Origin of the sequence: Actinomadura chokoriensis (assembly GCF_039529475.1) — a bacterium.
GTDB classification, from domain to species: Bacteria; Actinomycetota; Actinomycetes; order Streptosporangiales; family Streptosporangiaceae; genus Spirillospora; species Spirillospora bangladeshensis.
On sequence record NZ_BAAAMW010000027.1, the window covers coordinates 56,325 to 113,733 of the forward strand.

The 57,409-nt window shown below is 70.9% G+C and carries 47 protein-coding genes (1 of these 47 running past the window's edge); 29 read left to right on the plus strand and 18 right to left on the minus strand.

The features are described from left to right. Nucleotides 1–253: 253 nt before the first annotated feature. From ABFX46_RS36895 to ABFX46_RS36905, 3 genes are all read left to right on the plus strand, one after another. On the plus strand, nt 254–841 hold the full coding sequence (locus ABFX46_RS36895; protein ID WP_346048627.1) for a rhodanese-like domain-containing protein: 588 nt from the start codon (nt 254–256) through the stop codon (nt 839–841). Beyond that, entirely contained in the window at nt 838–3,120 is a 2,283-nt protein-coding gene (locus ABFX46_RS36900; protein ID WP_346048628.1) for a TSUP family transporter, read from the plus strand. The genes ABFX46_RS36895 and ABFX46_RS36900 overlap by 4 nt, the downstream gene beginning before the upstream one ends. Nucleotides 3,121–3,410: 290 nt before the next feature. Continuing rightward, on the plus strand, nt 3,411–4,211 hold the full coding sequence (locus ABFX46_RS36905) for a YwiC-like family protein (RefSeq protein ID WP_428831353.1): 801 nt from the start codon (nt 3,411–3,413) through the stop codon (nt 4,209–4,211). On the opposite strand, the gene ABFX46_RS36910 is transcribed toward ABFX46_RS36905, so the two are convergent. Then, the gene (locus ABFX46_RS36910) at nt 4,173–4,811 is read right to left on the minus strand and encodes a TetR/AcrR family transcriptional regulator (protein WP_346048629.1); all 639 of its coding nucleotides are present in this window, start codon (nt 4,809–4,811) and stop codon (nt 4,173–4,175) included. The genes ABFX46_RS36905 and ABFX46_RS36910 overlap by 39 nt on opposite strands. 64 nt (nt 4,812–4,875) lie before the next feature. On the opposite strand from ABFX46_RS36910, the gene ABFX46_RS36915 reads away from it, so the two are divergent. Further along, nucleotides 4,876–5,451 carry a TetR/AcrR family transcriptional regulator gene (locus ABFX46_RS36915; RefSeq protein ID WP_346048630.1) on the plus strand — a complete coding sequence of 192 codons (576 nt, stop codon included), beginning with the start codon at nt 4,876–4,878 and terminating at the stop codon, nt 5,449–5,451. Nucleotides 5,452–5,607: 156 nt separating this feature from the next. Continuing rightward, nucleotides 5,608–7,191 (plus strand): FAD-dependent monooxygenase, encoded by a 1,584-nt coding sequence (locus ABFX46_RS36920; protein ID WP_346048632.1) that lies wholly within the window; start codon nt 5,608–5,610, stop codon nt 7,189–7,191. 42 nt (nt 7,192–7,233) lie between these two features. Here ABFX46_RS36920 and ABFX46_RS36925 read toward each other — a convergent pair whose 3' ends face one another. Next, on the minus strand, nt 7,234–8,580 hold the full coding sequence (locus ABFX46_RS36925) for an MBL fold metallo-hydrolase (protein WP_346048633.1): 1,347 nt from the start codon (nt 8,578–8,580) through the stop codon (nt 7,234–7,236). An 84-nt stretch (nt 8,581–8,664) separates the two neighbouring features. Between ABFX46_RS36925 and ABFX46_RS36930 the strand changes: the two genes are divergently transcribed. Genes ABFX46_RS36930 through ABFX46_RS36965 form a run of 8 tightly spaced genes read left to right on the plus strand, consistent with a single transcriptional unit; the run spans nt 8,665 to nt 15,923 of the window. Beyond that, nucleotides 8,665–9,012 carry an ArsR/SmtB family transcription factor gene (locus tag ABFX46_RS36930; RefSeq protein ID WP_346048634.1) on the plus strand — a complete coding sequence of 116 codons (348 nt, stop codon included), beginning with the start codon at nt 8,665–8,667 and terminating at the stop codon, nt 9,010–9,012. Between the two features lie 11 nt (nt 9,013–9,023). Continuing rightward, a complete protein-coding gene (locus ABFX46_RS36935) occupies nt 9,024–10,592 on the plus strand; it encodes a 4Fe-4S dicluster domain-containing protein (protein WP_346048635.1) in 1,569 nt (522 codons plus the stop codon). Between the two features lie 34 nt (nt 10,593–10,626). Then, nucleotides 10,627–13,545, plus strand: a complete 2,919-nt coding sequence (locus ABFX46_RS36940) for a molybdopterin dinucleotide binding domain-containing protein (protein ID WP_346048636.1) — start codon at nt 10,627–10,629, stop codon at nt 13,543–13,545. Beyond that, entirely contained in the window at nt 13,529–14,395 is an 867-nt protein-coding gene (locus tag ABFX46_RS36945) for a TorD/DmsD family molecular chaperone (protein WP_346048637.1), read from the plus strand. Before ABFX46_RS36940 ends, ABFX46_RS36945 begins: the two co-directional genes overlap by 17 nt. After that, nucleotides 14,385–14,960 (plus strand): DsrE/DsrF/DrsH-like family protein, encoded by a 576-nt coding sequence (locus ABFX46_RS36950; RefSeq protein ID WP_346048638.1) that lies wholly within the window; start codon nt 14,385–14,387, stop codon nt 14,958–14,960. The genes ABFX46_RS36945 and ABFX46_RS36950 overlap by 11 nt, the downstream gene beginning before the upstream one ends. Nucleotides 14,961–14,968: 8 nt before the next feature. Beyond that, nucleotides 14,969–15,205, plus strand: coding sequence for a sulfurtransferase TusA family protein (locus tag ABFX46_RS36955; protein ID WP_346048639.1), 237 nt, complete (start codon nt 14,969–14,971; stop codon nt 15,203–15,205). Further along, nucleotides 15,202–15,609: a YidH family protein gene (locus ABFX46_RS36960; protein WP_346048641.1), complete on the plus strand. Its 408-nt coding sequence runs from the start codon at nt 15,202–15,204 to the stop codon at nt 15,607–15,609. The genes ABFX46_RS36955 and ABFX46_RS36960 overlap by 4 nt, the downstream gene beginning before the upstream one ends. Next, nucleotides 15,606–15,923 (plus strand): DUF202 domain-containing protein, encoded by a 318-nt coding sequence (locus tag ABFX46_RS36965; protein WP_346048642.1) that lies wholly within the window; start codon nt 15,606–15,608, stop codon nt 15,921–15,923. The genes ABFX46_RS36960 and ABFX46_RS36965 overlap by 4 nt, the downstream gene beginning before the upstream one ends. Nucleotides 15,924–16,277: 354 nt before the next feature. Here ABFX46_RS36965 and ABFX46_RS36970 read toward each other — a convergent pair whose 3' ends face one another. Both ABFX46_RS36970 and ABFX46_RS36975 read right to left on the minus strand, forming a co-directional pair. Continuing rightward, nucleotides 16,278–16,553, minus strand: coding sequence for a metal-sensitive transcriptional regulator (locus ABFX46_RS36970; protein ID WP_346048643.1), 276 nt, complete (start codon nt 16,551–16,553; stop codon nt 16,278–16,280). A 14-nt stretch (nt 16,554–16,567) separates the two neighbouring features. Further along, a complete protein-coding gene (locus tag ABFX46_RS36975) occupies nt 16,568–16,936 on the minus strand; it encodes a thioredoxin family protein (protein ID WP_346048644.1) in 369 nt (122 codons plus the stop codon). 114 nt (nt 16,937–17,050) lie between these two features. Here ABFX46_RS36975 and ABFX46_RS36980 point away from each other — a divergent pair, with 114 nt between their 5' ends. From ABFX46_RS36980 to ABFX46_RS36990, 3 genes are all read left to right on the plus strand, one after another. Then, complete coding sequence (locus ABFX46_RS36980) at nt 17,051–17,806, plus strand: PIG-L deacetylase family protein (protein WP_346048645.1); 756 nt, start codon at nt 17,051–17,053, stop codon at nt 17,804–17,806. Between the two features lie 15 nt (nt 17,807–17,821). Continuing rightward, the gene (locus ABFX46_RS36985; protein ID WP_346048646.1) at nt 17,822–18,211 is read left to right on the plus strand and encodes a DUF302 domain-containing protein; all 390 of its coding nucleotides are present in this window, start codon (nt 17,822–17,824) and stop codon (nt 18,209–18,211) included. A gap of 525 nt (nt 18,212–18,736) precedes the next feature. Next, the gene (locus ABFX46_RS36990) at nt 18,737–19,006 is read left to right on the plus strand and encodes a metal-sensitive transcriptional regulator (protein WP_346048647.1); all 270 of its coding nucleotides are present in this window, start codon (nt 18,737–18,739) and stop codon (nt 19,004–19,006) included. A gap of 138 nt (nt 19,007–19,144) precedes the next feature. On the opposite strand, the gene ABFX46_RS36995 is transcribed toward ABFX46_RS36990, so the two are convergent. Then, nucleotides 19,145–19,837, minus strand: a complete 693-nt coding sequence (locus ABFX46_RS36995) for a DUF2202 domain-containing protein (protein WP_346048648.1) — start codon at nt 19,835–19,837, stop codon at nt 19,145–19,147. Between the two features lie 158 nt (nt 19,838–19,995). Between ABFX46_RS36995 and ABFX46_RS37000 the strand changes: the two genes are divergently transcribed. Continuing rightward, entirely contained in the window at nt 19,996–21,369 is a 1,374-nt protein-coding gene (locus ABFX46_RS37000; protein ID WP_346048649.1) for a HAMP domain-containing sensor histidine kinase, read from the plus strand. Between the two features lie 37 nt (nt 21,370–21,406). Here ABFX46_RS37000 and ABFX46_RS37005 read toward each other — a convergent pair whose 3' ends face one another. From ABFX46_RS37005 to ABFX46_RS37020, 4 genes are all read right to left on the minus strand, one after another. Next, a complete protein-coding gene (locus tag ABFX46_RS37005) occupies nt 21,407–22,096 on the minus strand; it encodes a response regulator transcription factor (RefSeq protein ID WP_346048650.1) in 690 nt (229 codons plus the stop codon). A 9-nt stretch (nt 22,097–22,105) separates the two neighbouring features. Further along, nucleotides 22,106–23,923: an aminotransferase class V-fold PLP-dependent enzyme gene (locus ABFX46_RS37010; protein WP_346048651.1), complete on the minus strand. Its 1,818-nt coding sequence runs from the start codon at nt 23,921–23,923 to the stop codon at nt 22,106–22,108. A gap of 208 nt (nt 23,924–24,131) precedes the next feature. Beyond that, nucleotides 24,132–24,509, minus strand: coding sequence for a CBS domain-containing protein (locus ABFX46_RS37015; protein ID WP_346048652.1), 378 nt, complete (start codon nt 24,507–24,509; stop codon nt 24,132–24,134). A gap of 36 nt (nt 24,510–24,545) precedes the next feature. Continuing rightward, complete coding sequence (locus ABFX46_RS37020) at nt 24,546–25,199, minus strand: TetR/AcrR family transcriptional regulator (RefSeq protein WP_346048654.1); 654 nt, start codon at nt 25,197–25,199, stop codon at nt 24,546–24,548. 367 nt (nt 25,200–25,566) lie between these two features. On the opposite strand from ABFX46_RS37020, the gene ABFX46_RS37025 reads away from it, so the two are divergent. Both ABFX46_RS37025 and ABFX46_RS37030 read left to right on the plus strand, forming a co-directional pair. Next, nucleotides 25,567–26,838 (plus strand): PP2C family protein-serine/threonine phosphatase, encoded by a 1,272-nt coding sequence (locus ABFX46_RS37025; protein ID WP_346048655.1) that lies wholly within the window; start codon nt 25,567–25,569, stop codon nt 26,836–26,838. A 205-nt stretch (nt 26,839–27,043) separates the two neighbouring features. Beyond that, nucleotides 27,044–28,336, plus strand: a complete 1,293-nt coding sequence (locus ABFX46_RS37030; RefSeq protein ID WP_346048656.1) for a hemolysin family protein — start codon at nt 27,044–27,046, stop codon at nt 28,334–28,336. A 135-nt stretch (nt 28,337–28,471) separates the two neighbouring features. Here ABFX46_RS37030 and ABFX46_RS37035 read toward each other — a convergent pair whose 3' ends face one another. Continuing rightward, on the minus strand, nt 28,472–29,320 hold the full coding sequence (locus tag ABFX46_RS37035; RefSeq protein WP_346048657.1) for a universal stress protein: 849 nt from the start codon (nt 29,318–29,320) through the stop codon (nt 28,472–28,474). 187 nt (nt 29,321–29,507) lie between these two features. Between ABFX46_RS37035 and ABFX46_RS37040 the strand changes: the two genes are divergently transcribed. From ABFX46_RS37040 to ABFX46_RS37050, 3 genes are all read left to right on the plus strand, one after another. Then, nucleotides 29,508–31,820, plus strand: coding sequence for a heavy metal translocating P-type ATPase (locus tag ABFX46_RS37040; protein ID WP_346048658.1), 2,313 nt, complete (start codon nt 29,508–29,510; stop codon nt 31,818–31,820). 90 nt (nt 31,821–31,910) lie between these two features. After that, nucleotides 31,911–33,506, plus strand: coding sequence for a polysaccharide deacetylase family protein (locus ABFX46_RS37045; protein ID WP_346048659.1), 1,596 nt, complete (start codon nt 31,911–31,913; stop codon nt 33,504–33,506). A gap of 3 nt (nt 33,507–33,509) precedes the next feature. Then, entirely contained in the window at nt 33,510–38,246 is a 4,737-nt protein-coding gene (locus ABFX46_RS37050; RefSeq protein WP_346048660.1) for a lysylphosphatidylglycerol synthase domain-containing protein, read from the plus strand. Here the strand turns inward: ABFX46_RS37050 and ABFX46_RS37055 are convergent. Together ABFX46_RS37055 and ABFX46_RS37060 are read right to left on the minus strand one after the other, a co-directional pair. After that, on the minus strand, nt 38,233–39,879 hold the full coding sequence (locus ABFX46_RS37055; protein ID WP_346048661.1) for an ABC transporter permease subunit: 1,647 nt from the start codon (nt 39,877–39,879) through the stop codon (nt 38,233–38,235). The two genes, ABFX46_RS37050 and ABFX46_RS37055, sit on opposite strands and share 14 nt — an antisense overlap. Next, on the minus strand, nt 39,876–40,763 hold the full coding sequence (locus ABFX46_RS37060) for an ABC transporter ATP-binding protein (protein ID WP_346048662.1): 888 nt from the start codon (nt 40,761–40,763) through the stop codon (nt 39,876–39,878). Before ABFX46_RS37060 ends, ABFX46_RS37055 begins: the two co-directional genes overlap by 4 nt. 230 nt (nt 40,764–40,993) lie before the next feature. On the opposite strand from ABFX46_RS37060, the gene ABFX46_RS37065 reads away from it, so the two are divergent. From ABFX46_RS37065 to ABFX46_RS37080, 4 genes are all read left to right on the plus strand, one after another. Next, nucleotides 40,994–41,350 (plus strand): STAS domain-containing protein, encoded by a 357-nt coding sequence (locus ABFX46_RS37065; protein WP_346048663.1) that lies wholly within the window; start codon nt 40,994–40,996, stop codon nt 41,348–41,350. A 75-nt stretch (nt 41,351–41,425) separates the two neighbouring features. Continuing rightward, complete coding sequence (locus tag ABFX46_RS37070; RefSeq protein WP_346048664.1) at nt 41,426–42,070, plus strand: flavodoxin domain-containing protein; 645 nt, start codon at nt 41,426–41,428, stop codon at nt 42,068–42,070. A gap of 513 nt (nt 42,071–42,583) precedes the next feature. After that, nucleotides 42,584–43,789 carry an NAD(P)/FAD-dependent oxidoreductase gene (locus tag ABFX46_RS37075; protein ID WP_346048666.1) on the plus strand — a complete coding sequence of 402 codons (1,206 nt, stop codon included), beginning with the start codon at nt 42,584–42,586 and terminating at the stop codon, nt 43,787–43,789. 43 nt (nt 43,790–43,832) lie between these two features. Continuing rightward, nucleotides 43,833–44,315 carry a hypothetical protein gene (locus ABFX46_RS37080; protein WP_346048667.1) on the plus strand — a complete coding sequence of 161 codons (483 nt, stop codon included), beginning with the start codon at nt 43,833–43,835 and terminating at the stop codon, nt 44,313–44,315. 350 nt (nt 44,316–44,665) lie between these two features. On the opposite strand, the gene ABFX46_RS37085 is transcribed toward ABFX46_RS37080, so the two are convergent. Together ABFX46_RS37085 and ABFX46_RS37090 are read right to left on the minus strand one after the other, a co-directional pair. Then, nucleotides 44,666–47,359, minus strand: a complete 2,694-nt coding sequence (locus ABFX46_RS37085; RefSeq protein ID WP_346048668.1) for a cation-translocating P-type ATPase — start codon at nt 47,357–47,359, stop codon at nt 44,666–44,668. Between the two features lie 3 nt (nt 47,360–47,362). Beyond that, nucleotides 47,363–50,005 (minus strand): bifunctional acetate--CoA ligase family protein/GNAT family N-acetyltransferase, encoded by a 2,643-nt coding sequence (locus ABFX46_RS37090; protein WP_346048669.1) that lies wholly within the window; start codon nt 50,003–50,005, stop codon nt 47,363–47,365. Between the two features lie 259 nt (nt 50,006–50,264). Between ABFX46_RS37090 and ABFX46_RS37095 the strand changes: the two genes are divergently transcribed. Together ABFX46_RS37095 and ABFX46_RS37100 are read left to right on the plus strand one after the other, a co-directional pair. Then, complete coding sequence (locus tag ABFX46_RS37095; RefSeq protein WP_346048670.1) at nt 50,265–50,594, plus strand: hypothetical protein; 330 nt, start codon at nt 50,265–50,267, stop codon at nt 50,592–50,594. Between the two features lie 81 nt (nt 50,595–50,675). After that, a complete protein-coding gene (locus tag ABFX46_RS37100) occupies nt 50,676–51,092 on the plus strand; it encodes a PIN domain-containing protein (protein WP_346048671.1) in 417 nt (138 codons plus the stop codon). A gap of 249 nt (nt 51,093–51,341) precedes the next feature. Here the strand turns inward: ABFX46_RS37100 and ABFX46_RS37105 are convergent, their stop codons facing one another. From ABFX46_RS37105 to ppdK, 4 genes are all read right to left on the minus strand, one after another. Next, nucleotides 51,342–52,187 carry a CPBP family intramembrane glutamic endopeptidase gene (locus ABFX46_RS37105; protein WP_346048672.1) on the minus strand — a complete coding sequence of 282 codons (846 nt, stop codon included), beginning with the start codon at nt 52,185–52,187 and terminating at the stop codon, nt 51,342–51,344. A 77-nt stretch (nt 52,188–52,264) separates the two neighbouring features. Beyond that, on the minus strand, nt 52,265–52,681 hold the full coding sequence (locus tag ABFX46_RS37110) for a CBS domain-containing protein (RefSeq protein WP_346048673.1): 417 nt from the start codon (nt 52,679–52,681) through the stop codon (nt 52,265–52,267). A 462-nt stretch (nt 52,682–53,143) separates the two neighbouring features. Beyond that, complete coding sequence (locus ABFX46_RS37115; RefSeq protein WP_346048675.1) at nt 53,144–54,196, minus strand: Acg family FMN-binding oxidoreductase; 1,053 nt, start codon at nt 54,194–54,196, stop codon at nt 53,144–53,146. A 107-nt stretch (nt 54,197–54,303) separates the two neighbouring features. Further along, nucleotides 54,304–57,015, minus strand: a complete 2,712-nt coding sequence (gene ppdK / locus ABFX46_RS37120) for a pyruvate, phosphate dikinase (protein ID WP_346048676.1) — start codon at nt 57,013–57,015, stop codon at nt 54,304–54,306. A gap of 340 nt (nt 57,016–57,355) precedes the next feature. Between ppdK and ABFX46_RS37125 the strand changes: the two genes are divergently transcribed. Next, nucleotides 57,356–57,409 carry the 5' portion of an ABC transporter substrate-binding protein gene (locus tag ABFX46_RS37125; protein ID WP_346048678.1) on the plus strand. Its footprint extends 1,230 nt past the window's final position, so only the first 54 of its 1,284 coding nucleotides appear in the window; it begins with the start codon at nt 57,356–57,358; its stop codon lies beyond the right edge, outside the window.

Genomic DNA, 57,409 nt, shown 5'->3' on the forward strand with positions numbered 1-57,409 from the left:
CGTGGCGCGGAACTACCGGATGGGTCCGCGCCCCAGCCCGCGGAGACCACCGGTGCTACGGGGCGGGCGTGCTGGTCAAGCGGGTTTGTCGTAGCTGCAGGCGCGGCGGAGCATCCGCCTGCTCACGACCAGGACACCCCCGGGGGTATTTGGCAGATCGCCCGTTCTTCGGCTACCTTGGCGCAATGGATACCCCGGGGGGTATCTGACATGGCCGGACGGCCCCGTCTTGTACCGAGTTGAAAGAGGCCCGATGAACGACATGCCCACGCGACTGGACGCCGCGAGCCTGCGCGCCCGGCTGGACGGCCCCACGCCGCCCCGCCTCCTCGATGTGCGAACGCCGGGTGAGTTCGCCACGGCCCACATCCCCGGCTCCTACAACGTGCCGCTCGACATGCTCCGGGAGCACCGCGACGAACTGTGTCGCCACCTGGACGAGGACGTCGTGCTGATCTGCCGCTCCGGTGTCCGAGCCGGGCAGGGCGAGCAGGCGCTGGCCGAGGCGGGCCTGCGCAACACCCGCGTGCTGGAAGGGGGGATCACGGCCTGGGAGGCGGCCGGGGCGCCCCTCAGCCGGGACGGGCGCGACCGCTGGGATCTGGAGCGTCAGGTCCGGTTCGTCGCCGGGACGATCGTGCTGGCGGCCGTGGCGGGCAGTGTGGCCGTGCCCGGACTGGAGTGGGTGGCGGCCTTCATCGGCGGCGGCCTGACGTTCGCGGCGCTCACCAACACCTGCGCGATGGGGATGCTGCTGTCCAAGCTGCCCTTCAACCGCGGCGCCAGCTGCGATTTCCGCACGATCAGCGCCCAGTTGGCGAACGAGGGGCGACCGGTATGACCCTCGTGCTCACGCTCGCCGCGGCGGTGCTGATCGGCGTCACGCTGGGGGTGTTCGGCGGAGGCGGCTCGATTCTCACCACCCCGGTGCTGATCTACCTGGCCGGCGTCGACGCCAAGCAGGCGATCGCCATGTCGCTGTTCGTCGTGGGCGTGACGAGCGTGGTGGGGGCCGTCCCGCACGCGCGGGCCGGCCGGATCCGGTGGCGCACCGGCCTGCTGTTCGGCTCCGCGGGCATGGCCGGCGCCTATGCCGGAGGCCGACTCGCCGCGTTCGTCCCGGCGAACGTGCTGCTGATCGCCTTCGGAATCATGATGACCGTCACGGCCGGCGCGATGCTGCGCGGCCGGAAGGAGCCCGACCCCGCTCACCGGGTCGGGAACAGGCCGCTCGTCAGGATCCTCCTTGAGGGCGCGGTGGTCGGCCTGGTCACCGGGCTGGTCGGCGCAGGAGGCGGCTTCCTGGTGGTGCCCGCCCTCGCCCTGCTCGGCGGACTGCCGATGCCGATCGCCGTCGGCACCTCCCTGCTGGTCATCGCGATGAAGTCCTTCGCGGGACTGGCGGGCTACCTGCAGAGCGTGCACATCGACTGGACGCTCGCCCTGTCGGTCACCGCGCTGGCGGCCGTCGGCGGCCTGCTGGGCTCCCGGCTGGCAGGAAAGACCGATCCCGAGCGGCTGCGCAAGGCCTTCGGCTGGTTCGTCCTGGTGATGTCGGTCTTCGTGGTCGCGCAGGAGCTTCCCGCGCAGACCCGGCCGTTCTTCCTGGCGGCCGTCGCCCTCGTCGCCCTCATCTGGGCATTCACCTCGACCATCCGGCGGTCCCGGCGCAGGACCGCCGCCCTCACTGCCAGTGATCCGCGAAAGGAAACCGAAGCGATGCAGACGCCGATGTACTTCGCCCAGCACTACCTGGAGTGCCTGTCCCAGGCGTCCTACCTGATCGGCGACAAGCGGACCGGACGCGCCGTCGTCGTCGACCCGCGCCGGGACGTCTCCGAGTACCTCGACGACGCTGCAGCCAACGGCCTGCACATCGAGGGCGTGATCAACACCCACTTCCACGCCGACTTCATCTCCGGCCACCTCGAACTGGCGGCCCGCACCGGGGCGTGGATCGGCTACGGTGCCCGCGCCGAGGCGGAGTTCCCGATCCGAAAGCTGCACGACCGCGAGCGCATCAGCCTCGGCGAGGTGACCTTGGAGATCCTGGAGACCCCGGGGCACACTCCCGAGTCGATCAGCGTCCTGGTCTTCGAGCACTCCGGCGACGGCACGCCCTACGGCGTCCTGACCGGGGACGCCCTGTTCATTGGCGACGTCGGACGCCCGGACCTGCTGGCCTCCATCGGCGTCACCGCCGACGAGCTCGGCAGGATGCTCTACGACACCGTCCAGCACAAGCTGATGGCGCTGCCCGACCAGACCAGGCTCTTCCCCGCGCACGGGGCCGGCTCGGCCTGCGGCAAGAACCTGTCGACCGAACTCCAGTCCACCATCGGCGCGCAGCGGCTGAGCAACTACGCCTGCGTGCCCATGGGCGAGCGCGAATTCGTCGACATCGTCACCGAAGGCCAGCCCCCCGCCCCGAACTACTTCGGCTACGACGCGATCCTCAACCGCAAGGAGCGGGAACTGCTGAAGGTCGAGGAGCACCTGCGTGAGCTGCGGTTCGGCGACGTCCTGGCGCGCCGCGACGCCGGTGCGGTGGTCGTCGACGCCCGCGACCCGCAGGAGTTCGCCGCCGGCCACCTCGCCGGCTCGATCAACATCCCCGCCGACGGCCGGTTCGCCGAGCAGGCCGGCATGCTCATCGAACCCGGGCGGGAGATCGTCGTGATCGCCCCCGACGGCCGCGCAGAGGAGATCATCACCCGCCTCGCCCGGATCGGCCTGGACACCGCCGCCGGCTACCTGGCGGACCCCGAGGACGCCTTCACACGAGCACCCGAGGGGAACATCACCCAAGCCGAGCGGGTCACCTTCGCCGAGCTGCGCGACGAACTCGACGGCGCCGAGCCGCCACTGCTGATCGACGTCCGCAACGCCGGCGAACTGACGGCCGGCGCCATCGAGGGATCGGTCAACATCCCGCTGGCCGAGCTGCCCGAGCGCATGGACACCCTCCCGGCCGCCCGGCGGATCGTCGTCCACTGCGCAGGCGGCGCCCGCTCCTCGGCCGCCGCGAGCCTGCTGCGCCGATCCGGCCGCACTCAGGTCGCCGACCTACTCGGCGGCTATGGAGCCTGGGCCGCCGCCTACGCCCCGGCCGAGACCTGATCGGTGCCCGCCCCGTCCTGCCGGGTCCGCCCCGTCAGGGCCACCTCTCCGGGTAGGAAGTTCCTCAAGTCCTCCACCTCCCTGAGCCGACACCGCGCCTTGATCCCGGCGGAGAAACCGCCGGGATCACCATCGCCGCCTGCCTGTGCCGGCCGATCGCCGGCGAGCGCCGCGCTGATTGGTAATTCACCCAGAACTAACCTAGTTTTTGCCTAGCCAGAATGTATTAACCGGGTCGGGATACTCGGGCCTGCGGGTCCCGTCCACGGCGCACCACCTCCGGGGGACAGATGGCGAGCAGCACCGGATCTCCGGCGCCAGAAGCGCGACGCCGGCGCACACGCTCTCGCCACGCGGCCTCGGGCAGGGCACCTGCGCACCGCAGGCGCCAGTGGATCCCGCCGCAGCATGGCGCTTGGGCCATGCTGCTCGTCCCGTACCTGGCGGGCCTGCTCACCGCCGGCTTCTCCTGGCCCGCCCTGCCGCTGCTGGTCACCTGGATCGCCGGCTACCTGCTGTCGTACTATGCGCTGCTCTCGGTCAAGACCCGTCGGCTCAGCAGGTTCCGTCGCCAAGTCCTCGTCTACGGCGGGACGGCGGCAGCCGCCGGGGCGGTAGTCCTGCTCATGCGCCCGGAACTGCTGGTCTTCGCCCCGATCTTCGCAACAGCGCTGCTGGTCAACGGTCTGTTCGCGGCACGCCGCGACGACCGGGCGCTCCTGAACGGGTTGGTTTCGGTCGCAGCGGCCACCCTCATCGTGCCCGTGGTCGCGATGGTCGCCGGCGAATCTCCATGGACGGCCAACGAAGTCGTCGCGATAACGTTCCTGTATTTCGCCGGGACGGTCCTTTTCGTCAAGTCGTGCATCCGCGAACGGGATAGCGCGAGGCTGTTCGGCGCTTCGGTCGGGTTCCACGCGGGCGCGGCCGCCCTTGCTGCCTGGCTGAACCCGGTGTACGCCCTCCCCTTCACCTGGTACCTGGCCCGCGCGGTCGTGCTCCGCCGCCGCCGCTACTCGGCAAAGCAGATCGGAATCATCGAGGTGGCCTCGTCAGTCCTCCTCCTGGCGGCGGTCGCCGCCACAACCTGACCGGCCCGCTCCGGGAAGATCACCGGTGAGGTACCACTGCAGGGCGGGTCCGACGGCGACCGCCACCTCCTCATGGGAGGCTCCGGCCAGCGGCTGGAGTTCCAGGACGTAGCGGGCGACGACCAGACCGCAGATCTGTGCCGCGACCAGGGCCGCGCGCATGGGAAGGCCGAGGGGCGGCGTCCCCGTCGTCCGCGACAACGCATCCGTCACGACGGGCAAGACGATCTCGCCGGCCAGCCGCGCACCCGACTCGCCCGTCATGGCGCTGCGCAGCAGCGTCCCGGCGGCGGCGCCATCGCCCCGTTCCCAGAGCACGAGGAAACGCCTCACCAACTCCTCGCCGGAAACCACACGACCATCGGCGAACGCTCGCGCCAGCAGATCGGCCGGCGGCAGCGCCTCTTGGACGATGGCCCTGAACAGCCGTTCCTTCGTCCCGAAGTGGTAGTGGATCAAAGCGGGGTCCACACCGGCGGCTGCTGCGATCCACCGGATCGTCACCGCGTCGTAGGCCCTCACCGAGAACGCGTGGCGGGCCGCTGTCAGGATCGCCGCCAGGGTGGTCGACTCCCCCGGGCGCCTGCCGGTGCGTGCCATCGGTGAACTCCCCTCTCCCGCCGTCACCGCCGATTGCGTCGACGTCCTCTGCTAATAAGGAGGTGTGCCGACCCGACCACCCCTCCCGCGCGAGCGCAGCGATGTACGGCGCAACCGCCGTGCACTGCTGGAGGCCGCAGCCGAGGCCCTGGCGCAGAACCCGGGCGCGTCGATGATGGAGGTGGCACGGGCCGCGCAGCTCACGCGCGCGACGGTGTACCGGCACTTCAGCAGCCGCGGCGAGTTGATCGAGGCGATGCGCGCCGAACTGCTCGAGCGCGCGCGCCTGGCCCTCACCGCCGCCCGGCTGGACGAAGGGCCAGCGCTGGACGCCCTCCGCCGGGCCGTGGACGCCCTCGTCCCTCTCGGTCTGCGCTTCCGGGCGATCCTGGCCGAGGGGAACATTCTGGATCCGGAGTTCGTGGGCGAACGCGCCGAACTCCTCGCACCCGTGCTCCATGTCATCGAACGCGGGCAGCAGGCCGGCTCCCTCCGCGCCGATGTCCCCGCCACCTGGGTGCTGACCATGACGGCGGCGACCCTCGCAGCCGCGGTGGGGACCTCACCTGCGACATCCGACACCGCGATCGCCGATCTGGTCTTCAGCACGCTCATCGAGGGTGTCGCGGCAGCACGGTGAGCCACGCCTCACCACGAGCGCAGCGGGCAGCGTCGAAACCGGCATGACCCGCCTCCTTCCGCGCTTCACCACCAACATCGGCATCTGCACAAAATGATACACCTGTGTATCGTTTTTTGTACGCTGGGGGCCGTGCCGCATGACCTAGGAGATGCGATGCCCACCTTCCCAACGCCCTCGCACGAGGAGCCCCAGGCGAGCCGGCCTGTACCGTCCGACATCGACGTCCTCGTCGTCGGCGCCGGCCCCACTGGACTGACCGCCGCGCATGAGGCGCTCCGCCACGGTCTCACCGTGCGAATCGTCGATCGCAAGCCGGGACGCGAAGCCATCTCCAAGGCTCTGGTCGTGCATGCTCGGACCATGGAGGTCTTCGAAGCCATGGGCCTTGCCGCAGCCGTGCTCGCCGAAGGACTCCCGTTCGCCGCGCTCAACGTCCACGCCGAGCGGAAGCGAGCCGTTCGGATCGACCTGCGCCGCCTGCCCTGGGGAGACACCTCCTATCCCTTCTGGCTGTCAATCCCCCAGTACGTCACCGAGCAGATCATCGAGACGCGTCTCCGCTCGGTGGGGACCGCAGTGGAGTGGCAGTTGTCGCTGAGGACCATCGTCGACCGGGGTGACCATGTCGAGGCGAAGCTGGTGCACGACTCCGGCCGCGCCGAGACGGTTCGCGCCCGATGGCTGATCGGCTGCGACGGCGGACGCAGCACCGTCCGCGAACGGGCAGGCCTGAGGCTGAAGCGCTCGGATGCCGGAGCTTCCTTCGTGCTCGCGGACGTCGCGACCACGGCACAACTCGCCCACGACGAGGGCCACGTCCATCTGGGCAGAGCGGGCCTGCTGCTCATCGTCCCCATGCCCGAACCGGGACGCCGCCGAATCATCGCGCACCTGCCCGAAGCCGTCCCCGACTTCCCACCGACCATCGACACCGCCCTCCTGGACAGGCTCATCCGGGACCGGGCCGGTATTGAGTTCGGCGGCCACGACATCACCTGGGTGTCATGCTTCAACCTCAGCCACGGTCTGGCCGACCACTACCGCCGTGGACGGGTCTTCCTCGCCGGAGACGCCGCCCACGTGCACAGCCCCGTGGGCGGACAGGGCCTCAACACCGGCGTCCAGGAAGCCCACAATCTGCTCTGGAAGCTCGCGGCGGCCGACCGTCTCAGCAAGGAGGCGGCGGAGCGGATGCTGGACAGCTACGAGACCGAGCGGCGATCGATCGCTCAAAGGATGGTCAGGGGCACCGCGAGAGCGACCGGTGTGATGACCTCGAACCGCCGGATCACACAGAGTCTGCGCTCTGGTCTTGGACCGCGTGTCCTCGGCCGGCCTTCCATCCAGGCCAGGCTCGGTCGCCAGGTCGGGATGCTGGAGACCGCCTACCGCAGCGGGCCCGCCGCCGGCGTGTCAGCCGGCCGCAGGATGCCCAACCCCGAACTGCGCTCCGGCGGACGACTCCACCCCCGGTTGAGTGATCGGAGCCACACCTGGGTCGCCTGGGTACGCCCGGACGAGCCGGTCCCCGACCCCGACGACGCGAAATGGCGAGGGCTGCCCGTCCTCCTCCTGACAGAGAGCGTTCTCGCCCCCGCACAGCCCTGGCCGGACGAGACCGAGCGCGTGGCCCTGGTCCGGCCCGACCGATACGTCGCGGCCACCGGGCGAACTCCTGAAGCCGTCTGGTCAGCGCTCCAGCGTTACGCGCACAGGACTCTGCCGGTGCCCAGGTGACCCTTCACCGGAAGCGCCGCCAGGCCATCAAAGATCGCCTCATCATCGGCGGTGCCATTCGCCGACACCGCCCTCCGCGACGAGGCGGACCGGGACACCGGCACGGTCTAGGAGGCTCGCCGCTATCGCGGCGCGGTGCCCGTTGGAGCAGATGACCCAGATGGGACGATCGCGAGGCAGCGCATCCAGGGAGGCCGGCAGATCCGCGAGGAAGACCCGTCGGCTGCCGGGAATGACGCCCCAGTCCCATTCGAGCTGCTGGCGGACGTCGAGCACGAAGAGGCCGTCCGCGCGGTCCATCGCCAGGCGCAGTTCTCCGGCCGTCGCAGCGGGGTAGGAGCTCAGCCGCCCCGTCCAAGCGTCGATCCCGCCGTCGAGATAGCCGCGCAGGCGGGTCCATCCGATCCGCAGGAGCTGGGTGGCCGCCTCGACGGCGGACTCCTCGGCGGGATCGGGCAACACCAGGACGATCGGGGCGTCGAAGGGCAGCATCCATCCCACGTAGCCACCGAAGCCTGAGTTGAGCTCGATGTTGACCGAGCCGGGGATGTGAGCCGCCGCGAAGGCGCCCCGGTCCCTCGCGTCGACCACCCACGTCCGGCCCTTCCGCTGTTCGGCGAACGCGGCCGGAGTGAGGGCCGGCGGACGGGAGACCTCGCCGAGGGGCGGGACACCGGCGCGGTTGAGCGGGCTCATCCGCGAGTAATAGGCGGGGTAGGCCATCAGCTCGGAGCACAGCTCCTCCTGGAAACCGGCGAAATCGGCCGTGTCCAGCAGCGGGTTCTCGGCTCGCTCGGCGGCGATCGTGCTGGTGCGCTGGGTGGCGGGCATGGCGGCGACGCAGAAGCTGCCCGCGCCATGGGTCGGCAGTACCCGGACGTCCCCGGCCAGTGTGGCCAGCCGCTGAAGCGAGGCGTACTGGGCGCGGGCGAGCGGCCCGGTGTGCTCGTCGCCCAGCAGGTCGGGCCGTCCGGCGCTGCCGACCAGGAGACTGCCGCCTGTGAAGACGCCGACCAGGGTGCGTCCTTCATGGGCGAGCCATGAAGTGTGCTCGTAGGTGTGGCCCGGCGTGGCCATCGCCGCCAGCCTCAGGTCGCCGACGAGCACCTCGTCGCCCTCCTCGGCGGGGCGGTGCGGGAACTCGTAGCCGCCCTTGGCGGGGGCGACGATCTGGGCGCCGGTGGCCGCGCGGATCTCGTGGGCGCCCGAGACGTAGTCGTTGTGCACGTGCGTTTCGAGCACGCTCCGGATCACCGCGCCGCGGGCCTCGGCGGCGCACATGAAGCGCCACGCGTCGCGCTGCGGGTCGACGATCGCCGCCTCGTCGCCGGAGACGATCAAGTAGCTGTTGTCCCCGAGTCCGGGGGTGACGAAGACCTCGACGTCCATGGCAGGACTCCCGTCCGCAAATAACCTTTTCGTATCTCAATTAATCTATTGACTACTTGAAAGCGCAAGTCCTACGGTCATTCCATGGCCGTCGTCCCGGAATCCTTCCTCGAAGATGTCGCCCGCCGCTTCGCGCTCCTCAGCGATCCGACCCGGTTGAAGATCGTCAGCGTCCTGCACGAGAACGGTGAGTGCTCGGTGGGCGAGGTCGCAGAGGCCGCCGGCACGTCGGTGGCGAATGCCTCCCAGCACCTGCAACGCCTCGCCACGGGCGGCATCGTCGGCCGCCGTAGGGACGGGCAGGCGGTCCGCTACCGGATCGTCGACGACACGATCGAGAAGCTGTGCGCGGTCGTCTGCGGCAGTGTCGCGGGCAAGGACGGACACCACCCCGCACGCGGGCGCGACGCGACCGCCGCGCCGAGTGCGTGAAAGGCGGCACCGTGGCCGATGGCGGAATGAACACGGCGGACGGCCCTGATGCGCCTCCGGAGTCTGCGGACGGCGAGCCGCGCCGGTGGCTGAAGCTCATCGACCAGACGCGCTGCATTGGCTGCCACGCCTGCACGACGGCGTGCAAGTCGGAGAACGAGGTGCCGCTGTCGGTGACCCGCACCTATGTCAAGAACGTCGATGTGGGCGCGTTCCCGCAGGCGCGGCGGGCGTTCCAGGTGACCCGGTGCAACCAGTGCGCGGACGCGCCCTGCGTGGCGGCCTGCCCGACCAGCGCGATGTTCACCCGGCCCGACGGCATCGTCGACTTCGACAAGGACGCCTGCATCGGGTGCAAGGCGTGCATGGCCGCGTGCCCGTATGACGCGATCTTCATCAACCCCGAGGACCACTCGGCGGAGAAGTGCAATCTGTGCTCGCACCGCATCGACGCGGGCCTCGAACCCGCCTGCGTGACGGTCTGCCCCACGCAGGCGATCCTGGTCGGCCGGTTCGGCGATTCGGAATCGGAGGCAGCACGCATCGTCGACCGCGAACCGGTCGCCGTGCGGCGCCCGGAGAAGGGAACCCGTCCCAAGCTGTTCTACAAGGGGGCGACCCAGGCGACCCTGGATCCGCTGGCGGCACGCCGCCCGGACGGCGGCACGTTCGCGTGGAGCGAGATCCAAGACGGACCCGGCCAAGTCGCCGCCGGGCATCCGGGCGGCGGCAACAGCAGTGCCGCGGCGCTGCTGTCCTACGACATCGGGCACCGGATGCCGTGGGACTGGCGGGTCAGCCTGTACACGTGGACGAAGGGCGTCGCCGCCGGTGCGTACCTCGTCGCGACGCTGCTCGCCGCGACCGGGTTCCTCCCGTGGGACGGACCCCTGACGGTCTGGGCGGCACCGCTGGTCGCCGCCGCCTTCCTCGCGCTCACCGCCGCGCTGCTGATCTGGGACCTGGAGCATCCGGGCAGGTTCCTCTACATCCTCACCCGCCCGCAGTGGCGCAGCTGGCTGGTCCGCGGCGGGGTCATCCTGACCGGATACGCGGCCGTCCTCGGCCTGCAACTGCCGGTCGGCATCCTCGGCGGCGACGTCATGCGGCAGGCGCTCGCCGTGCCGGGCGTCCCGCTGGCCGTCCTCACCGCCGTCTACACCGCCTACCTGTTCGCGCAGGCCAAGGCACGGGACATGTGGCAGAACCCGCTGTTGCCGGCGCACCTGCTCGTCCAGGCGGGCCTTGCCGGGGCGGCGGCGCTGCTGCCGATCGCCGCCTGGGCGCAGCCGGGCGCAGCCGCCCCACTCGGCCGGGTCCTGGCCGTGACGGCGGGGGCGCATGCGCTGATGGCGCTCGGCGAGGTGACGCTCGCCCACCCCACCGAGCACGCCCGCCTCGCCGTCCGGGCCATGACGCGCGGCCGGTACGCGCCGCTGTTCTGGATCGGCCTGCTGCTGACCACCGCCGGGCTGGCCGCCCCCGCCGTGGGCGCCTGGGCGGCGCCGCTGGCGCTGGCCGGGCTGGCCGCCCACGAACACGCCTACGTCCAGGCCGGCCAGTCCGTGCCACTGGCCTAGCCGCGGCGCCAGGGCCGCCGGTCGAGGAGGATCGATGCCGGAACTGCAGGAGATCGCCGCTCGCGTCAGCGCGGCGAAGGAGGCCACGACGGCGCGCGGCGAGACGTTCTATCCGGGCGCCAGCCGGGTGCACCTGGCCGCGTTCCCACCCAGGGAGCGTTGGGACGACTGGGTCGAACTGGACACCCGGCGTACCGAGCGGCGGTCGATGCTCGTACCCACCACCTGCTTCAACTGCGAGTCCGCCTGCGGCCTGCTGGCCTACGTCGACCGCGAGACCCTGCGGGTCCGCAAGTTCGAGGGCAACCCCGAGCACCCCGGGTCGCGCGGGCGCAACTGCGCCAAGGGTCCCGCAACGCTCAACCAGGTCACCGACCCCGACCGCATCCTGGCCCCGCTCAAGCGGGCGGGCGAGCGCGGCGAGGGCCGCTGGACCCAGGTGAGCTGGGACGAGGCGCTGGACGACATCGCCGCCCGCATCCGGGCCGCGATCACCGAGAACCGGCCGAACGAGGTCATGTACCACGTCGGCCGCCCCGGCGAGGACGGCTTCACCGAGCGGGTCCTGGCGAGCTGGGGCGTGGACGGACACAACTCCCACACCAACGTGTGCTCCTCGGGTGCCCGCGCCGGCTACCACTTCTGGACGGGCATCGACCGCCCCAGCCCGGACCACGCCAACGCCGACGTCATCCTGCTGATCAGCTCCCATCTGGAGGCAGGCCACTACTTCAACCCGCACGCGCAACGCGTCATGGACGCCAAGGCGCGCGGTGCGACCCTGATCGTGCTGGACACCCGCCTGTCCAACACCGCCACCCACGCCGACCATTGGATCGCGCCGCAGCCGGGCTCGGAGGCGGCGATCCTGCTGGCGATCGCCCGCCACCTGATCGCGACCGGCCGCTACGACCGGGAGTTCGTGCGACGCTGGTGGAACTGGCGCGAGTACCTGGCCGCCGAGCACCCCGGGACCGAGGCGACGTTCGAGCGGTTCGAGCAGATCCTGGGCGGGCTGTACGAGGAGTACACCTTCGAGTTCGCCGCCGCGGAGTCGGGCGTGGCGGCCTCGTCCCTCACGCGGATCGCCGAGGCCGTCGCGGGCGCCGGGACACGGTTGTCCACGCACAACTGGCGGTCCGCGGCGGCGGGGAACCTGGGCGGCTGGCAGGTGCCGCGCTGCCTGTTCCTGCTGAACTGCCTGCTCGGCGCCGTCGCCACCGAGGGAGGCACCTACCCCAACGCCTGGCACAAGTTCGTGCCGCGCCCGATCCACACGCCGGGCCATCCCACCACGTGGAACGAGCTGACCTGGCCCGCCGAGTACCCGCTGGCGCTGAACGAGCTGTCGTTCCTGCTCCCGCACTTCCTCAAGGAGAACCGCGGTCGCCTGGCGGTGTACTTCAGCCGCGTCTACAACCCGGTGTGGACCAATCCCGACGGGTTGAGCTGGGTGGAGGCGCTGACCGATCCCGACCTGGTCGGGCTGCACGCCGCGCTCACACCGACCTGGAACGAGACCGCCTACTTCGCCGACTACGTCCTGCCCATGGGCGTCGGCTCCGAGCGCCACGACGTGCATTCCTACGAGCAGTACGATGGCCAGTGGATCGGCTTCCGGCAGCCGGTGCTGCGTGCCGCGCGCGAACGCCTCGGCGAGCAGGTGACCGACACCCGGCAGGTCAACCCGGGCGAGGTGTGGGAGGAGAACGAGTTCTGGACCGAGCTGTCCTGGCGGATCGACCCGGACGGCTCCCTCGGCATCCGCCGCCACCACGAGTCACTCGCCCGTCCCGGCGAGAAGCTCACGGTCGACGAGTACTACGCGCACATGTTCGAGCATTCGGTGCCCGGGCTGCCGGAGGCGGCCGCGGCCGAGGGACGCACCCCGCTGGAGCACATGCGCCGCTACGGCGCGTTCGAGATCCGCTCGGGCATCGGCCCCCTGCACGAGGACGAAGTCCCGGCGGGCGACCTCACCGACGCCGTCGACGACGCGTTCGGCCGCGTGTACACGCCGGTCGCGCCGGTGCCCGGCCCCAACATCGTCCCGGTCGCCACACCGGAACCCGATTCCCAAGGCCGCCGACCGGTGGGCGTACGCGTGGACGGAGTCGTCCGGCGCGGCTTCCCGACGCCCAGCGGCCGGCTCGAGTTCTACTCGCGCACCCTCGCTGAATGGGGCTGGCCCGAGCACGCACTCCCCGGCTACATCCGCAGCCACGTCCACCCGTCCGCGCTGGAACCAGGCCAGCTCGTGCTCATCTCCACCTTCCGGCTCCCGACCCAGGTCCACACCCGCGGTGGGAACGCCAAGTGGCTGAACGAGCTGGCCCACACCAACCCCCTCTGGATCCATCCGGACGACGCCGCACACCTCGGCGTCACGATGGGCGACCTCGTCCGCGTCGAGACCGAGATCGGGCACTTCGTGGTCAAAGCCTGGGTGACCGAAGGCATCCGGCCCGGCGTGGTCGCCTGCAGTCACCACATGGGCCGGTGGAAGCTCACCGGACACGACGACCTGGGCGCCCGCCAGGTGGCCGCCACCGTCGATCTGGCCAAGGCCGGCGACGCGTGGACGATGAACCGCCGCGAGGGCGTGCGGCCGTACGCCTCGTCCGACTCCGACACCCGGCGCATCTGGTGGGGGGACGTCGGGGTGCACCAGAACCTGACGTTCCCCGTGCACCCCGACCCGGTCTCCGGGCAGCACTGCTGGCATCAGGCGGTCCGCGTGCGGGCGGCGCGGCCCGGCGACGCCTACGGGGACATCTCCGTCGACACCGCCAAGGCGCACGCCGCCTACCGGAAGTGGCTGGCCATGACCCGCGGCGCGGCCGAGCACTCCCCGGACGGCACCCGCCGGCCGTACTGGCTGATGCGCCCGCTCAAGCCGTCCAAGGACACCTACCGGCTCCCCGGAGAGCGCCCCGATGCCGCTGCCACCTGAGCTGTTCCGGGCACTCGGCACACTGTGCGAGTCCCCAGGCCCCGAGCGCGGACGCGTCGCCGCGGCGCTCGGGCTGCCCGGCGTCCTCGATGCCGAAGCCCATACCGGGCTGTTCGTCCTGCAACTCCCCCCGTACGCCTCGGTATACGTCGGGCCGGACGGCATGCTCGGCGGCGAGGCCCAGGACCGGGCCGCGGGATTCTGGCGTGCGCTGCGGCTGACCCCGCCGGCGGAGCCCGACCACCTCGCCGCCCTGCTCGGCCTGTACGCCTCGCTCGCCGAGCGGGAGGGCGCGGAACCGGATCCGGCCCGGCGCCTCATGTGGCGCCACGCCCGCCGCACGCTGCTCCAAGAGCACCTTCTCACCTGGCTGCCCCCGTACGCCCAGGCGGTGGCCGGCATCGCGCCCGGCTTCCACGCCGCCTGGGCCCGGCTGCTGATCGACGCACTGTCGGCCGATGCGCGGGAACTGACCGCGCCCTGCGCGCCCGCCTGGCTGCGGGACGTTCCCGAACTCCCCGGCCGCGAGGCCGAGGGGTTCACCCGCGCACTGCTCACCCCGGCGCGCAGCGGGATGATCATCAGCCGCGCCGATCTCGCCCGCGGCGCGCGGACGATGGGACTGGGGCTGCGGATCGGCGAGCGGGAATTCGTCCTGAGCTCGCTCCTCGCCCAGGACCCTGCGGCCACGTTCGGCTGGCTCGCCGGCGAGGCCGCCGCGTGGCGGGCGCGGCACGCCCGGACGGCCCCAAGTGCCCTGGTCCGCCACTGGCTCACCCGAGCGGAGACCGCCCACCGGACACTCGACGACATCCACCGCGCAGCAACGGAGATGACCCATGCCCCCTGAAACCGGCGCAGAGCCGCCGCACACCACCGTCGGCGAGGACGACGTCCGCCGGATCGTCCGCGAAGAGGTCCAGCGGGCGTTCAAGAAGGACCCGGCCGCCCGCAAGGCGGCCCTGGTGGCCTCCAAAGGCACTCTCGACTGGGCGTATCCGCCGCTGATCCTGGCCAGTTCCGCGGCCGCCATCGGCATGGAGGCCTCGATCTTCTTCACCTTCTACGGGCTCAACGTCATCCACCGGGACTTCGCCCGCAAGCTCAAGATCGCCCCGGTCGGAAACCCCGCCATGCCGATGCCGGTGCGGATTCCCGACATCGTCTCCTCGCTACCGGGCATGGTGCCGATGGCCTCGGCGATGATGCGCGCCAAGTTCGCCAGGAACAACGTCGCCACGATCGGCGATCTACTGGACACCGCCCGGGAGGCCGGCGTCCGGCTGGTCGCCTGCCAGATGACCGTCGACGTCTTCGGGTACGCCCAGGACGACTTCATCGACGGGGTCGAATTCGCCGGGGCCACCGCCTTCATGGCCGAAGCCCGCCGCGCCCACGTGACCATGTTCGTCTAGGAGCAGCCATGGACATCACCGAAGACCGGGTCGTCGACGCCCGCGACCTGATGTGCCCCATGCCCGTGATGGCCGCCACCAAGGCCAGGCGCCGGCTCGAACCAGGCCAGGTGCTGAAGGTCCTCGCCACCGACCGCGGCTCGCTCGGCGACATCCCCGCCTGGGCCGAGGCCAACGATGACGAGATCCTGGACTCGGGAGAGCAGGACGGGGTGTTCTTCTTCTACGTCCGGAAGGGCGAATGAGCGGAGAACGCCCCGCGTCTCCCGGGGCCGAAGCCGGCGAGAGCGCGGCGGAGGGGCCGTCCGAAAGCGAGCCGGACGCACGGTTCACGTTCGCCAACGAACGGACGCTGCTGGCCTGGAACCGCACGGCGCTCGCCCTGATCATCGGGGGCCTGGCCATCGTGCAGCTGCTGCCGCCGTTCACCGGGCTGCCGTGGGGACGGCACCTGCTGGCCGTCCCGCTGATCGTCTTCGGCGCCGTGCTGTCCATCGGCGCCTTCGTCGAGTGGGGCCGCAACCAGCGCGCGCTGCGCCGCGGGGAGCCGCTGCCGCGGTCACCGCTCCCCCGGATCCTCTCGATCGCCATCGCCGCGGTGGCGGTCGCGGCCGCAGTGCTCGTCCTGCTGTCGGAGGCACTCGATTGATCCCCGAGGACGTCGAGGACCTCGATCCCGGCTTGGCCCGGGAGCGCACAGAGCTGGCCTGGTTCCGCACCGCCATCTCCTTCGCGGCCGTCGGCGCCGCCATGCTGAAGACGGCCCCCGTGGTCGGGGCGCTGATCCTGGGCATCAGCGGGCTGGTCTACCTGCTGGGCCGCGTGTCACGTCCGGCCGGACGCGCGCCGAAGCACGCGCGGCGCCACGCCCTGCTGCTGGTCACCGGCGCCGTGACCCTGGTGTCCGCGGTCGCCCTGGCGACGGTCTTCCTCGCATCCGACAGCCTGTTCCCGCTGCCATGACCGCCTCACGGGAATGCGACGCCCAGCCGCACTGGACACCGGTGGCGCCGAGCAGGTCATGAGTGGCGGGTGAGCAGAAACGCGTGCACCAGGTCGTCGCGGTCGTGTGCCACGACAAGCAGCAGTCCGCCCGGGCACGACCGCGTCCGCCGCCGCGCGGAGGGCACGACGGCGGAACCGCCGCCCGGCAGGTAGGCGACGATCACAAGAGCAACGCCATGGCCGGCCGGGGGGCAGTTCTTTCGGCCGGCCCCGACCAACTGAAGCCGGCCTCACATCCTCACCGAACCGGCGGGCGAGCGGGCGTGGGCCTCCGACGGCGGAGAAGTCGACCGCCGTGACCGGGCCCCCGCGTCAAGCAAGCGTCAGGAACAGTCTCTCCAGCTGGGCCCGGTCGGTCTCGGTCTGCTCGGGGCCCGCGTCCTCCTCGCGTGCCGCACACTGCTCCAGGCCCGTTGCGATGATCTTGAAACCGGCTCGGTTGAGGGCGCGCGAGGCTGCGGCGAGCTGGTTGATCAGCTCGGCGCAGTCGCGGCCCTCCTCGATCATCTTGATGACACCGCCGATCTGCCCCTGCGCGCGCCGGAGCCGCACGGCGACCTCGGTCAGGGACTTCTCGTCGAGCTCCATTTCACCGCCCCCTCTCAGGCGCTGCGCTGGTGCTCTGTGGCGCGGCGGCGCACGTCGTCCATGTCCACGGCGCGGGCCTCCTCGATCAGCTTCTCCAGTTCCGGCTCGCGCAGCGCGCCGGGCTGGGCGTAAAGCACGACCCGGTCGCGGATGATCACCAGGGTGGGGATGGAGGAGATCTGGAAGGCGCCGGCCAGCTCCCGCTGGGCCTCGGTGTCGACCTTGGCGAACACGATGTCGGCGTGCTTGTCGGAGACCCGCTCGTAGACGGGTGCGAAGAAGCGGCAGGGCCCGCACCAGCCGGCCCAGAAGTCGATCAGGATCATGTCGTTGCCGGCGAGGACGTCCTCGAAGTTCTCGCGCGTCAGTTCGGTCGTGGCCATCGCGGCCTCCACTTCGGTTCGGATACCCCTACGGGTATAGGAACAAGTAGTCCTCCTCTTTGATTCCGATGCGTTGGATACCCGTATGGGTATTGTAGATGGCGAGGAGGAGCCATGACCGCTGAAACACGGAGCCATCCGGACCGGCTCGCCGGCGTGCGGACCGTCCTTGCCGTGGTGGCGCATCCGGATGACGAGTCCTTCGGACTGGGCGCGGTCCTCGACCACCTGATCGGCGCGGGGGCCGAAGCCGCGGTGCTCTGCTTCACCCGCGGCGAAGCCTCGACCCTGCATGCGGCCGCCGGTGATCTGGCCGAGGTACGGGCGGCCGAACTGAGCGCGGCGAGTGCCGTTCTCGGAGTCGGACGCACGGAGCTGCTGGACTACCCGGACGGACGGCTCGACCGGGCACCAGTGGACGACCTGGCCGACCATGTGCGCCGGTTCGCCGCGACGGTACGGCCGAGCCACCTGCTGGCCTTCGATGTCGGCGGCATCACCGGCCATCCCGATCACGTGCAGGCGACCCGTGCGGCACTGCGCGCGGCCGACGGTCTGGGTCTGCCCGTGCTCGGCTGGACGATCCCGCGGGACGTGGCCGCGACGCTGAACGCCGAGTTCGGCACCGGCTTCACCGGCCGCGACGGTAGGCAGGCCGGTCTGCCGCTCATGGTCGACCGCACCCGCCAGCGCCGAGCGATCCGCTGCCACCGCAGCCAGTCCACCGAGAATCCGGTGCTGTACCGGCGCCTGGACCTGCTCGGCCCCACAGAGCACCTACGACTACTGCGGCCCGCTCCAGGGAATGCGGCCGACATTAACCCGCCCGAGGGAGGACGATCACGCAATGCCTGCCCGGGTGGTCGATAACGAAAGGGGAGTTCCATGAACTACGGCATGACCGTCCGGCTGCACCGGCCGTTCGCCGAGACCGTCGAGCAGGTCAGGGCGGCACTGAAAGAGGAGGGGTTCGGCGTGCTCACCGAGATCGACGTGCGGGCCACGCTGCAGGAGAAGCTCGGCGAGACGATGGAGGACTACCTCATCCTCGGCGCCTGCAACCCTCCGCTCGCCCACCGGGCTCTGGAGGTCGATCGGCGGATCGGCCTGCTGCTGCCCTGCAACGTCGTCGTACGGTCCGAAGGCGGCGACACCATCGTCGAAGCACTGGACCCCCAGGTCATGGCCACGGTGAGCGAACAGCCCGGCCTCGGACCGGTCGCCGATGACGCCGCCGGGAGGCTCACCGCAGCCCTTGAGTCCCTGCGCAGCTGAGCCCGCCGGTCATATCGGCACCCGTTCCCGCGAGGGCTCGCGGCCGACTGCTGCCTCGCGTCGCCCCGTACTTCAGAAGTGCGGGGCGATCTTCGGGGACAGGCGGGGCATGCCGGTCTTCTTTCGTCGCAAGAGGCCGGTTCCGGGCCCGGTGCGGGCCGGGTCCGGAACCGGGGATCGGTGATGGTCGCGAGGTCAGGCGGCGGCAGCGACGCCCGGCGGCAAGGCGACGATGGCAGCGCGGTAACCGCCCGCGCAGTGCACCCACACTTCACCGCCGGCACCTGCCTCATCGTCATCAGCCGGGCACCATGGCGTCCCGCGTATTCATGCCTGTCCCTAACGTCACCACCACCAGCACGCCTTCATATACCCCGTAGGGTATGCGAAGCAGGGTAGCGGAAAATCGGAACGACGCGCAAATACCCCGGCGGGTATCTAAGCACGCGAAGTGAGCTCTGCACCGCCCGTATGGTCGGCCGCGCCAGCAGGCCCTTATACCCTGGCGGGCATGAGGAGGGCGACGTGAAATTCGAGGCGGACTCGCTGACCGACGTCCTCGTGCGCTTGCGGCGCGCGCAGGGTCAGTTGGGCGGCGTCATCCAGATGATCGAGAACGAGCGGGACTGCAAGGACGTGATCGCCCAACTGGCGGCGGTCTCCCGGGCACTGGACCGCGCCGGGTTCAAGATCATCGCGACGGGCCTGGAGCAGTGCGTCCGGGAGGGCGCGGACCCCGAGCAGGCTCAACTGGACCGCGCCCAACTGGAGAAGCTTTTCATGAGCCTCGCCTGACCCCGGTCACGGCGCACATCGGCCCGGTGACCATGCGGACGACGGCGGCCGCCGGCACGTCCGGCGACGGTTCGCCGCCCGTCCGGCCGGGGGCGGGCGGCGATGCGGGGCTGCGATGTTCGGTTCTGCGCGCGGTGTTCAGCTCGCCCACGCCTGGAAGGCGGCCAGGTGCCGCTGGGACGTGGCGATCAGCCGGTCATAGACCTGCTTGACGTCCGCCGCCTTGACCTCCTGAGCGGCCTGCTTCAGTGCGGCGATCTGCGCCTTCTCGGCGGTTACACCGACATGGAGGGCGGCCCGCTCGTTCGCCGACCCCTGGGCCAGGAGCCGGTCGTGCTCGGCCTTGACGTCCGCCGAGGTGAACTGCCCGGTGCCCTTGCCGTCGGTGGGGTCGCTCCCCCCGTACCGGTCGAGCAGCGTAAGAACCGCGCTCAGGTGGCTGCCCTCGGCATTGGCGATCTGGTCGAAGACCCGCGCGTCGTACCGGGCGGCGAACGCCGTGTACAGCTCGTGCGCGAGCTTCTCCTTCTCCGCCTGCGCGGCCAGGGCCGCCTTCTGCCCCGCGGTCACGGTACCGCTGGGCGCCGTCAGGTTCAGGCAGGTCCCGTCACCGAATCCGCGCTGGAACCGCCCCGTACCGTGGTGGATGCCCTGTCCCACTCCGCCGCCGGCTCCCGGCGGGCGCGGGTCTACGCTACGGCTCACCGCCGGCGGTTCGCCGGGGCCGCCTTGCCCGGCGCCGGCCAGGACCGGTGCCGCGGCGGCGAACCCGCCCAGCGCCAGAGCACCGCCCGCGGTGAGCGCAATGGCCGTCTTTCCGATGCGCTTCATGACCGTTCTCCCTTCTCTTCCCGGTCCGTTTCGCTGTTGCCATCAGCCTGCCCCCGCGCTCTGCAGCCGGCATGTGGAGCGTGTGGAGGCCGTATGGAGCTTCGAAATCCGCCCTTGGTCCCTGTCCGGCGGCGGCCGCCGCGGCGTATCCAGGAGCCATGGAAGGTGCGAGGCGGAACGGCGGGACGTTGGGCCACCGGCTGTTCGCGGCCTTCCTTCTGGTGGCGCTGGCCTCCCTCGCCGTTCTGACGGCGGCGGCCTTGATCGGCACCGACCGGGGGCTGGGGGCCGCCCGCCAGTCCGAGCGTGAACGGACGGCCGAACGAGTCGCCGCCGCGGCTGCGGCCTCTTACACGGCGGCGGGCGGCTGGGCGGATGCCGACCTGCGGGCGACGCGCACGGTCGCGGCCGGTGCCGGCGCCAACCTGTTCATTCGCGATGCCGAGGGGAACGTCGTCGTCTCCCCCGCGGGCCCGCATGCCGGGCGGCCGGGTGAAGGGCCGGGAGGCGGCCATGGCCCGGACATGGGCGCCGGCCAGGGTACGGTGGCCAAGCCCGTCCAGGCCGCCGGGAGGACGGTCGGCTCGGTGCGGCTCGCGTTCGGATCTCCGGCGGCGCCGTCAGGGCGGGACGTCGCCTGGTCGTGGATCCTGCCGGCCGCCGCGGCGGCGGTGGTAGCCGCGGCAGGGACGAGTTGGTATGTCAGCCGCCGGCTCACCCGGCCGCTGGTGCGCCTCGCGGTCGCCGCACGAGCTCTCGCTGCGGGGGACCGCTCGGCCCGCGCCCATGTGAGCGCGCCCGGCGAGCTGGGCGAACTGGTCATGGCCTTCGACCGCATGGCCGACGAGCTGAACCGGGCCGAACTCGGCCGACGGCGAGTGGCCGCCGACGTCGCCCACGAGTTGCGCACGCCGCTGGCCGGACTGCAGGCGGGCCTGGAGGAGCTGCGGGACGGGTTCGCCGAACCGGGTCCGGCCCGCCTGGCCGCATTGCACGACCAGGCCCTACGCCTCGGCCGGATCGTCGGAGACCTCGCGGAGCTGTCCGCGGCGGAGTCGGCCGCCCTGTCGCTGCGCCTGGCCGACATCGATATCGGCGCTCTGGCGTGCGAGGCGGTCGCCGCGCGCCGCGCCCAGTTGGATGCGGCCGGCCTCACCGTCCACACCGACATCGCTGACGGCATCGTGATCCGCGCGGACGCCGACCGGATCCACCAGGCCCTCGGAAACCTGCTGTCGAACGCGTCCCGCTACTGCCGTGCCGGCGATTCGGTGGCAGTGCGGGTACGCGCTGAAAAGGACGAGGCCGTCATAGAGGTGGCCGACACCGGGCCCGGCATCCCCGCCGCCGAGCGCGCCCATGTCTTTGAGCGTCTCTGGCGGGGAGCGTCCGGTCGCCGGTTCGGCGGCGGCTCGGGCATCGGTCTGGCGGTGGTGCGCGAACTGGTCACCGCGCACGGAGGCACGGTCACCATCTCGTCACCGGACGGCGGCGGCACGACCTTCGTCGTCCGACTGCCCGTGCGCTGGTGAGCCGCTCTTCGTCACGGCGGAGCGCGGCCATGCCGTCCTAGGTGTCGCGTTCGAGCGCGAGGCGGTAGCCGACACCGAGCACGGTCTCGACGATGACGGCTCCGGCCGGACCGAGCTTGCGGCGCAGGTTCTTCACATGCGAGTCGATGGTTCGCTCGTAGCCAGCGAACTCGTAGCCGCGGACGCGGTTGACCAGCTCGTACCGCGAGTACACGCGTCCCGGCACGGCCGCCAGTGCGGTCAGCAGACTCCACTCGGTCGGGGTGAGGTCGAGCACCGCGCCGTCCAGGCGGGCTTCATGCCGCTCCTCATCCAGCAACAGCCGCCCGCCATAGCTCGCGGCCGCCGGGGTGGCGATGTCTCGGGCCGTCCGGTTCAGCACCGCCTGAACCCGCAGCACCACCTCAGTCGGGCTGAACGGCTTGGTCACATAGTCGTCGGCACCCGACTCCAGGCCCCGGATGCGGTCCTCGACTGCGCTGCGCGCGGTCAGCACGATCACCGGGACCTCCCCGCCGACGCGGGCCGCGCGCAGCACGTCCAGTCCGTCGACGTCCGGCAACCCGAGGTCGAGCACCATCAAACGGACCGAGTGCTCGGACACCATGCGTATTGCCTCCGCGCCTGATCCGGTCGTGATGACCGCGTATCCGGCGCGTTCCAGATAGCGGCGTAGGAGGTCGCGGATCTCCCTTTCATCCTCAACGAGGAGCACACCGGTGGTCATGCTCCCTGTCTACCCTCGACTGAGCGGCTTCCCGAGAGGCGAACGGCCCGCTACGGGTGGGACGTTGGCCTTCCCCCGGCCCCGGCAGGAAGAGGCCGCGACCGGAATCAGGCACACGGCGGGAAGCGGGAACCAGCGCAGCCGCTCGAAGTCGTCGGGGAGGCCCGGCGGGCGCGTGTCGACATCGTCAGGCAGAGAACCCAGCAGCTCGCGGGCACTGCGCAGTTGCTCGGGAAGGACGCTCTCGTCGGCTCGAGGCCGCGCGACCGGGCGAGCGAGTTCGCCGTCGGGCCCGTAGCTCAGGTCGGCCAGGCGCAAGGGCGGTTCGGGAGCGCCGCGACGGTGCCGCCAGAGTCCGGTGCGCGGGTTGAAGTGGTAGTCGGCGAGCAGCCGGTGCCCATAGGCGGCGATGAGGTCGACGGCCGCTATGAGGTAGTCGCAGACGGTATCGGAGATGAAGTAGTTGAAGTTCACGCGTGTCCAGCCGGGCTTGACGCCCTCGCAACCCTGCCCGGTCTCCTCGCTCAGGGCGCGGGAATGGGCGGGATCGATGGCCAGCAGCCGGTGGCCGTAGGGGCCCGCGCACGAACAGCCACCGCGGGCCTGGACGCCGAACATGTCGTTGAGCACGGCGACCACGAAGTTGTGGTGCAGGTAGAGGTCATGGAAGCGAATCCGCACTGACACGATCGACAGGCGGCGGGAGTACCGATCGCCGAGGATCTCGATGTTCGGGTTGTGCTGCCAGCGGTCCAGCGCACGACGCCAGAACCGCTCCTCTCGCGCCTGGATGAGCCGTGTGCCCACGGCCTGCTTGAGTTGGAAGACCAGTCCGGCGCGAATCGATTCCACGATCGCCGGGGTGCCGCCCTCCTCGCGCGCCACCGGATCGTCCAGGTACCGGTGGCCGATCGGGTCGACGAACGCCACCGTCCCGCCTCCCGGGACCGTCGGCACCGCGTTGCGCACCAGCTCACGTCGGACGACGAGCACGCCGGGGGTCTGCGGCCCGCCGGGGAACTTGTGCGGCGACAGGAAGATCGCGTCCTTGTGGTCGCCGCGGCCCGGAGCGCTGGCGACCATCCGGATCGGGACGTAGGCGCCGGCCGCCGCGTAGTCCCAGAACGACAGCGCGCCGTACTCGTGCAGCAGGGCCGCGATGCACTCGGTATCGGTAAGGATGCCGGTGACGTTCGAGGCCGCCGAGAAACTGCCGATGAGCAGAGGACGGTCGGAATACCGCACGAGCTTCTCCCGCAGGTCTCCGGCGTCTATATGCCCGTCCGCGTCCTCGCCGATGACGACGACGTCGGCGATCGACTCACGCCACGGCAGCTCGTTCGAGTGGTGCTCGTACGGCCCGACGAAGACGACGGGCCGCCGTTCGGCGGGGATTCGGTCGCTCAGCCGGTACCGGCGGTCCAAGCCCTCGGGAACGCGCAGCTCCAGGATGCCGATGAGTTTGTTGATCGCGGCGGTGGCCCCGGACCCGCAGAAGATCACGAGGTCGTCCGGGCCGCCTCGGACCGCCTCACGGATGATCCGGCGCGCGTCCTCGCGCAGCCTGCTCGTCTGCAGCCCCGTGCCGGAGCTCTCGGTATGAGTGTTGGCGTACCGCGGCAGGACCTGCTCCCTGATGACGTCCTCAATGAAGTCCAGCGCCCTGCCCGATGCCGTGTAGTCGGCGTAGATGATCCGGCGCGGCCCATAGGGGCCCTCCAGAACCTCGTCATCCCCGATCACGCCGTGCCGGATCCGCTCCAGCAGCGGCGAGGTCGGTGAGCCGCCGCCGGCTTCGCTGTGCTCCGAATCGCAGGACAGAGGCATGGCCCCTCCCAGGGTATGCAGCCTGGTGCCCGTCGTTTCTGACGCTAGGCGTTCAGAGGCGTCGCGCTCAGGGGCCAAAGTCCCGGGATGACCGTCCTGAGGTCATGCTGCTCCCCAGCACCTGGTGAACTGCTCACCCAGTTCCTCCTGGCAGGTCGCCGGCCGCGTGGACCACCATTCGGTCGCCCCGAGTTGCTCATGGAGGACGTCACGTTGTCCAGATTTCCTGAGCGAGCAGATCGCGCATCGACACCATGCCGACGACGCGGCCTTTGTTGTCCTGGACGGGCAGGTGACGGATTCCCCCATCCAACATTCGGCGGGCCACTTCGCGCACATCCTCCTCCAGCCCAGCGGTCTTGATCTGCGTTGATGCGTACGCCACTGCCGGCTGCGAGGCCGGTTCGGGCGAGCTCGCCAGCGCCTCGACCAGGTCACGCTCGGTGATGATCCCGAGCACTTGTTCGCCGTCGAGCACCGCGAGGGCGCCGATCTCGTTGTCTCTCATCCACTGCGCGACCTCGACCAGCCGTTCATCAGCTCGGCAGCCGAATACCATCGGACGATAAACATTATTGACCAGCATTTTCCACCTCTAATGCATTGATCGGACTGACGACTATCAGGCGGGGCGATGGCCCTGCCTCGGAGCCTGCAGGACACGGTCGATCAGCAAGTGCAGGTGGGACCGGAACCGCATGACTTCCTGTGGGGCCAGAGCGTCTCGGTGGCCGTGCGGCAGTGAGGTGGCGCGCCACGGCGTTGGTCGATCACCGTGGTTGGGCACACCGTAAGTGACGAAACCGGTCATTGCCCACACCAGGGTCCAGAGCATGTAATCAACATCAACGCCCGGGGGCACCAGCGGCCGTACGGCGTCGGCGACCATGTCGGTCAGCGGCCGCTCGTACTCTGACTCCAAGTCAGCGCTGCCGGCCGCGTCCCCCACCCACCGGTGCAGCCACAGCCGGGCCACCAGGGGATGGGACAGATGAAAGTCCAGGTAGGTGTCGGCGAAATCGCGTAGCCCTCCCGCGGTCAGGCGCATGGACTCCACCGCCTCCTCAAGCATCGCCTGCTCGATGAGGTGCGCACGCCGCATCACCTCGTGATAAAGCTCCAACGTGCCACCGGTTCGTTCCAGCAATGTGAAAGTGTCCACACCAGCAGCCTCGGCGATCATGCCGCCAGTGGTGCCGTCGAAACCAAGGTCGGCGAACAATCGAGTCGCGACCTGAATGATCCGCTCCCGCTCAGAACCCGCGCGTGCGCTCATATCGACGCCCTATACCCAGCGGTCTGGGCACTGCACCCGTTTACACCGGCGCTCCCGCACCGGCGCGTGACCGTGCGATTAAGTAGGGAGCGATCTCCAAGGGCCATGGCCATGACACTTTGCCGTGTCCGATCCGGGAACGGAAACAGGGCAACGGAAATGTTGACTTCTCTAAGCAATGCCATTACTCGCATGCCCCGGCCCGGTGGTTGGTCCCCTGGTGGGGGGTAGGAGGGCTGCACGGCTGTGTCCCTGCGACGACGGGGGTGAGGATATGGCTGGGCGGCCGGTTTCGGGTGGGCCGTACCGGGGTGGCGGAGGTCCGCCGCGGCGGGATGGGCGGTTGCCGGATCTGGGCGGCAGAGACTTGGACGAGATTCAGGCGGGGCTGCAGCGGCTGGCCGCCGAGCACGGCCGGTTGCACCAGTTGTTGGACGCGGTGCTCGCGATCAGTAGCCATCTGGAACTGGAGGAGGTGCTGCACACCATCGTCGAGGCGGCGCGGGCCCTGGTGCAGGCCCGGTACGCCGCGGTGGGGATCCTGGACGACCACGGTCAGTTCAGCAAACTGATCACCGCGGGGGCCCGGGTCGACCAGTGCGCCGACCGGGCGGGTGAGTTGCCCCACGGAACCGGACTGCTGGGAGATCTAGTGCGGGATCCTCGACCGCTGCGGGTGGAAGATCTGCCCTCCCATCCCCGCAGTGCGGGGTTCCCTGCCGGACATCCGGTGATGACCACGCTGCTGGGCGTGCCGATCCGGGTCCGCGACACCGTCTACGGCAATCTCTATCTGGCCGACAAGACCGACGGACCGTTCACCGACCGGGATGAGGAGGTGGTGTCCGCCTTGGCCAGCGCGGCCGGAGTGAGCATCGAGAACGCCCGGCTGTACGCGCGGCTGCGCGCGGCCACTGAGGACTTCCAGCGGCGGCTGCTGCCGCAGATGCCGCAATTGCACGAGTGGGAACTACAGGCCCGATACCAGCCGTCCAGCCAGGCGCCGAGTGTCGGCGGCGACTGGTACGACGTCATCCACCTGCCCGACAGGGTGCCGTGCCTGATGGTCGGGGACGTGATGGGCCATGACCTGCGGGCGGCCACGGTGATGAGCCAGATCAGCAACATGCTCCGAGTGATCGCCTTCGACCAGTGCGAGCCGCCCAGCCGGATCCTGCAGCGCCTGGACCGGGCGCTGCACGAGTTGCACGGCGGGCCGATGGCCACAGTGATCGTGGTGCGGCTGGAAGGCAATGGTGCAGGGCGGCAGCTGCGGTGGGCCAGCGCCGGGCACCTGCCGCCACTGCTGGCCGTCCCCGGCGAGCCCGCCCGATACGTGGAGGCCGCTGTCGGCCCACCGCTCGGGGTCGATCCCGACGTCGTCCGCCCCGACCACGGGCATCAGCTCCCTGTCGGTGCGACCATGCTCCTGCACACCGACGGACTGATCGAGGACCGGGCCCACACGCTGGACGAGGGCATGCGGGGAGCCGTTCGCATCGCCACCGACCACGCCGACCGCCCGTTGCCGCAACTGTGCGACGCCCTACTGACCCACTGCCGGCAAGCCGGTGAGCACGACGCATTCGAAGACGACGTCGCACTGCTCGCCGCCCGGCTGGCCCCCCGACCGCCTTGAGCTGCAACGGAAGTCTTGACGGCATCTATAACGGGCGACCGCGCAGCCGGTTGCCGTGCGACAGGGTGCGGACCGGCTCGTGGTGAGACCATGCCGCCGCTTCGGGAACCCGATCGCCCTGAAGGTCATGCCGGGGCCGACGGAGCGCCGGCCTGGATGGTTAGCGTTGGGCCGCGGGCCACCATTGCGAGCCGGGGGGATGGTCGTGGCTGATTACTGGTCCAGTGCAGTGCTGATCGGTGTGCTGGTCACCTTCAATGCGTTGTGCTCAGGCACCGAAATCGCGTTGGTCTCCGTTCGCGCAGGTCAGCTACGGCAGTTGGAACGCCGGGATGCCGCCGGTGTGAGTGCGCTGGCCCGGCTGGAGCGGGATCCGAACCGCTTCCTGGCCACCATCCAGATCGGGATCACCCTGGCCGGTTTCCTGGCCTCGGCAACGGCGGCGGTGTCCCTGGCCGAACCGCTGGCGCCTCAGCTGGCCTTCCTCGGTGAGGCCGCCGAAACTGTTGCGGTCGTGCTGGTGACGATGATTTTGACCTTCATGACCTTGGTTTTTGGAGAGTTGGCCCCCAAGAGACTGGCGATGCAGTACGCGCAACGGTGGGCGTTGCTGGCCGGCAGGCCCTTGAACATACTCGCGACGATCTTCCGGCCTGCGGTGTGGGTGCTGGGCAAAGCCACCGATGCCACCGTGCGAGCTCTCGGTGGTGACCCGAGGGTCTTCGATGACCAGGTCAGTTTCGAAGAGCTGAGGGACCTGGTGATCGAGCACCGGGGACTGAGCCGAGAGCAGCGCCGAATGATCACCGGGGTGATGGAACTACAAGAGCGGATGCTGCGGGAGATCGTGGTGCCCCGTCCCGCGGTCTTCACCCTCCGGGCAGACACCCCGACCGCTGCAGCCTGTACGGCACTGGCCGCCGCTGGACACTCGCGCGCCCCGGTGCTGGCGTCCCCGAGCCCGGAAGACGTCGTCGGCGTAGTCCACCTGCGCGACCTCCTCGCTCAGGAGGGGACCGTTGGGCAGGCCGCACGTCCGGCCGTGTTGTTCCCTGACACCCTTTCAATCGCTGAGGCACTGCGCCGCTTCAAGGCCGAAGGGCAGCAGTTCGCGCTGGTCATCGATGAGGGCTGCGCAGTGAGCGGCATAGTCACCATGGAAGACCTGTTGGAGGAGATCGTCGGAGAGGTCTACGACGAGACCGACCATGACGTCGTACAAGCTCAGCGATTCCCCGATGGATCGCTGCTACTACAAGGCACCTTCCCGGTGCACGACCTGCCCGACCTCGGAGTGGAACTCATCGATCGGCCCCAGGGCGAGTACGCCACGATCGCCGGGCTCACTCTGGCCGCCCTCGGCCGCATCCCCGACCGACCCGGAGACCAGGTCAAGCTGGCTGCGTGGACCATTGAGGTCACCAGGATCGACCATCACGCCATCACCGCCGTCCGGCTCCGTCCCCAGAGCAATCCCCGAAGGCAAGTCGAAGAATGATCCATGCCGACACCGATCTCGAGCCACCCGGACTGGTGAATCCGTTCCCGAAGGTGACTGCTGGGCCTGGCCGACCGCGGCAGTGGTTTCGTGGACCTTCTGCCGCCGTGCTTCGGCGACGGTGAACGGGTGACGTTAGCTGGAGGGGATGACGGCGACCGGGCAGCGGGCGTAGTGGATGACGCCGTGGGAGATCGAGCCGAGTTGGGGTGCGGTCCAGCGCCGTTGGTGGGCGCCGACCACGAGGAGGCGGGCGTTGCGTGAGGCGTGGGACAGCGCGGTCACCGGGTGTTCCATGATGATCTCGTCCACGACGTCCACGCGCGGGTACTTGGCGCGCAGCGGCTTGTAGGTCTCGATGACCTGGCCGCGCAGGTCGAGTTCGATCTGTTCGGCGTCGATCGCGTAGCCGGCCTCGATGAGGGTGCCGAATGTCTGCCAGGCGTGGACGACGCGCAGCCGGGCGTCCCGCAGCGCGGCGGTCTCGAAGGCGTACTCCAGGACGGTGCCGACGTCCCGCAGGAGGTCGATGCCGACGACGATCTCGCCGCGGTCGGCGGTGTCCCCGTGCACGATCACGACCGGGACGGTGGGGCGCGCGGCCACCCTCAGGCTCGTCGAGCCCAGCAGCATGCTGGCGAACCCGCCGCGGCCTCGGCTGCCCACCACCAGCTCGAACGCCTTGTCCGACTGCGCGTGCAGGGCCTGCGAGGGCTCCTCGGAGACCAGGTCGGTCGTGACCTCCAGGCCGGGCCAGCGCTCCTGCACGCGTTCGCGGGTGGCGGTGAGCAGCCGGTGCCCGATGCGGCTCATTCGTTCGGTGGTGTCGGCCGGCACGAACAGCGGCGCCCTGTAGGGCCAGGTCTCCAGGGCGTGGACGATGTGCAGGGGGCGTTCGCGCAGGACGGCTTCGGCGGCGGCCCACTGCAAGGCGCGGTCCGACTCCTCGGAGCCGTCGATGCCGACGACGATCGGCTCGGACATCGTGTTCTCCTTCGGCTCTCGGTTCCCTTTTTCCAGGCTCTTTGCCGGTCGCGCGCGACCCTAGGGGCGAAGGTCCCCGTCCGGGCGGCCTTTGTGCCCGGTGCCGGCGAGTCCGCCGCCCCTAGAAACCGCAGCACTGGGTGGGAAGCGTGGTGGTTCCGGGCATCGAAGCAACGGCGAGGTGGACATGCGGGTTGTGATCGCGCGACGTGGCCCCGAGGTACTGTTCGTTCTCGCGGGCGGCGGGCTGGCGGCCGGCGCCGCCGTCCGTTGGACGGTCGGGACGGATGCCGGTGACCTGGTCTGGCTGCTGGTTACGATGCTCGCGCTCGTCCCGGCGGTGTGGTGGGTCGTGGACGGGCTGCTGCACCGCAGGTTCGGCAGCGACGTGATCGCGGTGCTGGCGCTGGCGGGGACGGTCGCGGTCGGCGAGGCCCTCGCCGGCGCGGTGATCGCTGTCATGCTCACCGGCGGGCGGCTGCTGGAGGACCGAGCCGGGCGGCGGGCTCGCCGCGATCTGGGATCGCTGCTGTCACTGGCGCCCCGCGTCGCGCACCGCCGGACAGACGGAGGCGGTCTCGACACGATCGACGTCGCCGAAGTGCGTCCGGGCGACCGGCTGCTGGTCCGGCCGGGCGAGGTGGTGCCGGTCGACGGGTTGGTGGAGCACGGGACGGCCGTCCTGGACGAGTCCACGCTCACCGGCGAGGCGCTGCCGGTGGAGCACCCACCGGGTGGCGCTGTGCGCAGCGGCGCCGTCAACTCGGGGCGGCCCTTCGAGCTGCGCGCGACCAACGACGCGGCCTCCAGCACGTATGCGGGGATCGTCCGGCTGACCGAGGAGGCCGCGGCCGAGAGCGCGCCGTTCGTGCGGCTCGCCGACCGGTACTCTGCCCTGTTCATCCCGGTGACGCTGGTGCTGGCCGGGGCGGCGTGGGCCGCCGCCGGGGATCCGGTGCGAGCCGTGGCGGTACTGGTGGTGGCAACGCCCTGCCCGCTGATCCTGGCCGCGCCGATCGCGTTCGTGTCCGGCCTGTCGCGCTGCGCGCGGCGGGGCGTGGTGGTGAAGGGCGGGAGCGCGCTGGAGCGGCTCGCCAGGGCGCGAGTGCTGCTGTTCGACAAGACCGGCACGGTCACCACCGGACATCCCGCGCTCGCCGAAGTCATCCCCGCCCGCCCGGCGCCCGCCGGTGATCCGCTGGTTCTGGCGGCCTCGCTCGACCAGGTGTCGCCGCACGTGCTGGCGTCGGCGATCGTGCGCGGAGCGCATGAGCGCGGGCTGACGCTAGCCGCGCCGTCGGACGTCGAGGAGACCGCCGGGCAGGGCGTGCGCGGCGTCGTGTCCGGCCATCGGGTGAGCGTCGGCAAGGCGAGCTGGGCCGGCGAGGCCGATCCGGCCTGGCTGGAGCGGGTGCGCCGCCGGGCCGCCGCGCGTGGCGCGATCACGGTGTTCGTGGGGGTGGACGGGCGGGTCGCCGCGGTTCTGCTGCTGCGTGACCGGATCCGCCCGGATGCGCCGCGCACGTTCCGGTTGCTGCGCCGGGCCGGCATCGAGCGCACCGTGATGGTGACGGGCGATCGCGCGGACGTCGCGAACTCGATCGGCGAGCTGGTCGGCGCGGACGCCGTGCACGCCGGGCTCACTCCGGCGGAGAAGGTGGAGGTCGCCCGCGCGGAGAGCGAGCGGGCGGCGACCGTGATGGTCGGCGACGGGGTCAACGACGCGCCGGCGCTGGCGGCGGCCGGGGTCGGCGTCGCGCTCGGCGCCCGGGGCGCCACGGCGTCGTCGGAGGCGGCCGATGTGGTGATCACGGTGGACCGGCTGGAACGGCTCGCCGAGACCCTCGCCATCGCGCGGCGCACCCGCTCGGTCGCCCGGCAGAGTGTGGTCGCCGGGATGGGCCTGTCGCTGGCCGCGATGGTCGTCGCGGCGTTCGGGCTGCTGACCCCCGCGGCGGGCGCACTGCTCCAGGAGGGCATCGACGTCGCCGCGATCCTCGCCGCGCTGCGCGCGCTCGGTCCGGGCCGGGACCGGGAGCCGCGGCTGCGCGGCGACGCCGCCGAGCTCGTCCGGCGGCTGGACGAGGAGCACCGCGCGCTGTGGCCGCGCATCGACCGGCTGCCCGTCCTGGCGGACACGATCGCGACCTCCGGCGACCGGGAGCGGGACGCCGCACTGGACGCGCTGACGGGCTTCCTGACCGACCTCGCCGAACACGAGCGCAAGGATGAGCGGCTGCTCTATCCCGCGGTCGCGCAAGCCCTCGGCGGCGCCGACCCCACCGGGGCGATGAGTCGCGGCCACACTGAGATCGCCGAGCTGACGCGCCGCATCGGTGCGCTCATCGCGGAGGTGCGGTCCGCACCCGAGGCTCCGGAGCCCGTGAGCGATCTGCGCCGGACCGTCCAGGAGCTGTACGGGATCCTGCGGCTGCATTTCGCGCAGGAGGAGGAGAACTACTTCGTCCTCGCCGACGTGCACGGCACCTCCAGGCCCTGACGTTCGGCGGCACTGGCGGGACCTTCGTCACTCCTCAGCGCAGCCGTGCGGGCGAACGCTGGAATCCCCACCCAAGGACGGTGAATTCCGATGCGACGCCTCACGGCATTCTCGGCGGCGGTGCTGCTTCCGGCGACCCTGGTGACCGCGCCCGCCCTGCCCGCTCTGGCAACGTCCTCTCCCATGGCCCGTGCGGCGGCGACCGAGGACGTCCCCACCTACACGCCCGGCATCGCCGGCTCGCCCAGCGGCAAGGGCTTCGACGTCGCCTACCGGGCCTCCACCACCAACGTGCTGTACCGGCGGTTCGTCGACGGTGCATGGTCCACCCCGCTCAACCTGGCGGGACACCTGATCGGCGGCGCCGCCGTCACCTTCGCCGGCGGCGACCCCCACGTGTACGGGCGCGGCGTCGACGGCAAGCTGTGGGAGCGCGTCCGCGTCAACGGCACCTGGCAGCCCTGGGCCAAGGTCGACGATCTGATCATCAGCACCTCGCCCGCAGCCGCCGGGCACCCGGACGGGCGTGTCGAGGTGTTCGTCCGCGATGCCGCCGACAAGCTGCAGGCCAAGACCTACACCCCCGGCACCGGCTGGAGCGCCTGGACCACCCTGGAAATGACGGCCGACTCCGCGCCCGCCGCCGCCGTCACCGGGCCGGACACCGTCCGCGTCGTGGTCACCGGCCGCGACCACGCCGTCTGGACCCGGACCCGCATCGGCACCGCCTGGGCCGATTGGACGTCCCTGGGCGAGAGCACCTACAGCGGCCCCGGCATCGCCGCCGACACCACCACCGGGAAGGTCTGGGTGTTCGTCCGCAACGGCGGTACCCACCGGCTGCGCGTCCGCGCCTACACCGGGTCGTGGGGCGACTGGCAGATCATGGGCGGCCTGTACGTCGACGGGCCCGGCGCCGCGTTCGCCGGCGGCAAGACCGTGTCGGTCGGACGCGGCCGGGACGGGGCGTTCTGGAGCCGCACCATCACCGGCACCACCTGGACGACCGATGTGAAGGCCTGGGTCCCCGGACCTCCGCCCGGCGTGCCGTCCGCGCTGCGCGGCAAGAACGTCACCAAGATCCCCACCACGTCCAAGGTCTCCGCGCTGACGTTCGACTCGGCCTGGGACGCCTCCGGGGTCGCCTCGATCCGCGCGACCCTGCAGCGCGAGAACGTTCCGGCGACGTTCTTCCTCGTCGGCGACTTCGCCCGCGGCTTCCCGGTCTACAGCAACCTGCTGGCCGGGTCGGGGTTCCGCATCGGCGACCACAGCGACACCCACCCCGACTTCACCAAGATCAGCGACGCGACGGCCAAAACGCAGGTCACCACCGCCCGCACCGCGATCTTCAACACCAATGGTGCGCAGGCCGTGCCGTTGTTCCGTTTCCCCTACGGCGCCTACACCGCCTCGGACGTGACGCTGCTGAACGGCTTGGGCTACGTCCCGGTCGGCTGGACGGTCGACTCGCTCGGCTGGCAGGGGACCTCGGGCGGGCAGACCGCCGACAAGGTCATCGCCCGCGTGCTGGCGGCCAAGACGCCCGGGATGATCGTGCTGATGCACGTGGGCGCCAACCCCGATGACGGCACCACGCTGGACGCCGACGCGCTTCCGGCGATCATCACCGGGCTCCGCGCCGCCGGGTACTCCTTCACCACCCTCGACGCCCTCATCCCCTGACCGGTGGGCACGCAGACCGCCGAGGGCGGTCCCGCCGGCCCACCGGCCGCCAGGGACCGCCCGGGGAGACGCGGACGCGGCCGGACCTGGTTCGGCCGCGTCCTCGGCCTGCTCATCGTCGTCGCGATCTTCGGCAAGGTGCTGCCCGACCTCGTCGATCTGGGGAAGGTCGCCGGCATCCTGCGGACGCGCGTACACGCCCTGGACCTGGTCCTGCTGTCGGCGTTCACGGCCCTGTCGGTGCTGCTGTCGGCCATCGGCCTCAGCGCGGCCTTGCCGGGGCTGCGGCTCGCCCCCGCGTCCGCCATCAACGTGGTGACCACCGCGCTCTCCTACGCCCTGCCAGGCGGGGGCGCGGCCGGCGCGGCGCTGAACGTCACGATGTCCCGGGACCTCGGTTTCCGGGCGGGCCCGATCGCGCTGCAGGTACTGGTGACGGGCGTCTGGAACCTCGTCGCCCGGCTGACGCTGCCGCTGCTCGCGCTCGGTCTGCTCGCCATGGCGTCGGACGTCCCTCCCGGAGTGCGCGGGGCGGGCACCATCGGGCTGGGACTGGCCGCCGCCCTCATCGTGCTGACCGTCGTCATGATGTGGAGCGACCGCGCGGCGTCGGCGATCGTGGCCGGCTTCGCCCGGGCCGCGCGCCCCGTCGCGCGGCTGCTGCACCGCCGGATCGCCGACCGCACCGGTGACGTCGGACGATTCCAGAGCGAGGCCCGCGAGCTGATCCGCGACCGGTGGCCGGCCCTGACGCTGTCGGCCGTCGGCTACCACGTCTGTGTGTTCGCGGTGCTGTACATGTCGCTGCAGGCGGCCGGCGTGTCCCGGGTCGGGGTGCTGGAGGCGTTCACCGTCTACACGGTGGCACGCCAGGTGACCGCCATCCCGCTTACGCCCGGCAGCGCGGGCGTCCTCGAACTCGCCCTGATCGGCGGGCTCGACCTCACCGGCGCGGATCTGCCCGCCGCCACGGCCGGTGTCCTGCTGTTCCGCTTGTTCACCTACCTGCTCTACCTTCCGGTAGGCGGCGCGGTGTGGGCGTGGTGGCGGTGGCGCCGCCCGCGGGTCGCCGCGCATCCGCACGAGGCCGCGTTCCGCCACCCCATGGACGCGCTCCGCCTGATGCTCGCACTGGCGGCGCTGATGGTGCTGGTCGCGGTGAGCCGTGACGTGCCCGGCTGGGACGCCGACCTGTTCCGGCTGGTCAACGACCTTCCGGACGCCATCGAAGTGCCGATGTGGCTGCTGATGCAGGCCGGCTGGGTCGGCGCGGCCGCCGTCGCGGGCGTCGCGGCCGCGGCTTTCCGCAGGTTCCGGTTCGCCGTCACGCTCACCGTGGGCGGGACGCTGGCGTGGGTGCTCGCCAAGGTCGTCAAGGACGTCTCCGGCCGTCCTCGCCCCGCCGCGCTGCTGGAGGACGTCGCCCTCCGATCCGACGCGACGCCGTTCGGCACGGGCTTCGTCGCCGGCCACACCGCCGTCGCCGCGGCGCTGGTGACGGTGGCGGGCGCCTACCTTCCCCGCCCGTACCGGCGGACTCTGTGGGTCGTGGTCGCCGCGGTCGGAGCCGCCAGGATGTACGTGGGGGCGCACTTCCCGGTGGACGTGCTCGGCGGCGCGGCCCTGGGCTGGGCCGTGGGCGCGGCTGCACTGCTCATCATCGGAACGCCCGCGCACCGTCCCCGGCTCGCGGCGATACGCGAGACGCTCACGCGCCACGGGTTCACGGTCACGGACGTGCGTCCGCTGCCCGGCGACCTGCGGCACGCCGTCCCCTACGCCGTGACGACATCCGCCGGGCGGCTCTTCGTGAAGGTCATCGGACGCGACCAGCGCGACGCCGACGTCCTGCACCGGCTCGGCCGGCTGTGGCGGCGCAGGCCGGGCGAGCCTCCGTTCGCCACCGCCAAGCACCTGGCCGAGCACGAGGGGTACCTGCTCATGCGCGCCCACCGGGCCGGCGCGCGGGTACCGTCCGTCCGGTTCGTGACGGAGGCCGGTCCGGGCAGCTGGGCGCTGGTCATGGACCACGTTGATGCGTGTCCGCTCGGCACGGCCGATGCGCTCACGCAGGAGGCTCTGGACGACCTGTGGCGGCAATGCGCGGCACTGCGGAACGACCGCATCGCCCACCGCGATCTCCTGCCGGGCAACGTCCTGATCGATGCGCGGGGACGCCCATGGATCGTCGGCTGGGGGCGGGCCGAGACCGACACGGCACCGGCCCTGCTCGACGAGGACGCGGCCAAGCTGGTCGCGATGACCTCTGCGGTCACGACCCGCGACCGAGCGGCGGCCGCCGCCCGGCATGCCCTCGGCCCGGCAGCGTCCGTACGGCCCGTGGCCGGCAGGCGAAGGCCATGGCGCCGCCGGGCGTTCGTTCTGCCTGGGCCGTTCCCACCGGACGCGGCCGCCACCGCGCGGCACCCGGGTGACGTGATACGGGTCGCCGCAGGGCTAGCCATTTGCCTCTCTCTTGCCCTCTTCGCTGCCGACGGACTTCTGCTGCGCCCCGAGGCCGGCGTCTTCCGGCTCGTCAACGATCTGCCCGGCTGGTTGTTCTGGCCGGTCAACGTCGTGATGCAGACCGGTGCGCTCGGCGCCGTAGGGGCGACGGCGGCGGCGGCCCTCGCCGTCCGCCGGGTCCGGCTCGCCGTCGACCTGGCCCTCGCCGGGACCCTGGCCTGGCTGCTCGCCAAGCTGGTCAAGGACGCCGCCGACCGCGGACGTCCCGGCGCGCTGCTGTCGGAGGTCGTCCTGCGCGGTGCGCACGAGGGCGGGCTCGGCTTCGTCTCCGGTCACGCGGCGGTGGCCGCCGCCCTGGCCACCGTGGCCGCCGCGCACGTCCGTCGCCCGGTCCGGTGGGCGCTGTGGGCGGTCGCCGTCGCCGTCCCGCTGGCCCGCGTCTACGTGGGCGCCCACTTCCCGCTCGACGTCGTCGCCGGGGCGGCCCTCGGCTGGGCTGTGGGCGGCGCCGTGCACCTCGCGCGCGGCACGCCCAACCACGTCCCGGCGCCGGCGCAGGTCGCCGCCGGTCTCGCCCGCTGCGACCGGGCGGGATCCCTCGTCGAGCCGGTGAAGGCGGACGCCCGCGGCTCGGTCCCCTTCACCACCCTCTCCCCCGACGGGCGCACGGCCTTCGTCAAGGCGCTCGGCCGCGATCAACGCGACGCCGACCTGCTGTTCAAGGCGGCCCGGTTCCTCCTCTACCGCGAGGTCGAGGACGAGGCGCCGATGGCGAGTCCCAAACGCCAGGTGGAGCATGAGGCGTACATGCTGATGCGCGCTGCGTCCGCAGGTGCACGCGTGCCCGCCGTCCTGGGTGTGGCGCCTGCCGGAGCGGGCACGTGGATTCTCGCCGAGGAGACCGTCGACACCGGCGGCCGGCCGGCGACCTCGTTGGACGACACCTCCCTCCGCCGCCTGTGGGGTGAGGTCGCCAAACTCCGCAAGGCGCGGATCGCGCACCGCGATCTGCGCTTGGCGAACGTGCTCATCGACACCGGCGGCAACCCGGTGCTCGTCGACTTCGGCTTCGCCGAGGACGCCGCGAGCAACGAGCGGCTGGCCCAGGACGTGGCCGAACTCCTGGTCTCCACGGCACTCCTGGCCGACCCGCGGCGGTCCGTCCAAGCGGCCGTGGACGTGCTCGGAGCATCCGCCGTCGAGGCCGCCGCCCCCTACCTCCAGCCTCTGGCGCTGGCACGATCCACCCGGATGAAACTGCGGGACACCCCCGGGCTCCTGGAGGAGTTGCGCACCGCAGTGACCCGTGCGGGGGCGACCCGTGCCGCCCCTCGCCCGCTGTCGCGGATCCCGTCCCGGCCGTGGTTCCTGCTGCTGCTCGTCCTCGCAGGCTACGTGACCTACCACGCCCTCATCGGCATCGCGGGCCTGCGCTCCCCCGTGGCCGTGCTCGCGGACGCCGGTGTGCGCTGGCTCTTCGTCGCCCTGCTGCTGGTGGCAGCCTCCTATGCGGCGGCCGCACTCTCCTTGATGGGCGCCTCAACGCGCGACCTCGCCTTCGGGCGCACCTGCGTGCAGGAGGCCGCCGCGTCCTACGCGTCCCGCCAGCACCCGACCGGCCGGGGCGGCGCCGCCGTCCTCGGCACCTACCTCCGCGACCATGGAGCCGGGCCGTACGAAGCCGTCGCGACGGTCGCGCTCACCCGGTTGACGGGCGCGTTCGTCCATCTGGTCGCCTTGGCCCTCGCACTGGCCTCCGCCGCGGTGCAGGGACGGGAGACGCTCCGTGCACCGACCTGGTCCCTGCCGCTGGTCCTGATCGTCTCTGCCGTCGCCGCTCTGGGGACGGTGCAGATATGGCGCCGCCGGGCGGAGCTCGTGCTGCAGCTGAGGGCGGCCGCGGCCGGCCTGCCCGGGCGGATGCGCCGCCCCCGGCGCCTGATCGCGCTCCTGGCCGGCAACGCCGCGGTGACCAGCTTCTCCGTGCTGGCGTTCCTGGCCGTGGGCCACGCCGTGAACGTGCCGCTCTCCTCCGTCGCTCTGGCTGCGGTCTACCTCCTGCTGGTTCCGCTGCGTCTCCTCGGTCCCCTCCCGGGCGGACTCGGAATCGTCGAACCCATGCTCGTCCTCGCCCTGGTCACCCTCGGGACGGGGCCGACGGAAGCCGTCCTGACCGTGCTGATCTACCGGATCCTCAGCTTCTGGCTGCCGATCCCGCCCGCCGCTCTGGTCTTCCACACCATCGGCGACCACGGCCGGATCAGTCGCCGGTGAGGTCCCGGCGCTCGAAGAGCAGGTGGCCGGCTGCGGTGAACAGCACGCCGACCGCGACCATGACGGCGGCGGCGACGGGTTCGAACGGTTCGGCCGGGACGCTCGCGAGGTGGTGGAACGGGGAGACGTCCAGGATCAGGTCCGGCCAGTCCAGCGCGGGCCCGATCATCTCGACGAGGTAGGCGACGACGACCGCCGCGGCCGACACGGGCACGGTCAGCCGGGGCCGGATCCCGAACACGAGCACGGCAAGGCCCGTGGCAAGGACGGCGACCGGAAGCGGATTGAGGTTCGCGCCGAGCATCTCGGCGAACCCGACGCCGGCGCCCGTGGCGGCCGCGCCGGCCCACATCGCGGTCGCGGCGGCCAGCCCGAGCAGCAGCGCGGAGGCGAGGGTGAGGACGACATGGCCGCCGAGCCACCGGCCGCGGCCGACGGGACGGGCCAGGACATGGTCCAGCCGCCCGGCTGCCTCCTCGGCGCGGGCCGCGCCGATGCGCCAGCACGCGTACAGCGCGATGAGCAGGCCGATGAGGATGCCCATGACACCGGCGAACCCCTCGGCGACGTCCGCGGCGTCCCACCCGATCGTCCCCAGGACCCGCTGATAGTTCGGGTCTTCGGCCATGAGGTCGACGGCGGTGACGATCAGCGCTCCGGCGACGAACGCGTATCCGGCGATGCCGAGCAGCCAGCCGGCCAGCATGCCGCGCGTGCCGCGCCGGGCGAAGGCCAGTGGACTGCCGAGCCCGCGCATGCGGGCGCGGGCGCGGTCCGGTTCATTGATCAGCGCGTCCGCGGTGTCGCGCCGGGACCGCAGCACGATGGCGCTGGAGGCAAGGACGGCGGGGACCGCCAGCAGAACGGTGAGCGCCGACCAGTCGGGATCGTGGTAGGGCTGCAGGTCGTCCAGCCACCCGAACGGGGTGAACCAGCGCAGCCAGCCGCGCGAGTCGGCGCTGTTGGCGGCCATCCGCAGCAGGAAGAACACCCCGAAGACCGCGGCCGAGGCGGCGGTCACACGCCGCCGCACCTGAAGCAGCTGAGCCAGCACCGCCGCAACGCCCGCGAACGTCGCGGCGAACCCGGCGAGCCCCAGACCGAACACCACCGAACCCTTCCCGCCCGCGCCCATCAGCGCCAGCGTGCCGGCGGCGGAGGCACCGGCCGCCAGGACCGCACCCGCCAGCACGATCACCTGCACCAGAACGACACGGGAAGGACGAATCGGACCGGCCAAGACGAGTTCGGCGCGGCCGGACTCCTCCTCACCGCGCAGCAGCCGTCCCGCGGCCAGCAGCGCCCAGACACCGGTGATCGCGGCCAGCATCCAACCGGCGTCCCAGGCGACGAACCCGCCCGCCGTGTCGACCGCATGCGGAATGCCCTGCAGCATCCGCACCGCGGGATCGTCCGACATCGCCGCGAGCTTCTGCCGCGACGCCGCATCCGGATAGGTCTGCTCGTAGGAGAAGACCTCGACCGCGACGAAGAACGCGACGACCGGCACCAGCCAGCCGACACCGCGCCGGATCAGGCGAACGGTCAGCAAGGCGACCCGCAACGCCGCCGGGTACCGCCGTCCCAGGCCAGGGCGGACGGCCGCCTGGCGCACCGGGATGGTCCTGCTCATCGCTCCGCCCCGGCGTAGTAGCTCAGGAAGATCTCTTCCAGGGTCGGCTCGTGGCTGCGCAGCCGGACCAGTGAAGGTGTGCTCAGCCGGGACAGCACCGCCGACGGTGATCCGCTGACCGACACCCGGACACCGCCGTCGATGGGCTCCACACCGGTCACGCCGGGGACGCCGGCGAGGTCGGGGACCGGGCCGTCGATGATCGCATCCAGTACCGTCCCGCCGAGGGCACGCAGGTCCTCCAGCGCGGCGACCTCGACCAGCCGCCCTTCGCGCAGGATCGCCACCCGGTGGCAGACGTCCTGGACCTGGTCCAGGATGTGGGAGGACAGGAAGACGGTCTGGCCTCGGCCGGCCGCCTCCCGGACCAAGGCCTGGAATTCGGCCTCCATGAGCGGGTCGAGGCCGGACGTCGGCTCGTCCAGAAGGAGCACGTCCGGCCGGGTCATCAGCGCCGCGATCAGCGCGAGCTTCTGCCGGTTGCCCTTGGAATAGGAGCGGGCCCGCATGCCCGGGTCGAACCGCAGCCGCTCGACGAGCTCGTCCCGGAACGGCACGTCCACATCGCCGTGCAGGTTCCCGAGGTAGGTGAGCGTCTCCATCCCGGTCAGCTGCGGCCAGAGCGCCACGTCCCCGGCGACGTAGCCGATGTGCCGGTGAGCGCGCTCGACGTCCCCGACCGGAACGTCCATGAGCCACGCCGTACCAGACGTGGGCCGAACGAGGCCGAGCAGCAACCGGATCGTCGTCGATTTCCCGGCACCGTTCGGCCCCAGGAATCCGAAGATCTCCCCACGCCCGACCTCCAGGTCGAGCCCGTCCACCGCGACCACCCGCCCGAAACGCTTCGTCAGGCCCTCGGTTCGTATCGCCGACGCGACCACAGCGCACCTCCTCACAATCCCGCTCCCGAAGCTAGAGAAGTGATCAGCGTTCGGCAGCGGCCAAAGGTCCCGTCACCGCCCGTCCTTCGGCACCCGTCGGCGGGCCGCCGCGAACCTGGTCCCGAACCGGCCGTCTTCGGCCCGGGTGTCATCGGGACGTTGGTCCCTGGCGGCGCAGTGGGCGACGACGGAACCTGGTGCCACTGGTGAGGCTCACGAAAGGAACGGTCATGGGCGTCCATGCCACCTGGCAGAGCGCGTCCGCACAGCTCACAACATCCGTCGAGCATGTGCCTGGTACGACGCGCGTGGCGGCCGCCGGTGAGCTGGACATCGCGACCGCTACCGACTTCGGAATCGAACTGGCCCACGTAATCGACGAGCACGGGCCCGACGTCCTGATAGACGCTTCCAGTCTGACCTTCTGCGACGCCCGCGGACTCGCCGCGATCGTGGCCGCCGATGGACTCGCGCGGCACCGCGGCGGCTCCGTCACGCTGACCGGCGTCCGGCCGCAGATGGCGCGGATCCTGCGCATCACTCGGCTCGACAAGCGGTTGCGCCCCGTCACGGCCGCCGCCGGCTGAAAGAACGCCGTCGGCTTCGCTTGACGAGGGGCAACGGCCCCCGGAGTCCGCACAACGCGAGCTGGAGGTGAGGGCATGACCGTCCTGGTGGCATACGCAAGTGCGCACGGGTCCACGCGGAGCATCGCCGAACGGATCGGGGCGGTACTGACCGAGCACGGTGAGCAGGTCGAAGTCTCTGCCATGAGCGGCGTGGGCAACGCCGGCGCCTACAAGGCGTTCGTGCTCGGCAGCGCCGTCCACAGCCGAGCCTGGCTGGCCGAGGCGACCTGCTTTCTGGAGCGGGAGCGCGCCATCCTCGCCGAGCGGCCGGTGTGGCTGTTCAGCGTCGGGATGCCCGCCGCGCTGCGCGGCCCTTGGCGCGGCTACGGTCCCAAGGAGGAGGCCCTGCTGGCAGACAACCTGCACCGGACGCTCGACGCCCGCGAACACCGGCTCTTCTCCGGGGCCTTCCGGCGCGAGCACATCCCTCTCGCCGGGCACCTGATCTGCAGGCTGCTCGGAATCCGATACGGCGACTACCGCGACTGGCCGGGAATCGATGCCTGGGCGTCGAAAATCGCGGGTGAGCTGAAGCCGCCCAGGTCAGTACCTGCGCCGGAACCTGCCGTCGGAGTCGTCGTGCCGCCCGGTGCCGCGGTCGCCGAGATAGAAGAGCCCGAGCAGGAAACCGACACCGACCATGACAATAATGATCATCGTCATCCCGAACAGGACTGAGGATCCCGGCATCGTGACCACCTCTTCCGCTCCGTTGCGGTCCACACCCAGTGTGCGCCGTGACCCGGCCCGGCGGCAGGGACCTTCGGCCCATCGACGGGGGACGAACGCCGGATGGGACGGCGACTCCTCCGAGGTATCGCCCGCTCACCGTGGTAGATGCGGCCAGTCGACGGGCTGACCGGCCCGCGCCGGCGCCAGGGGCCGGCCTTACGCCGGGTTGAAACGAGGTCGACCCGGCACACCTACAGCGAATCGGTCAAGGACGTGGCACTGGCCGCGACCGCCCGAGGCTTCCGCGACCTCCTACAGGCGCGGAGCCTCCTCACCGAGGGGTCGATCGTCCGCGCCATGGTGCTGGCCAGGACAGACGACACCCATCGCCTGAACCGGCGGAAACGCCGCCTCCTGAAGGACCGAACGTCCCTTGCGAACGGGACCTTCGCGCGTACCGCCGCCGGACGCCGGCCGGGAGGCTGGAAGTGTCAGCCCCCTCTGGAGAAGGTGAGTGCGATGCGCAAGAAGGTGCTCGTCCTCGGCGGCAACTTCGGTGGCCTGACCGCCGCGCTCAGCGTCAAACACGCCTTGGACGGCGATGTGGACGTCACGGTGGTGTCGGCGTCGGACCGGTTCCTGTTCAACCCCTCGCTCATCTGGGTCCCGTTCGGCAAGCGATCCGAAGACGACATCACCTTTCCGCTCGCCCCGACCTTCGGCATGCACGGCGTGGAGTTCGTCCACGCAGAGGCCAAGGCCATCGCTCCCATCGCGAAACGGGTGGACACGACCGCGGGAACCTACGACTACGACTACCTGGTCATCGCCACCGGCTACCGCAATGACATGGCCGTCGTGCCCGGCCTGGAGCCCGCCAACGGCGTCCACACCATCACCACGCTCCCCGACGCCGAGCGGGCTGGCGAGGCATGGCGCCGGTTCCTCGACGACCCCGGACCGGTCGTCATCGGCGCCACCCAGGGAACCGGCTGCTTCGGCGCCGCCTACGAGTTCCTGTTCAACACCGCCCACCAACTCAAAAAGGCGGGGCTGAAGAAGCGCGTTCCGCTGACCTACGTGACCGCCGAACCCTTCCTCGGGCACTTCGGCATCGGAGGGCTTCCCGGCGGCGAACGCCTCCTCAAACTGTTCTGCAAGAAAGAGGGCATCCAGGTCATCACCGGTACGGCGCTGGCCGAAGCGTCCCCCGGCCGGCTCGTGCTGGACGACGGCGGCAAGCTCGACTTCGCCTACGCGATGATCATCCCCCCGTTCCTCGGGCAGGAGGTCGTCGCCGGCACTCCCGGGCTGGCCGACACCAAGGGCTTCGTCCCGGTGCGCGACACCTACCAGTCGATCGCCCACCCCAGCATCTACGCCGTCGGCATCGCCGCCGCCGTGACCGTCCCGTGGACCACCGCGATCCCGGTCGGCGTACCCAAGACCGGCTTCCCCACCGAGGTCCAGGCGCGCGTCGCCGCCGACAACATCGCCGCCCGCATCCGCGGCGAGGAGCAGGCGCGCCACAAGGACTTCGGTGCAATCCCCGCCGTCTGCGTCATGGACGCCGGCAACAACGGCGTCATGATCCTGGCCGACCGCATGCTCCCACCGCGCAAGGCCGGCGTGCTGATCCCCGGCCCCCAGGCCCACGCAGCCAAGCTGGCCTTCGAGAAGTACTTCCTGTGGAAGGCCCGCAACGGCTACGTCCGCCTGCCCTGACCACGTCCGCCGGCCACCCGGCCGTCGAATGCGAGGAGGCGACATGACCATCCGACAGGAGCCGAAACGCACCGGCAACACCGCCCCGGCGCGGGTGACCGTTCTGATCGGTGACGCCCGCGAGGCGTGCAGAGGCTACGAAGTGACGTCCCCCACCCGGCTGATGCGTGCCTGGCGGTTGCTCACCGCCGTGAACGAGGAACTCCACTCCGACGGCATCGACGATGTGGGTGCCCGCCGGACGGCCCTGGTGTTCAACGCTCTCCGGGACGAAGTCGTCCGGTCGATCTCGCCGCAGCTCGCCGCGGAAGTGCGCGAGCTGCTCCCGCCGCTGGACGAGGACTCCGGCGTCGCCGGGACGCGCGCGGCGTGCTCGGGCGCGCTCGGCTGGCTCGACAGCCTGATGACCGCGATGCTCATGCAGCTCGCCGAGCAGGGCGACCGACTCGTCCAGGAAAACGGGCCGCCGTCCGGCAATCAGCCCCTGGGACGAGCCTCGCGGAACCGACCCGCCTCACGCCCGTAGATCCGGTCCTCGGTCTTCTCTTCGTCGGTTCGCTGATCGACATGGCCTGCGGCGCCCGCCACCGCAGGCGGTTCAGCGACCGATACCGGCGTGGACGATTCATCCATGCGCGCATTCGGCGCGCAACTTCGGCACGGCAATCCCGGCCGACCAATCACTTCACAAACCCCACCACAAGTTGTTATCGATCGATTACCCTTAGCCGTGCATTTGAGGCTGGGTAGAACTGGCCAGGACGAACTGGGCGACCGGGCGCATGAGGGGGGCGCCCGGCCGCCCTGCTCCTTCGGGCCGTTATTTCCGGTCGGTGCTCGCCATGGCTCTCCAAGCGGTGTTCGCGGCAGTCGATCTCATGCTCCAGTGGGATGGCCGCAGGGAGGAACACGGTGGCGACGGTTCCAGCGGCGAAGTTCGTCGGTGCCCCAGACGATGAGCGGGAACGCGGCGATGATGGCCAGGACGTCCCAGGGCAGTGCGGCGGTGCCGAACAGGTGCTGCAGCGGCGGGAGGTAGATCAGGGCGGCGGCGAACAGCAGTTCGAAGGCGATGCCGGCCAGTAGCAGCGGGTTGGTGGTGAGACCTACCTCGCGGAGCGAGGCGTGGTCGGTGCGGGCGGCCAGGGCGGTGCCGATCTGGCAGGTGACCAGGCCGGCGAACGTCGCGGTGGTGGCGGTCAGGTAGGCGTGGTGCAGGGCGGCGCCCTTGCCTGTGGGGTCGCCGGGGTGCCAGCCGGCGCGCCACAGGACGTAGAAGAACACGAGCATGACCAGGGCGGCGGAGACCAGGCCGAGGTAGCCCCAGGCGCGGATCAGCATGTCGCGGGAGATGACGCCTTGGGAGGATCGGCGCGGCGGGCGGTTCATGATGCCGGGCTCGGCGGGTTCGCGGCCGAGCGCGAGCGCGGGCAGCGTCTCGGTCCCCAGGTCGATCGCGAGGATCTGCAGCACGGTGAGCGGGAGGGGCACCAGGCCGCCGCTGAGTGCGAACACCAGGAACGGGACGATCTCCGGGACGGCGTGGGCGAAGATGTACAGGATGAACTTGCGGACGTTGTCGTAGACGCGGCGCCCGGATTCGATCGCGCTGACGATGGTGGCGAAGTTGTCGTCGGTCAGCACCATGGTGGACGCTTCGCGGGCCACGTCGGTGCCCGAACGCCCCATCGCCACGCCGATGTGGGCCTGGTGCAGGGCGGGCGCGTCGTTGGCGCCGTCCCCGGTCATCGCCACGACCTGGCCGTGCGCGCGCAGCGCGTCGGCGACCTTCAGCTTGGTCTCCGGGGACGAGCGAGCGAAGACGATCTCCGCATTGCCAGTCAGCAGCTCGTCCAGCTCGTGGTCGTGGATCTGCTCAGATTCGGCAACCACGTGCAGCCGGGGGACGCCGATGCCCACTTCCGCCGCAACGGCGGCAGCCGTGGCGCCGTTGTCGCCGGTGACGATATGGACACGCAGCCCGGCGTCGTGGCAGCGGCGCACCGCGTCGGCGACCTGCGGGCGCGGCGGGTCGTAGAGCCCGACCAGACCGAGGAGTCGGAGCCCGGTCTCGGCCTCCTCCCGGCGCTCGGGCACCTCGGCGTCGGCCGGAAGATCCCGGACGGCCACCGCCAGCACCCGGAGTCCCCGGCGGGCGAGGTCGTCCACGACGGCCATGACCGCGGCGTGGTCAGCACCGGTGGTGCGGGCCAGGACGGCCTCGGGCGCGCCCTTGGCATAGACGGTGAGGTGGTCGCCGCGCTGCCCGACCGTGGACATCAGCCGCAGCCGCGCGTCGAACCGGAAGATCGCGCGGCGCTGGCCGTCACGTGCCGCCAGCCGCGCCGCGACGTCCGGGCCGGCTCCCTCGACCAGGGCGATCTCGGTCGGGTCACCCTGCAGGTCGCCGTTCTCGGCCAGGAAGACCGTGGTGCATTCGGTCATCGCCTGCGCGAGCTCGGCGGGCGGGGCCTCGCCGGTGACGATTCCGGCGTCCGGGGTCCAGTGAGCCTGCAGGCGCATCCGGTTCTGGGTCAGGGTGCCGGTCTTGTCGGTGCAGATGACATTGGTGGAGCCGAGCGTCTCGACCGCGCTGAGCCGCTTGACGACCGCGCCCCGCTTCGCCAGAACGCGCACGCCGACCGCCAGCGCCAGGGTGATGGTCGGCAGGAGGCCCTCAGGAACGTTGGCGACCAGCAACCCGATCGCGAACATCAGCGCGTCCCTCAGCGGCAGCCCGACCAGCGCGCCGATCAGCAGGAAGACGATACCCATGCCGACCGCGACCGCCGCGATCAGCCAGGCCACCTTCTTGACCTGCACTTCCAGGGGACTGTCGCGGCGCGGCGAGCGCTGGCTGAGCGCGGCGATGCGCCCCAGTTCGGTGTGCCCGCCGGTCGCGAACACGATCGCCTGTGCATCGCCGCCGGTGCAGGTCGTCCCGGAGAACACCAGGTTCGGCTCACGCAGCAGCGGCGCGCCCTCCTCAGCGGCGGCCGCGACCCGCTCCACCGGCGCCGACTCGCCGGTCAGCATCGACAGGTCGACCTCCACCGCCCCGTCGGTCAACCGCGCGTCGGCCGGGACCTTGTCGCCTTCCGCCAGCACGATCAGATCGCCCGGCACCAGCCCGGCCGCCTCCACGGCCTGCCGCCGCCCGTCCCGGATGACATGGGCCTGCTCGGGCAGGTAGGCCGCCAGCGCCTCCACCGCTCGTTCGGCCTGGTGCTCCTGCAGCAGCGCGAACACGGCGTTGATCAGGATGACCGCGAGGATCGCCCAGCCCAGCACGGACATTCCGGCGATGAACGCCAGCGCGCCCGCCCCCCACAGCAGCAGCGCCAACGGGTGGGCGAGCTGGCCCGACAGCAGCCGCACCAGCGACCGCTTCTCCCGCCGCCGCACCTGGTTGGGCCCGTACACCGCGAGCCGCCGGGCCGCCTCCCGCGCCGACAGGCCCCGGTCGCCGGTGCCGAGCTCCTTGCGTAGCAGCGGCAGCGGCTCCCGCGGATCGGCGCTCGGCTCGGCTGCACCGGTCGCGGTCCCTGGGTGATGTCGTCTCGCGGGCATGGCTCAGCGGAGTCGGCGCAGGTAGGGGTCCCACCTGCGGCGGGGTACGAGACGGATGCGGGCATCGACGGCCACGACCCCGTCCGGCCGGACGATCGTGGGGTTGAGGTCCAGTTCGCTGACCTCCGGGTGGTCGGCCGCCAATCTCGACAGCCGCAGCAGCACCTCTTGCAGCCGCTCGATGTCACCGGGCGGGCGGGCCGAGTGGCCGAGCAGCAGGGCCGACAGTCGTGGGGCCCGGACCAGCTCGCTGGCATCGCGCGTGGTGAGCGGCGCGAGCCGGGCGGCGCGGTCGGCCAGCGCATCGGTGTCGACGCCCCCGGCCCCGAAGATCACCACTGCTCCGAACACCTCGTCCTGGACGGCGCCGCACAACACCTCGACACCCTGGTCCGCCATAGCCTGGACGAGCATGCCCCTCAGATCGTCGCCGAACCGCTCGGACAGCCGGCCGAAGGCGGCACGGACGGCCTGCTCCCCGTCCAGATCGAGTTCCAGCGCACCCGCCTCGGACTTGTGCACCACGTTCGGGACGTGTGCCTTCAGCGCCACCGAGCCGCACAGGTCACGGGCTGCCTCGGCCGCCTCGTCCTCGGTCCGGGCCCAGCGCCACGACGCGACCGGCAGATCGTAGGACTCCAGCAGGCGGTACGTCTCGGCGGGCGGCAGCCAGCCGCCGTCCGGCTCGCCGGTCAAGTACCCGTCGATGATGCCGGCCGCCTCGTCCGCCCGCAGACCGGGCAGCGTGGGCGGTGACTCCTGCGGGAGGTCTCGCCCGCGTGCGTACCTCCAGGCGTGGGCGAGCGCACGCGCGGCGTTCTCCGGGTAGGCGTAGCACGGAACCGCGTCATCGTTGATCGTGACCGTCTCGGCCTGCCCGAGCACCACCGCCGCCAACGGCTTGCGGCAGTTGCGCAGCGCGCTCCGCAAATCGCCCAGGGCGGTCGGCACCACCAGCGCCAGCACGGCGTCCACGGCGCCGTCCGCGGCGACCAGCTCGATCGCCTCGCGGAACGCATCGGCCGATACGGCGGCCGTGGTGTCGACGGGATTGCCGACCGCCGCGCAGGACGGCAGGACGCGGGCGAGAACGCGCCGGGTGGCCTCGTCCACGACCGGAACGGTCAACCCGGCATCGCTGCAGGCATCCGCGGCCAGCACCCCGGCTCCGCCCGCGTTCGACACCACCGCCACCCGCGGCCCGCCCGGCAGCGGCTGCGTCGCCAGCAGCGCGGCGGCGTCGACCAGCTCACCGAGGTCGTCGGTGGCCACGATGCCGGCCTGCTCGAACAGCGCCCGGCGGGTCAGATCCGGGGTCGCGGCCGCCGCCGTGTGCGAGGCCGCAGCCCGGCTGCCGGGCGCCGACCGCCCCGCCAGGACGGTAAGCAGCGGCATCTTCGCGGTGACCCGGCGCGCCGTCCGCGCGAACTTGCGGGGATTGCCGAACGACTCCACGTGCAGGACGCCGAGCCGGGTCGTCTCGTCCGACTCCCACCACATGAGCAAGTCGTTGGCGCTGACGTCGTACTTGTCGCCCACCGAGGCGAACGTGGAGACCCCGATGCCGAGCCGGGACAACTCCTCGATCAGGGCGATCCCAACACCGCCCGACTGGACCGCCACGCCCGCGTCCCCGAACACGGCCCGCCGGGCGGCGAACGTCGCGTCCAGCCGGATCCCGGTGTTGGCGATGCCCAGGCAGTTCGGACCGACCAGCCGCATGCCGTACTCCCGGCAGACCGCCAGCAGACCGCGCCCCTGGTCGGCCGACAGCCCGGAACTGACCACCACCAGCGCGGAGATCCCGAACCGCCCGCACGCGGCCGCCACACCCGGCACCGACGACGCGGGCACCGCGACCACCGCAAGATCAGGCGCCTCCGGCAGATCGGCCAGCGTCCCCACGCATGGCGCGCCATGCATTTCGGTCCCGGCACAGTGCGGGTTCACCGCGTACACGGCGCCCTTGAAGCCGCCCGCGACGATGTTGTGCAGCAGTTCGGCGCCGACCGTCCCGCGTTTGCGGGACGCTCCGATGACCACGACGGACCGGGGCCGCAGCAGCGGCTCCAGACTCGCCACGTCCGCCCGCCGCTCGCGCTCGGCGACCGCGTCCAGGTACCCGTCGTCGCAGGTCAGCGGGACCGTCAGCTCGACGACACCCGCGGACGTCCGCTGCCGGGCCGCCATCCCGGCGTCGGCGAACACCCGCAGCATCGCGCTGTTCTCCGGCAGCGTGTCGGCCCGAAAGGCCACCAGCCCGCCGGCGCGGGCCAGCGAACCGAGGTGCTCCAGCAGCAGAGTCCCGACGCCCCGGTGGTGCATCCGATCGGCGACCGCCATCGCGACCTCGGCCTCCCCCGGCACACCGGTCGGCTCGTACTCCGCGACACCGACCAAGTCGCCGTGCAGCCAGGCGCCGAGCGCCGCATGATCAGCCCCGTCCGCCCGGCAGACACGTCCGGCCACCTCGCCCGCCATCGCGCGGTTGAGCCCGAAGAACCGCAGGTACAGGCTCTCCTCGCACAGCCCCTCATGCAACTCGCGCACCGCGTCCAAGTCCCCCGCACCGAGCCGCCTGATCTCGATCTGCGTACCGTCGGTCAGCAGCGCGAACGCCCGCGCACCAGAAAGCCGCTCCGTCATGTTCTCAGCGTCCTGCGCGACCGATCGCCGATCAGCGCCCCAAGGTCACCCGTAACCAGGACCATGGTCCCCACCTCCAGATTCCCGAGCCGAGTTCAGGTGAACCGAACATCGCCCACTCCCCGGCACAGGCCGTTCGAACTGCCGTCAGCGGCCAGTCGTCCGGGGCCGACCAAGAGCCCGCCGACGGGACACAGCGATGCGGGAACGTCGCCAAACCTTCGGATACCTTCAGTCCCATCCGGCACAATCTGCGGCTATGAGGCTGACCCCGGGAATCACCCTTGACTACGCCGACGACGTGCTCCGCCGGGCTGAAACAACATGGACCAACGCGCAGGGCGCGCAAGACCGCTACCAGGCCTACACCGATGCGGTCAACGACACCTATCCCACGCTGAAGCAGGTCTTCGCCGCTCCAGACATCGGCGGTGATCTGCACTCCACCGCTTACTGGAACCTGCTGTCGATCGGTAAACCTCCCTGGCAGGGGCCGGCTTCACCGCAGACCCTTCCACAGCGGCGAACATCTCCCGAACACTGCGCGCAGAGAACGGGGCACTCGCCACCGAGATCGAAACCCAGGTGAAGGCCCTCACACAGGCACGCAACGAACTGGAGGAATTGAAGAAGCTCGCGGTCCGGCTTGCCTGTGGTATACAACACCAACATGCTTAACCATTGGCGGCAGCCCAGCGATATCCGATGGCATGAGGTCCTCAAGACACAAGGTGAAGACGCCACCCTCGCCCGCCTCGTGATCCCATTGCAAGTGATCGACGAACTGGATCGCCAGAAATACGGCCCGAAAAAAAGCGATCTCGCACGTAAAGCGGCCACCGCCATCCGCTTCTTGGAACGCGCCTTCAAGGACACCTCGCTCGGGCAAGCGGTCCGATTGCACGCCGACGCCACGTTGGAGGTGTGGGTCGACAATCTTCACCCGGAGACAGGTGCCCGGGTGCTGACCGACGATATCGGCATGCGCCTGCGCGCTCGCGCCCGGCGGATGGGTCTGAAGGTAGGGCGCTTGCCGGGAGACCACCGAAAGAAGGGCACAGCCCTCGATGAGGCACCGCAGCAGTAAACCTTTTTCAGCGTGCGTTGAGTTCGCGGTACTCTCGGACATGGACGGCCTTGGCCAGGTGACGGGCTCGGTGGGCCCGGCAACGTAGGTGCTTGTCGCGATTGCTCGAGTGGAACGGCCGGTCGGCCTTCACTCGGTCGATGGTGATCCGCGTGCCGTCTATGACCAGGTGGAGCAGGCCGTCCTTCTTGGAGGGGCCGGCATTTCATGATCTCAACCACTGCTTTCCAGCTTCACAACTGATCATTATCAATGGTCGCCATCAGGCTCGAATGTATGACGGGAATGTCCAGGTTGATCAATATTGACCGCAGAACGTGATGGCAGGAGCACGCCGCCGCCTCGGGCGGTCTCCATGACGATGAGCACGACTGCCTGGGCGATGACGACGCTTGTGACCACGGTTGCAACGACACCGCGGGCCGCGACCGGGGCAGACCCGAGGTTGTACGCCGCGTGCCAGCAGGCCACGGCCAGCACGCTTCCCGTGTGGTTGAAGATCCACGCGAGCACCACCGCGCCACTGAACATTCCGATCAGAAACCCCACGACGGTCGCCGCACTGAAACTACGAAAAGACTCCACGACCCAGAACAGCGGCAGATGCCAGCCCGCCCACACCACCGTCAGCAGCATGACCGCGGGAATCGGCCTCATACGTCTCTGCAGCCGGGGGAGCAGAAGGCCCCGCCACCCCGTTTCCTCCCCGAAGCCGTTCACCACGACGAGCAGGACCGTGAGCACCGCCACACCCGCACCACCGGCGAGGGTGGGAAACCCGTTCACAGAGCCCAGATCGGTCACCGATGGCCAGGCTCCGGTCATCAGCCCGTTCGCGCTGAAGACCACCATCGTCAGCAGCAGCGGGCTGAGCGTCACCAGCCACCAGCCTGCGCCGATTCGCCAGCAGCTCATGCTCCGCAGCAACTGCTGCAAGCCGAGCCGGCCAGCGACGGTCGATTCCACCAGCAGCGCCGCGAGCATCGGACCGAGCAGGCCGGGAAGGTGAGTCGGCGTGAACCCTGACCGCACCACATCGCCGCCCACCGCCAGCGGCACCCACCATGCCCAACTCAACGCGTACGCGAGAGCCACGTAGGTCACCACAGGCCGCCAACTCGATAATCCCTGTCCACGCATCACTTACTCCGCTGTTGCGCTATCCATACCGGTCAGCGCGTGCAAACGGCCCTGACGAAGTGGCCTACGGCCTCTCCGGGCATGTTGCGCGCCAGGTCGGCCTCGCTGATCATGCCGACCAACCGATGACGGTCGATGACCGGCAGACGGCGGATACGGTGTTCCTCCATGAGGTAGAGCACATCCTTGACATCGGTATCGGGCTCGACGGTGACCGGTCGGGCACAGACGAGCCGCCCTACGCTGACGGTGAGGGGATCGAGCCCCTCCGCCACGCACCGAACCACGATGTCGCGGTCGGTGAGAATACCGTGGAGCCTGTCATTGTCGCCGCAGACCGGCAGCGCGCCGATATCCAGGTCGCGCATCCGCTGCGCCGCCGAGGCGATGGTGTCGTGCTCATCGACACAAGTGGCGCCGAGGTGCATGATGTCCCGGGCAGTGGTCATGAGGCCCTCCTCGCCTCTTGAAGCCGGAGTGAACGTCGTCCGGCGTGACAAGATCACCTGCCCGCACAGTGCCTCAGTGAGTGCATCGGCAGACAGGGGCGAAGGTCCCGCGTACCCGCATCTCCCTGGTGTCCTGCCGCTGTGCTCGCGTTTGTGCCGGTTCCTCGGCGATGCGCGGTAAGGCCAGTTCGGTCATCCGAGAGGGATGAGCAATTGGCCGACATCGCCGCCGAAGCCACCCGCAGCGGCCACGCTGGCCCTTCTTGAGTCGAGGCGGCGCAGCCAGGCCGAATCCACGGAAGACGATGATCGGGGCATATGCGCGGGGAAGTCGCCTGCGGCGTCGGACCATGCCGTCCCGGCACCTGCGACCGGGCCGTGCGCCACCGTGTACCCACGCAAGCGTACGGTGGTGCCCAACACCCATCCCGGGCCAGGTGCGTTCCAAGCGAACGGAGCCCGTCATTCAGTGCTGAGGACATCGGTGACCGGGCGTCGGCGGCTGTGCTGGTGGCGTGCCACGTTGCCGAGGCGCAGCAGCATCTGCGGATGGCCGCACACCAGGTCGCGACGGATCGCAGCACGTAGGTCGGGCAGTTCCAGCGGCTGCGTGTGGAAGGCCGCGCTCACGTCCAGGGTCGCCGCGTGCAGCAGCACATGCTGGAGGGCCTGGCCGGCGAGCAACCAGTCCACCCGCCTGTCCTCACGGGTGGTCAGCACCGCCACGGTCCCCACGGCGGCGGGGGCGGTCTCCTGATCGATCTCTCGGCCGCCTCCACGGTGCCGGAATCCCCCTGGCGCGCCGGCGGCGATGTCCCGCCAAGGCAACTCCACGCCGTCCGCCGAGACCGGGTAGGCGCCGGAGGCGAGGCCGTCGGGGCGCTCGCCGTCCGCCGGGGCCGTCCATGCCATCAGCTCACCGGCGATGCGGGGGTCACGGAGCTGAAGAGCCTCGGCGGCCTGGACGTGCTCGGCCAGTTGCCGGCGCTGCGCCTCGTACTTCACGACGCGGAGACCGACCCCCTCCCCCCGGGCGATGCCGGCCAGCACGGTCGACAGCATGGGCGGCAGCGGGGTCGCCAGGAACCGCCCGCGATGGGTGTGACGGTGCGGGATGGTGCGGTACAGCAGTTCCTCGTATGGCCGCGGGGCCGTCCTGGTCCCCCAGGTGATCCGCGCCAGCAGGCCGGGATGCGCCGGGTCGGGCAGCAGCCGCACCCGGGGGGTGAAGCCCAGGCGCCGGACGGCCAGCCGCGCGTTGAACAAGGACGCACCGCAGCTGATCAGCATCTCGCGTCCGCCCGGGTCGATGATCGGTAGCAGGCGTGTGCGGTCCGCCCATAGCTCCAGCCCGTCGAGGCGCTCGATGAACCGCCACGGCTGGGTGTTGTGGATGGACGGCGCCAGAATCGCCGCGCGGACGACGAAGCGTGCCGCCAGATCGGTCCGCTCGGAGCCGAGAGGTGTCGCGGGCGTGTCTCGACGCTCCGCCGCAAATCCTGTGGCGCTGACCATCTCGATGACCTCCCACCGCGCGTGTCCGGCCCTTACAGACTGCCGGGCCGACGCCGCGTCGGCATCGTGTCCAAGGTCCCCTCCGCCAGGACCTTCGGCCTGTCTGATCAGCGGGTGTCACCGTCCATGGCGTGCTCGGCCGCGTCCAGGACGGCGGCTCGCCCGGCCTCCAGGCGGGCGATCGGCACCCGGAACGGCGAGCAGGAGACGTAGTCCAGTCCCACCCGGTGGAAGTACCGTACGGAGGCCGGGTCTCCGGCGTGCTCACCGCAGACGCCCAGTTCGAGCCCGGGTCGCCGGGCCCGGCCCTCGGCCGCGGCGATCTCGATCAGGCGGCCGACGCCGTCGCGGTCCAAGGTCTCGAAGGGCGAGGCGCCGAAGACGCCCCTGTCCAGGTAGGCGGTGAAGAACTCGCCTTCGACGTCGTCGCGGGAGAAGCCCCACGTTGTCTGGGTGAGGTCGTTGGTGCCGAAGGAGAAGAACTGCGCAGCCTCGGCGATCGGACCGGCGGTGAGCGCGGCCCGGGGCAGCTCGATCATGGTGCCGATCGGCATGTCGAGCACGACGCCAGTCCGCGCGGCCACTTCGGCGAGCACTCGTTCGGCGTCCGCGCGGACGATCTCCAGCTCCCGCGCCGCGCCAACGAGCGGGATCATGATCTGCCCGCGCGGGTCGCCGCCCGCCCGGGCGCGTTCGGCGGCGGCCTCGGCGAGGGCCCGCACCTGCATGGCGAACAGCCCGGGGACGACCAGGCCGAGCCGGACGCCGCGCAAGCCCAGCATCGGGTTCTGCTCGTGCAGATGCCGCACGGCGGCCAGCAGCCGCCGGTCGTGCTCGACGGGCTCGCCCCGGGCATCGGCCAGTGCCACGCGCACCGAGAGCCCGGTCAGGTCGGGCAGGAACTCGTGCAGGGGCGGGTCGAGCAGCCGCACCGTGACCGGGAGACCGTCCATCTCTGCCAGGATCGTGGTGAAGTCCGCGCGCTGCAGCGGCAGCAGCGCGGCCAGGGCTTCGTCCCGTTCGGCATCGGTTTCGGCGAGGACCAGCCGTTCGATGAGCGGGCGGCGCTCGCCGAGGAACATGTGCTCGGTGCGGCACAGCCCAATGCCCTGCGCGCCGAAGCGCCGCGCTCGCGCGGCGTCCTGCGGCGTGTCGGCATTGGCCCGGACCTCCAGCCGCCGGACGGCGTCGGCACGGGACAGGATCCGGTGCACCGCCGCCACCAGCTCGTCCGCCTCCGGGCCTTGCGGGTCGAGCTCCCCCTCGAAGTACCGGACGACCGGGGACTGCACGACCGGCAACTCCCCCAGGTACACGGCACCGCTGGAGCCGTCCACGGAGATGACGTCGCCTTCCGCCACGACCGCTCCTCCAGGCGCGGTGAACCGGCGGCCTTCGGTGTCGACGTCGAGGCCCTCCACCCCGCACACGCAGGTGGTGCCCATGCCCCGGGCGACGACGGCGGCGTGCGAGGTCTTGCCGCCGCGACTGGTCACGATGCCTGTGGCGGCGATCATGCCGCCCAGGTCGTCGGGGTTGGTCTCGCGGCGCACCAGCACGACCCGCTCACCGGCGCGTGCCCGGTCCACGGCCGTCTTCGAGTCGAACACCGCCCGGCCGACCGCGGCGCCGGGCGAGGCCGCGATCCCGGTGGCGATCGGCGGGTTGTCCGCGCCCGCTGCGAAGCGCGGGAACGCCAGCCGGCTCAGCTGGTCGCCGCCGACCCGGGAGACGGCCTCGTCCATGCCGATGAGTCCCTCGTCGGCGAGCTGGACGGCGATGCGGAACGCGGCCTCGGCCGTGCGCTTGCCGACGCGGGTCTGCAGCATCCACAGCTTGCCGCGCTCGATGGTGAACTCGATGTCGCACAGGTCGCGGTAGTGGTTCTCCAGCGTCCGCATGGTCTGGAGGAGTTCGTCGTAAGAGCGCTTGTCGATGTGCTCCAGCTCCTGCAGCGGCACCGTGTTGCGCGTCCCGGAGACGACATCCTCGCCTTGGGCGTTGCGCAGATAGTCGCCGTAGACGCCGGCGTGCCCCGTGCCCGGGTCGCGGGTGAACGCCACACCCGTGCCCGAGTCCGCGCCCAGGTTCCCGAACACCATTGCCATGACATTGACCGCCGTGCCGAGGCTCTCCGGGATGTGCTCACGCCTGCGGTACAGCCTTGCCCGCTCCCCGTTCCAGGAATCGAAGACCGCGCGGATGGCCATGTCGAGTTGGGTGCGCGGATCCTGCGGGAAGGGACGTCCGGTGGCGGCGAGGACGATGCCCTTGAACTCCTCGACCAGGACCTTCAGCTCCTCGACGCCGAGATCCACGTCGGCGGCCGCGCCCTTGTGCAGCTTGGCCTTGTCCAGCGCCTCCTCGAAGCGCTCCCCCGCAACGCCGAGCACGGTCTTGCCGAACATCTGGATGAGCCGCCGGTAGGAATCCCAGGCGAACCGGGCGTCACCCGTCCGCGCGGCCAGCCCCGCGAGCGTCACGTCGTTCAGCCCGATGTTCAGGACGGTGTCCATCATTCCCGGCATGGAGAACTTCGCACCGGAGCGCACGGACACCAGCAGCGGATCGACGGGCTCCCCCAGGCTCCGTCCGGCCTTCTCTTCCAGAGCGGCCAGGTGCGTGCTCACGGCGTCCCGCAATCCCGCGGGTTCCCGGCGCGCGGCGAGGTACGCCCGGCACGCCTCGGTCGTGATCGTGAAGCCCGGAGGGACCGGCAGGCCGAGGCCTGCCATCTCGGCGAGGTTCGCGCCCTTGCCGCCCAGCAGGTCGTTCAGGTCCTTGCCGCCTTCGGCGAAGTCGTAGACAAGCTTCGGCACCGGACGTCTCCTCCCGCTCGTCGCCGATCACGGCGAGATCGGCACTCCGAGTTCGACTCTGCCTGGGGCATCCTCCGGATCAACGGGGCGAAGGTCCCGCAACGCCCCCCGAAGGACACCGCCTCTGGCGGCAGGGTGCCTCCGAGGCGCTCCGGCCCTGGTGACGCACGGCATCGGGACCCGCGGGGCCACGACCTTGGTCCCCGACCCGGCGGACCTTCGTCCCTACGGTGCCCGTCCCCGCGCGGCGGACCGTTGGCAGCGGATCTTCGCCGCCCGGGCCCGCGCCTGCGGAGCGGCGGCGGAGAACGGATTCGCCGACGGACGCGAGGAGGAACAGATGATGCGACGGCGACTGACAGCCATGGCGGCGGTGGCCGTCACCGGGCTCCTG

Excerpts from the sequence above, each read along its gene's own strand:
- ABFX46_RS36895 (WP_346048627.1), top strand. The coding sequence starts at position 254 with ATGAACGACATGCCCACGCGACTGGACGCCGCGAGCCTGCGCGCCCGG.
- ABFX46_RS36900 (WP_346048628.1), top strand. The coding sequence starts at position 838 with ATGACCCTCGTGCTCACGCTCGCCGCGGCGGTGCTGATCGGCGTCACG.
- ABFX46_RS36905 (WP_428831353.1), top strand. The coding sequence starts at position 3,411 with ATGGCGAGCAGCACCGGATCTCCGGCGCCAGAAGCGCGACGCCGGCGC.
- ABFX46_RS36910 (WP_346048629.1), bottom strand. The coding sequence starts at position 4,811 with ATGGCACGCACCGGCAGGCGCCCGGGGGAGTCGACCACCCTGGCGGCG.
- ABFX46_RS36920 (WP_346048632.1), top strand. The coding sequence starts at position 5,608 with ATGCCCACCTTCCCAACGCCCTCGCACGAGGAGCCCCAGGCGAGCCGG.
- ABFX46_RS36925 (WP_346048633.1), bottom strand. The coding sequence starts at position 8,580 with ATGGACGTCGAGGTCTTCGTCACCCCCGGACTCGGGGACAACAGCTAC.
- ABFX46_RS36930 (WP_346048634.1), top strand. The coding sequence starts at position 8,665 with ATGGCCGTCGTCCCGGAATCCTTCCTCGAAGATGTCGCCCGCCGCTTC.
- ABFX46_RS36940 (WP_346048636.1), top strand. The coding sequence starts at position 10,627 with ATGCCGGAACTGCAGGAGATCGCCGCTCGCGTCAGCGCGGCGAAGGAG.
- ABFX46_RS36945 (WP_346048637.1), top strand. The coding sequence starts at position 13,529 with ATGCCGCTGCCACCTGAGCTGTTCCGGGCACTCGGCACACTGTGCGAG.
- ABFX46_RS36950 (WP_346048638.1), top strand. The coding sequence starts at position 14,385 with ATGCCCCCTGAAACCGGCGCAGAGCCGCCGCACACCACCGTCGGCGAG.
- ABFX46_RS36955 (WP_346048639.1), top strand. The coding sequence starts at position 14,969 with ATGGACATCACCGAAGACCGGGTCGTCGACGCCCGCGACCTGATGTGC.
- ABFX46_RS36960 (WP_346048641.1), top strand. The coding sequence starts at position 15,202 with ATGAGCGGAGAACGCCCCGCGTCTCCCGGGGCCGAAGCCGGCGAGAGC.
- ABFX46_RS36970 (WP_346048643.1), bottom strand. The coding sequence starts at position 16,553 with ATGGAGCTCGACGAGAAGTCCCTGACCGAGGTCGCCGTGCGGCTCCGG.
- ABFX46_RS36975 (WP_346048644.1), bottom strand. The coding sequence starts at position 16,936 with ATGGCCACGACCGAACTGACGCGCGAGAACTTCGAGGACGTCCTCGCC.
- ABFX46_RS36980 (WP_346048645.1), top strand. The coding sequence starts at position 17,051 with ATGACCGCTGAAACACGGAGCCATCCGGACCGGCTCGCCGGCGTGCGG.
- ABFX46_RS36985 (WP_346048646.1), top strand. The coding sequence starts at position 17,822 with ATGAACTACGGCATGACCGTCCGGCTGCACCGGCCGTTCGCCGAGACC.
- ABFX46_RS36995 (WP_346048648.1), bottom strand. The coding sequence starts at position 19,837 with ATGAAGCGCATCGGAAAGACGGCCATTGCGCTCACCGCGGGCGGTGCT.
- ABFX46_RS37000 (WP_346048649.1), top strand. The coding sequence starts at position 19,996 with ATGGAAGGTGCGAGGCGGAACGGCGGGACGTTGGGCCACCGGCTGTTC.
- ABFX46_RS37005 (WP_346048650.1), bottom strand. The coding sequence starts at position 22,096 with ATGACCACCGGTGTGCTCCTCGTTGAGGATGAAAGGGAGATCCGCGAC.
- ABFX46_RS37010 (WP_346048651.1), bottom strand. The coding sequence starts at position 23,923 with ATGCCTCTGTCCTGCGATTCGGAGCACAGCGAAGCCGGCGGCGGCTCA.
- ABFX46_RS37015 (WP_346048652.1), bottom strand. The coding sequence starts at position 24,509 with ATGCTGGTCAATAATGTTTATCGTCCGATGGTATTCGGCTGCCGAGCT.
- ABFX46_RS37020 (WP_346048654.1), bottom strand. The coding sequence starts at position 25,199 with ATGAGCGCACGCGCGGGTTCTGAGCGGGAGCGGATCATTCAGGTCGCG.
- ABFX46_RS37035 (WP_346048657.1), bottom strand. The coding sequence starts at position 29,320 with ATGTCCGAGCCGATCGTCGTCGGCATCGACGGCTCCGAGGAGTCGGAC.
- ABFX46_RS37040 (WP_346048658.1), top strand. The coding sequence starts at position 29,508 with ATGCGGGTTGTGATCGCGCGACGTGGCCCCGAGGTACTGTTCGTTCTC.
- ABFX46_RS37045 (WP_346048659.1), top strand. The coding sequence starts at position 31,911 with ATGCGACGCCTCACGGCATTCTCGGCGGCGGTGCTGCTTCCGGCGACC.
- ABFX46_RS37055 (WP_346048661.1), bottom strand. The coding sequence starts at position 39,879 with ATGAGCAGGACCATCCCGGTGCGCCAGGCGGCCGTCCGCCCTGGCCTG.
- ABFX46_RS37065 (WP_346048663.1), top strand. The coding sequence starts at position 40,994 with ATGGGCGTCCATGCCACCTGGCAGAGCGCGTCCGCACAGCTCACAACA.
- ABFX46_RS37070 (WP_346048664.1), top strand. The coding sequence starts at position 41,426 with ATGACCGTCCTGGTGGCATACGCAAGTGCGCACGGGTCCACGCGGAGC.
- ABFX46_RS37075 (WP_346048666.1), top strand. The coding sequence starts at position 42,584 with ATGCGCAAGAAGGTGCTCGTCCTCGGCGGCAACTTCGGTGGCCTGACC.
- ABFX46_RS37080 (WP_346048667.1), top strand. The coding sequence starts at position 43,833 with ATGACCATCCGACAGGAGCCGAAACGCACCGGCAACACCGCCCCGGCG.
- ABFX46_RS37085 (WP_346048668.1), bottom strand. The coding sequence starts at position 47,359 with ATGCCCGCGAGACGACATCACCCAGGGACCGCGACCGGTGCAGCCGAG.
- ABFX46_RS37090 (WP_346048669.1), bottom strand. The coding sequence starts at position 50,005 with ATGACGGAGCGGCTTTCTGGTGCGCGGGCGTTCGCGCTGCTGACCGAC.
- ABFX46_RS37095 (WP_346048670.1), top strand. The coding sequence starts at position 50,265 with ATGAGGCTGACCCCGGGAATCACCCTTGACTACGCCGACGACGTGCTC.
- ABFX46_RS37100 (WP_346048671.1), top strand. The coding sequence starts at position 50,676 with ATGCTTAACCATTGGCGGCAGCCCAGCGATATCCGATGGCATGAGGTC.
- ABFX46_RS37110 (WP_346048673.1), bottom strand. The coding sequence starts at position 52,681 with ATGACCACTGCCCGGGACATCATGCACCTCGGCGCCACTTGTGTCGAT.
- ABFX46_RS37115 (WP_346048675.1), bottom strand. The coding sequence starts at position 54,196 with ATGGTCAGCGCCACAGGATTTGCGGCGGAGCGTCGAGACACGCCCGCG.